At 42.4% G+C, this 57,671-nt stretch carries 55 protein-coding genes, 1 tRNA gene and 1 riboswitch (1 of these 57 running past the window's edge); of the genes, 14 read left to right on the plus strand and 42 right to left on the minus strand.

What is annotated here, in order from left to right:
- Positions 1–100: 100 nt before the first annotated feature.
- The 9 genes from GT674_RS07840 to GT674_RS07870 all read right to left on the minus strand — a co-directional run bounded on the left by GT674_RS07840 (position 101) and on the right by GT674_RS07870 (position 6,515).
- Complete coding sequence (locus tag GT674_RS07840; protein ID WP_055052359.1) at positions 101–463, minus strand: hypothetical protein; 363 nt, start codon at positions 461–463, stop codon at positions 101–103.
- Position 464: 1 nt separating this feature from the next.
- On the minus strand, positions 465–911 hold the full coding sequence (locus GT674_RS17765) for a hypothetical protein (RefSeq protein WP_330585499.1): 447 nt from the start codon (positions 909–911) through the stop codon (positions 465–467).
- A gap of 24 nt (positions 912–935) precedes the next feature.
- A complete protein-coding gene (locus tag GT674_RS17770; RefSeq protein WP_330585500.1) occupies positions 936–2,528 on the minus strand; it encodes a phage tail tape measure protein in 1,593 nt (530 codons plus the stop codon).
- On the minus strand, positions 2,491–3,090 hold the full coding sequence (locus tag GT674_RS17775) for a hypothetical protein (protein ID WP_330585501.1): 600 nt from the start codon (positions 3,088–3,090) through the stop codon (positions 2,491–2,493). The genes GT674_RS17770 and GT674_RS17775 overlap by 38 nt, the downstream gene beginning before the upstream one ends.
- A 146-nt stretch (positions 3,091–3,236) precedes the next feature.
- Positions 3,237–3,617, minus strand: coding sequence for a DUF4825 domain-containing protein (locus GT674_RS07850; protein ID WP_161285203.1), 381 nt, complete (start codon positions 3,615–3,617; stop codon positions 3,237–3,239).
- A 21-nt stretch (positions 3,618–3,638) separates the two neighbouring features.
- Positions 3,639–3,830 (minus strand): DUF6019 family protein, encoded by a 192-nt coding sequence (locus GT674_RS07855; protein ID WP_110102982.1) that lies wholly within the window; start codon positions 3,828–3,830, stop codon positions 3,639–3,641.
- 63 nt (positions 3,831–3,893) lie between these two features.
- Entirely contained in the window at positions 3,894–4,244 is a 351-nt protein-coding gene (locus GT674_RS07860) for a DUF2116 family Zn-ribbon domain-containing protein (protein WP_138343401.1), read from the minus strand.
- Positions 4,245–4,308: 64 nt separating this feature from the next.
- Positions 4,309–4,500: a DUF6440 family protein gene (locus GT674_RS07865; RefSeq protein WP_110102984.1), complete on the minus strand. Its 192-nt coding sequence runs from the start codon at positions 4,498–4,500 to the stop codon at positions 4,309–4,311.
- Positions 4,501–4,760: 260 nt separating this feature from the next.
- Entirely contained in the window at positions 4,761–6,515 is a 1,755-nt protein-coding gene (locus tag GT674_RS07870) for a recombinase family protein (RefSeq protein ID WP_243149078.1), read from the minus strand.
- 337 nt (positions 6,516–6,852) lie between these two features.
- On the opposite strand from GT674_RS07870, the gene GT674_RS17385 reads away from it, so the two are divergent.
- Positions 6,853–7,038, plus strand: a complete 186-nt coding sequence (locus tag GT674_RS17385) for a hypothetical protein (protein WP_014080774.1) — start codon at positions 6,853–6,855, stop codon at positions 7,036–7,038.
- The gene (locus tag GT674_RS07880; RefSeq protein WP_005348504.1) at positions 7,031–7,639 is read left to right on the plus strand and encodes a hypothetical protein; all 609 of its coding nucleotides are present in this window, start codon (positions 7,031–7,033) and stop codon (positions 7,637–7,639) included. The genes GT674_RS17385 and GT674_RS07880 overlap by 8 nt, the downstream gene beginning before the upstream one ends.
- Positions 7,640–7,686: 47 nt before the next feature.
- Here GT674_RS07880 and GT674_RS17635 read toward each other — a convergent pair whose 3' ends face one another.
- Positions 7,687–7,821 carry a hypothetical protein gene (locus GT674_RS17635; RefSeq protein ID WP_014080775.1) on the minus strand — a complete coding sequence of 45 codons (135 nt, stop codon included), beginning with the start codon at positions 7,819–7,821 and terminating at the stop codon, positions 7,687–7,689.
- Positions 7,822–8,071: 250 nt separating this feature from the next.
- Between GT674_RS17635 and GT674_RS07885 the strand changes: the two genes are divergently transcribed.
- A complete protein-coding gene (locus GT674_RS07885; RefSeq protein WP_161285204.1) occupies positions 8,072–10,318 on the plus strand; it encodes a tetratricopeptide repeat protein in 2,247 nt (748 codons plus the stop codon).
- A gap of 37 nt (positions 10,319–10,355) precedes the next feature.
- Here GT674_RS07885 and GT674_RS07890 read toward each other — a convergent pair whose 3' ends face one another.
- From GT674_RS07890 to GT674_RS07910, 5 genes are all read right to left on the minus strand, one after another.
- On the minus strand, positions 10,356–11,228 hold the full coding sequence (locus GT674_RS07890) for an ATP-binding cassette domain-containing protein (RefSeq protein WP_005348496.1): 873 nt from the start codon (positions 11,226–11,228) through the stop codon (positions 10,356–10,358).
- A 3-nt stretch (positions 11,229–11,231) separates the two neighbouring features.
- The gene (locus tag GT674_RS07895; protein ID WP_008705633.1) at positions 11,232–11,888 is read right to left on the minus strand and encodes a hypothetical protein; all 657 of its coding nucleotides are present in this window, start codon (positions 11,886–11,888) and stop codon (positions 11,232–11,234) included.
- Positions 11,885–12,955, minus strand: coding sequence for an ABC transporter permease subunit (locus GT674_RS07900; protein ID WP_009265790.1), 1,071 nt, complete (start codon positions 12,953–12,955; stop codon positions 11,885–11,887). Before GT674_RS07900 ends, GT674_RS07895 begins: the two co-directional genes overlap by 4 nt.
- Before the next feature lie 116 nt (positions 12,956–13,071).
- The gene (locus tag GT674_RS07905) at positions 13,072–14,250 is read right to left on the minus strand and encodes a HAMP domain-containing sensor histidine kinase (RefSeq protein ID WP_161285205.1); all 1,179 of its coding nucleotides are present in this window, start codon (positions 14,248–14,250) and stop codon (positions 13,072–13,074) included.
- A complete protein-coding gene (locus GT674_RS07910) occupies positions 14,238–14,912 on the minus strand; it encodes a response regulator transcription factor (RefSeq protein WP_014080778.1) in 675 nt (224 codons plus the stop codon). The genes GT674_RS07905 and GT674_RS07910 overlap by 13 nt, the downstream gene beginning before the upstream one ends.
- A gap of 220 nt (positions 14,913–15,132) precedes the next feature.
- Here GT674_RS07910 and GT674_RS07915 point away from each other — a divergent pair, with 220 nt between their 5' ends.
- The 6 genes from GT674_RS07915 to mobQ all read left to right on the plus strand — a co-directional run bounded on the left by GT674_RS07915 (position 15,133) and on the right by mobQ (position 20,271).
- On the plus strand, positions 15,133–16,050 hold the full coding sequence (locus GT674_RS07915) for a ParM/StbA family protein (RefSeq protein ID WP_015530849.1): 918 nt from the start codon (positions 15,133–15,135) through the stop codon (positions 16,048–16,050).
- Positions 16,051–16,053: 3 nt separating this feature from the next.
- Entirely contained in the window at positions 16,054–16,437 is a 384-nt protein-coding gene (locus GT674_RS07920; protein WP_005348488.1) for a hypothetical protein, read from the plus strand.
- 24 nt (positions 16,438–16,461) lie between these two features.
- Positions 16,462–17,178: a replication initiator protein A gene (locus GT674_RS07925; RefSeq protein WP_005348487.1), complete on the plus strand. Its 717-nt coding sequence runs from the start codon at positions 16,462–16,464 to the stop codon at positions 17,176–17,178.
- Positions 17,175–18,032, plus strand: a complete 858-nt coding sequence (locus tag GT674_RS07930; protein WP_161285206.1) for an ATP-binding protein — start codon at positions 17,175–17,177, stop codon at positions 18,030–18,032. Before GT674_RS07925 ends, GT674_RS07930 begins: the two co-directional genes overlap by 4 nt.
- Before the next feature lie 170 nt (positions 18,033–18,202).
- The gene (locus tag GT674_RS07935; RefSeq protein WP_005348485.1) at positions 18,203–18,424 is read left to right on the plus strand and encodes a DUF3847 domain-containing protein; all 222 of its coding nucleotides are present in this window, start codon (positions 18,203–18,205) and stop codon (positions 18,422–18,424) included.
- Positions 18,425–18,561: 137 nt separating this feature from the next.
- Positions 18,562–20,271, plus strand: a complete 1,710-nt coding sequence (mobQ, locus tag GT674_RS07940; protein ID WP_161285207.1) for a MobQ family relaxase — start codon at positions 18,562–18,564, stop codon at positions 20,269–20,271.
- A 131-nt stretch (positions 20,272–20,402) separates the two neighbouring features.
- Here the strand turns inward: mobQ and GT674_RS07945 are convergent, their stop codons facing one another.
- The 5 genes from GT674_RS07945 to GT674_RS07965 all read right to left on the minus strand — a co-directional run bounded on the left by GT674_RS07945 (position 20,403) and on the right by GT674_RS07965 (position 26,394).
- Complete coding sequence (locus GT674_RS07945; RefSeq protein ID WP_006859000.1) at positions 20,403–21,869, minus strand: caspase family protein; 1,467 nt, start codon at positions 21,867–21,869, stop codon at positions 20,403–20,405.
- A 166-nt stretch (positions 21,870–22,035) separates the two neighbouring features.
- The gene (locus GT674_RS07950; protein ID WP_006859001.1) at positions 22,036–22,407 is read right to left on the minus strand and encodes a TnpV protein; all 372 of its coding nucleotides are present in this window, start codon (positions 22,405–22,407) and stop codon (positions 22,036–22,038) included.
- Between the two features lie 31 nt (positions 22,408–22,438).
- Entirely contained in the window at positions 22,439–24,076 is a 1,638-nt protein-coding gene (gene rlmD, locus GT674_RS07955) for a 23S rRNA (uracil(1939)-C(5))-methyltransferase RlmD (protein WP_161285208.1), read from the minus strand.
- A gap of 5 nt (positions 24,077–24,081) precedes the next feature.
- Entirely contained in the window at positions 24,082–25,029 is a 948-nt protein-coding gene (locus GT674_RS07960) for a 3'-5' exoribonuclease YhaM family protein (protein ID WP_161285209.1), read from the minus strand.
- 99 nt (positions 25,030–25,128) lie between these two features.
- Complete coding sequence (locus GT674_RS07965; protein ID WP_161285210.1) at positions 25,129–26,394, minus strand: S1C family serine protease; 1,266 nt, start codon at positions 26,392–26,394, stop codon at positions 25,129–25,131.
- A gap of 161 nt (positions 26,395–26,555) precedes the next feature.
- Here GT674_RS07965 and GT674_RS07970 point away from each other — a divergent pair, with 161 nt between their 5' ends.
- From GT674_RS07970 to GT674_RS07980, 3 genes are read left to right on the plus strand one after another with little or no spacing between them, the layout of a single operon-like run.
- Complete coding sequence (locus GT674_RS07970) at positions 26,556–28,937, plus strand: endonuclease MutS2 (RefSeq protein WP_161285211.1); 2,382 nt, start codon at positions 26,556–26,558, stop codon at positions 28,935–28,937.
- 37 nt (positions 28,938–28,974) lie between these two features.
- Positions 28,975–29,673: a response regulator transcription factor gene (locus GT674_RS07975; protein WP_161285212.1), complete on the plus strand. Its 699-nt coding sequence runs from the start codon at positions 28,975–28,977 to the stop codon at positions 29,671–29,673.
- Positions 29,670–31,079, plus strand: coding sequence for a sensor histidine kinase (locus GT674_RS07980; RefSeq protein ID WP_161285213.1), 1,410 nt, complete (start codon positions 29,670–29,672; stop codon positions 31,077–31,079). Before GT674_RS07975 ends, GT674_RS07980 begins: the two co-directional genes overlap by 4 nt.
- A gap of 53 nt (positions 31,080–31,132) precedes the next feature.
- Here the strand turns inward: GT674_RS07980 and ade are convergent, their stop codons facing one another.
- The 6 genes from ade to GT674_RS08010 all read right to left on the minus strand — a co-directional run bounded on the left by ade (position 31,133) and on the right by GT674_RS08010 (position 37,138).
- A complete protein-coding gene (gene ade / locus GT674_RS07985) occupies positions 31,133–32,860 on the minus strand; it encodes an adenine deaminase (protein ID WP_161285214.1) in 1,728 nt (575 codons plus the stop codon).
- 39 nt (positions 32,861–32,899) lie between these two features.
- Positions 32,900–33,400, minus strand: coding sequence for a tRNA (uridine(34)/cytosine(34)/5-carboxymethylaminomethyluridine(34)-2'-O)-methyltransferase TrmL (gene trmL, locus GT674_RS07990; RefSeq protein WP_161285215.1), 501 nt, complete (start codon positions 33,398–33,400; stop codon positions 32,900–32,902).
- Positions 33,388–34,014, minus strand: a complete 627-nt coding sequence (locus tag GT674_RS07995) for an AIR synthase-related protein (protein ID WP_161285216.1) — start codon at positions 34,012–34,014, stop codon at positions 33,388–33,390. Before GT674_RS07995 ends, trmL begins: the two co-directional genes overlap by 13 nt.
- A gap of 154 nt (positions 34,015–34,168) precedes the next feature.
- Entirely contained in the window at positions 34,169–35,836 is a 1,668-nt protein-coding gene (locus GT674_RS08000; RefSeq protein ID WP_161285217.1) for a B12-binding domain-containing radical SAM protein, read from the minus strand.
- A 24-nt stretch (positions 35,837–35,860) separates the two neighbouring features.
- A complete protein-coding gene (gene trxA, locus GT674_RS08005; protein WP_161285218.1) occupies positions 35,861–36,163 on the minus strand; it encodes a thioredoxin in 303 nt (100 codons plus the stop codon).
- Between the two features lie 72 nt (positions 36,164–36,235).
- Positions 36,236–37,138 (minus strand): NAD(P)/FAD-dependent oxidoreductase, encoded by a 903-nt coding sequence (locus GT674_RS08010; RefSeq protein ID WP_161285219.1) that lies wholly within the window; start codon positions 37,136–37,138, stop codon positions 36,236–36,238.
- A 235-nt stretch (positions 37,139–37,373) separates the two neighbouring features.
- Here GT674_RS08010 and GT674_RS08015 point away from each other — a divergent pair, with 235 nt between their 5' ends.
- Positions 37,374–38,558: an iron-containing alcohol dehydrogenase gene (locus GT674_RS08015; RefSeq protein ID WP_161285220.1), complete on the plus strand. Its 1,185-nt coding sequence runs from the start codon at positions 37,374–37,376 to the stop codon at positions 38,556–38,558.
- A 62-nt stretch (positions 38,559–38,620) separates the two neighbouring features.
- On the opposite strand, the gene GT674_RS08020 is transcribed toward GT674_RS08015, so the two are convergent.
- Positions 38,621–39,697: a 3D domain-containing protein gene (locus GT674_RS08020; protein WP_302025326.1), complete on the minus strand. Its 1,077-nt coding sequence runs from the start codon at positions 39,695–39,697 to the stop codon at positions 38,621–38,623.
- A gap of 445 nt (positions 39,698–40,142) precedes the next feature.
- Between GT674_RS08020 and GT674_RS08025 the strand changes: the two genes are divergently transcribed.
- Positions 40,143–40,215 (plus strand) — tRNA-Gly (locus GT674_RS08025).
- A 140-nt stretch (positions 40,216–40,355) separates the two neighbouring features.
- On the opposite strand, the gene GT674_RS08030 is transcribed toward GT674_RS08025, so the two are convergent.
- From GT674_RS08030 to GT674_RS08100, 15 genes are all read right to left on the minus strand, one after another.
- Positions 40,356–41,540, minus strand: coding sequence for a phosphoribosylaminoimidazolecarboxamide formyltransferase (locus tag GT674_RS08030; protein ID WP_161285221.1), 1,185 nt, complete (start codon positions 41,538–41,540; stop codon positions 40,356–40,358).
- A gap of 19 nt (positions 41,541–41,559) precedes the next feature.
- Complete coding sequence (locus GT674_RS08035) at positions 41,560–42,273, minus strand: IMP cyclohydrolase (RefSeq protein ID WP_161285222.1); 714 nt, start codon at positions 42,271–42,273, stop codon at positions 41,560–41,562.
- An 86-nt stretch (positions 42,274–42,359) separates the two neighbouring features.
- Positions 42,360–42,440, minus strand: a riboswitch (ZMP/ZTP riboswitch).
- A gap of 191 nt (positions 42,441–42,631) precedes the next feature.
- Positions 42,632–44,086 carry an IMP dehydrogenase gene (guaB, locus tag GT674_RS08040; protein WP_161285223.1) on the minus strand — a complete coding sequence of 485 codons (1,455 nt, stop codon included), beginning with the start codon at positions 44,084–44,086 and terminating at the stop codon, positions 42,632–42,634.
- Between the two features lie 70 nt (positions 44,087–44,156).
- Complete coding sequence (locus GT674_RS08045) at positions 44,157–44,660, minus strand: DUF6106 family protein (protein WP_161285224.1); 504 nt, start codon at positions 44,658–44,660, stop codon at positions 44,157–44,159.
- A 101-nt stretch (positions 44,661–44,761) separates the two neighbouring features.
- Positions 44,762–46,387, minus strand: coding sequence for a chaperonin GroEL (gene groL, locus GT674_RS08050; protein WP_161285225.1), 1,626 nt, complete (start codon positions 46,385–46,387; stop codon positions 44,762–44,764).
- Between the two features lie 40 nt (positions 46,388–46,427).
- A complete protein-coding gene (groES, locus tag GT674_RS08055; protein WP_161285226.1) occupies positions 46,428–46,712 on the minus strand; it encodes a co-chaperone GroES in 285 nt (94 codons plus the stop codon).
- 308 nt (positions 46,713–47,020) lie between these two features.
- Positions 47,021–47,806: a GTP-sensing pleiotropic transcriptional regulator CodY gene (gene codY / locus GT674_RS08060; protein ID WP_161285227.1), complete on the minus strand. Its 786-nt coding sequence runs from the start codon at positions 47,804–47,806 to the stop codon at positions 47,021–47,023.
- Between the two features lie 163 nt (positions 47,807–47,969).
- A complete protein-coding gene (topA, locus tag GT674_RS08065) occupies positions 47,970–50,042 on the minus strand; it encodes a type I DNA topoisomerase (protein ID WP_161285228.1) in 2,073 nt (690 codons plus the stop codon).
- Positions 50,043–50,111: 69 nt separating this feature from the next.
- Positions 50,112–50,999 (minus strand): DNA-processing protein DprA, encoded by an 888-nt coding sequence (gene dprA / locus GT674_RS08070; RefSeq protein ID WP_161285229.1) that lies wholly within the window; start codon positions 50,997–50,999, stop codon positions 50,112–50,114.
- 35 nt (positions 51,000–51,034) lie between these two features.
- Positions 51,035–52,639, minus strand: a complete 1,605-nt coding sequence (locus GT674_RS08075) for a YifB family Mg chelatase-like AAA ATPase (RefSeq protein ID WP_330585502.1) — start codon at positions 52,637–52,639, stop codon at positions 51,035–51,037.
- A gap of 497 nt (positions 52,640–53,136) precedes the next feature.
- Positions 53,137–53,826 (minus strand): YoaK family protein, encoded by a 690-nt coding sequence (locus GT674_RS08080; RefSeq protein ID WP_161285230.1) that lies wholly within the window; start codon positions 53,824–53,826, stop codon positions 53,137–53,139.
- A gap of 161 nt (positions 53,827–53,987) precedes the next feature.
- Positions 53,988–54,554 (minus strand): Fe-S-containing hydro-lyase, encoded by a 567-nt coding sequence (locus GT674_RS08085; RefSeq protein ID WP_161285231.1) that lies wholly within the window; start codon positions 54,552–54,554, stop codon positions 53,988–53,990.
- A 2-nt stretch (positions 54,555–54,556) separates the two neighbouring features.
- Positions 54,557–55,399, minus strand: coding sequence for a fumarate hydratase (locus GT674_RS08090; protein WP_118698720.1), 843 nt, complete (start codon positions 55,397–55,399; stop codon positions 54,557–54,559).
- A 23-nt stretch (positions 55,400–55,422) separates the two neighbouring features.
- Positions 55,423–57,036, minus strand: a complete 1,614-nt coding sequence (locus tag GT674_RS08095; RefSeq protein WP_161285232.1) for an FAD-dependent oxidoreductase — start codon at positions 57,034–57,036, stop codon at positions 55,423–55,425.
- A gap of 15 nt (positions 57,037–57,051) precedes the next feature.
- Positions 57,052–57,671, minus strand: the 3' portion of a protein-coding gene (locus GT674_RS08100; protein WP_161285233.1) for a 2Fe-2S iron-sulfur cluster-binding protein. 55 nt of this gene lie beyond the right edge of the window; only the last 620 of its 675 coding nucleotides appear in the window; its start codon lies beyond the right edge, outside the window; it ends in the stop codon at positions 57,052–57,054.

The following is a 57,671-nucleotide window of genomic DNA, read 5'->3' on the forward strand; positions in this document are numbered from 1 at the left end:
AAACGAAGGGGCAGTTCTCTGCAATGTCAAAACTGCTTTTTCGTTTACACCATCAGCGATTGTAACCTAAAGAATTTGATGCTCCCATTATACCATCTCCCTACATCTCCTTCAACGTAAAACTCACCGTCCAAAGCCCTTTATAACTGGTATCCTTTTTCAGCTTCGCCTTATACCCCGTCACATACATCTCAGCCAGTTTCAGCTCCGCTGTCTCCACATCAAAATACTGCACGCTGATCTTATCCTTCTTCGCATACCCCGCCAGCTTCTTCAACCACTTCGCCGTAACAGAAAACGACACCGGGATCCGCGCAACACCATGCCGCACCACATCCCTCTGTGTCGTCCCAGCCTCCGTCTCACCGCCGGAATCCGCTTCCACATCCTCCAGTTCCACCTCATAAGAATCCGGAAGCGGCAGGTTCTCCCCGTCAAACACAAGATACTGAAAAAAAGCCATCCTATCTACCTCCGCTCCTCAGACTCATTCTCTGCTGTGCTGTCACGATCACCTCATCCAGCAGCTGGTTCCCCAGATAAACCGGAATCACCAGATCCCCCTGCTGTCCTTTCTGATCACCCAGCACATCTTTCAGCGCCGCCACAATACCGGCTGTCAGATCCACACCGCCGGACGGTCCTGTACCGGTCATCACACCGCCATCTGCCACAGCCATCTGCGGCGAAACCACCATATCCGCAGCCACACTGTTCACAGCCGCCTTTACCATTCCCCTGCTCTTCTCAATGCCCTCAGCCAGACCACTCATAAAGTCCGGCATCCAGCTTTCAAAATCCGTCAGAGGTCCTTCATCCGGAACAGAGAAATGCAGATGGGAACGGATTGTATTGGCTACATCCGTCACTGCATTGGCAACTGCACCAATACAGCTCCGGATTCCATTCACAATGCCATTGATGATATCCGCGCCCTACCGCCATCCGGCAGATGCAAGGCTTGTAATATAATTCACCGCATTACCCAGTCCGTCCCTGATCGTATTATAAATTCCGGAAATCGTGCTCCGGATCCCGGACCACATGGCATTAAAAGCACTGGAAACTGTATTCTTAATCCCGTTTACCACAGAAGAAATCGTATTCCGGATCCCATTCCACACGGAATTGACAGTACCCCTGATTCCATTCAGCACGGTAGAAATAATTGTCCGGATACCATTCCAGACCGTAGAGATCACCGTCCGGATCGCATTCATCACCGTAGTGATAGTTGTTTTGATTCCGTTCCAGGCACTCTGCAAAAATGTCCGGATCCCGTTCACCACATTCGTAATGACAGACTTAATCCCATTCCAGACAGAACCCAGAAATGCAGAAATCGCATTCCATACAGCCATAACCGTTGCCCTGATCCCATTCCACGCTCCCACAAGGAAAGTAGAAATTGCAGTGACAACCGTTGTGAACAGTGTCTTAATCCCAGCCCACAGACCGGAAAAGAAATCCCTGATGCCATTCCATACAGCCACCGCCGTATTCCGGATCCCGTTCCATGCAGAAACCAGAAACTGGGAAACCGCCGTCCATACCTGGACAGCGGCTTCCTTAATCTCATTCCACAGCCTGATCCAGAACTGCCGGAACTCTTCATTCGTATTCCAGAGATAAATAAAAGCCGCCACTAAAGCTGCAATGGCAGCGATCACAATGGCGATCGGATTTGCCATCATCGTGGCACTCAGCGCCGCAAAAGCACCCTTCACCGCACTGATCGCACCGGCAAGCTTCGGTGCACATGTCATAATCGTTCCAATGGCCGAAAGGGTCTTGCCTATGATGATCAGCACAGGTCCCAGAGCCGCAGCCAGAAGTGCAACGATCATGATCACACGTTTCACCCCGTCCGTCATGGCATTCAGCACATCCACCATCCCCTGCAGTCCGGAAACAATACTCCGCACCGCAGGCATCAGCAGATCCCCGAAAGAGATCGCCAGCTCCTGAAGCTGTGACTTCAGAATAGTCAGCTGTCCTTCCAGATTATCCTGCATGGTATCCGCCATGTTCTTTGCCGCATCCTTACAGTTATTCACTGCCCCGGACACCTTTTCAATATCCTCCGGAGCCGCATTCATCAGCGCAAGGAACCCTGACATTGCATTCTTTCCAACCAGAGCCTCCGCATTATTTGCCTTCTCGGCTTCCGTCATTCCTGCAAAAGCTCCCCTGCAGTCAGCCAAAATTGCAGACAGGCTCCGCATGGAACCGTCCGCATTGGTCGTGGCAATGGTCACATCCCCGATCGCCGCACCCGACAGCTTCACATCCCCGGTCAGGTTGGTCATGATGGAACGCATGGAAGTACCCGCCTGGGAAGCCTTGATACCGGCATTCCCCATCAGACCGATAGCTTCTGCCGTATCCTCAACCGAGAATACCAACGCCCCGGCAGCCGCCAGCACATCCACAAAATGTCCCGAATCCGCTGCAGTCAGCCCAAAAGCCGTCAGCGCGTCCGTCACAATATCAGAAGTCGTTGCCAGATCTTCCCCGGAGGCTGTCAAAATCCGATCCCGTTGCCCCGGACACAGCCGCCACCTTACTCATCGCAGAGTCAAAATCAGCGGCAGTTTTCACCGCCGCCGTTCCAAGCCCTGTCACCACTCCCGTCACAGGAAGCAGCTTCTGCCCAACAGAAGAAATCTTGTTTCCAACCGTCTGCAGCTTTTCACCGGTTGCCCCGATTTTCTGCAGGGCAGTCGCAGACTGGTTCGCCTGCTCTTCCAGACTCCGCAGTCTCTGTTCCGTCTCAATAATCTCCCTCTGCAGGGCATCATACTGGTCCTGGGAAATCGTTCCTTTCCGCAATGCCTCATCCGCCTGCTGCTGTGCAGTCTTCAAAGTCTCCAGCTTTTCCCTTGTTTCAGAAACCGCCTGTGCCAGCAGTCTGTGCTTCTGCGCGATCAGCTCCGTATTCCCCGGATCCAGCTTCAGAAGCTTCTCCACGTCTTTCAGCTGGCTCTGCGTATTCCTGATCTCCGTATTAATCCCTTTCAGGGCAGTCTGCACTTTCGTGGTATCGCCGCCAATCTCGACAGTGATCCCTTTAATTCTGTTCCCTGCCATACGGCTCACCCCCTAAATCCCATAAAAAAAGGCACAAAAATACCCAGATCACTCCGGGCACAAAAAAGCATCTGCCATTCCTGACAAATGCTTTCCATATCTTCTTTTATTAAATCAATAGAACTGAAAGTTGTAGAACAATCTCTCTACCGTTCATACGATGCAATGATTTCTTTGCTGTCTGCAATTCTATAATCAAGTGTTCCCAAATTACCAATCAAGTTAAATGTCATATCTGCATTAACCTGCAATTCATCTTCAATCCTGGATGCAGACGGCTCATCTTTTAGAAAAACGCTTAATCCATAAGGCTCTGTTTCAGACTGTATCTCTATACTGTCATATGAATATCCCTCTGGATACTCTTGACTACTTACAATATTTATAACATTCGAAGAATCTCCTACATAATCTGTCTTATACTGCGACAGATCAGGAATTTCGTACAGTTTTTCTTTTTTCCCGCACTCCGAAATCAACATTATTGATACCGTAACTAACATAATTGCAAGTACTTTTTTCTTCATAGAAACACCACCTGAAAACTTTTATTTATCTTCTAACTCAAATCCGAGTTCTTTCAGTTCTTTTTCGTTTCTGACATCTTCATCAGTTTTCTTTCCAGTGATGGCGCTGTAGGCTTCTTTGATACCATTTTTCACTGCCCATTTGATAACGAAATACAGTGCGATCAAAATAACAATTGCGGTTCCTCCACTTATGCCTAATTCATTCCACATAATCATTAACTCCTCCGATTTCGTGACTTTCAATTTATTTTCAACTTTGCAGGCTGGGATTTATCATTGAATAAACCACATCCATACTCCAACTACTATAAGCAATATACCTGATATTCTTCCTGCAAATTTCGACTTTTTATATCCTAGAAAATTTATTGTTTCGGGAGTTGTAAATGGCAATAAAACAACATCTATACCCATTACTATAATTCCAATTCCTATTATAAAGACATTATTGTTAGAAATAATGCCATAAAACATAACTAAGAAGCCCAAAATAATGCCTAATATAAAATACTTGATTTTATGGCTGTCTTTATCCACCATCTTTTCATAACAATTTTCACATTTGCTGTTACAAAACTCAAAATTGTCATTTAATTTTTTTCCACAATATTTACATTTTTTCATACTGTTTCCTCGGTAATCCTCAAAAATTCATTCAACAGCTCACGATTTTCTCAATTCTCCAAACTTAAATTTGCTTTGTAACTATGACTTTTCCTTCAGAATCCAGAAGAGGTGTAATACTGGCTCCAAGTCCGGAGTTCCAACAAAGGTAGTTAACCCCAGTCTCCTTATCTACAAGAATTTGACGAATTCCTTCATCTTTAAGCATACTTCCGTCTTTAAATATAACTTCAAATCTTTCTTCTTTCTTTGCCATGTTTACTCCTCTTTTCTCAAGCGTTAAATTTTGATAAACCCATTATACCCTTTCTGAATCATCCTGTCACCACATTTCATCAGATCAGAACCTGTCAAAATCCTCCTGTGTGGCAACCTGTTTTCCATAGAATTGACTCCTTTCAGATTTGACTAATAGATTTTCAGATAAAAAGAAAAAGCCGCTGACACGTTATCTTCTAACGCATCAACAGCTTCTATCCTACTTTAATTCAGTGTATTATTCGGTTTTGTAAAGGTTTATTTGCTTTCAGCATTCTCCCTGATATGGTAATAATCATCCATATCAATGCCTATTTTTACCTTGGCATCTGGTTTTCGTTTGCCCAAAAGGCACACAGTCTCGACGGTACTTTCGTTGTCCCAACAAAGTTCCTGTGTCTCCCTGTCTCCGAAATACACAGGAAAACGGAACTTTATGTGCTTCAGGAATCTGCCATCTGGCTGCTCCTGCTCGTAAATGTCCACCTGTTCTACAAAGCTGTTAAGAAATTCTTTCTTCTCCAGGTCGGTGAACTTATCATATAGTTTATCAAAATATAAAAGGAATTGATAGACATTTTCTTCTGATATTTTCTGTTGCCGGATATTCAGCAGGCGGTTCTTGACTTCTTCTATACTGTTCTCCACGCCTTCAATCTCATCATACAAACGGTATAACCTTGTCTCCATATCCTGATATTTCTTCTCATAAAATTTATCCATGATATCCAGATTGTCCATCTGCTGTCCAAGTCTTGCTTTTGCTCCGATCAGCTGCCTGTGCTGCTTTTCCAATCCTTCAATCTCTTTTTCTATTTCTTCTGTATCAATTCTTGAACCGATTTTATTCAGAATTGCTTCTTCAAATTTAGGATTCTTCACCAGCTTCCGAATAACTTCTTCCACTGCATTGTTAATCTTCTCCTCACTCCATTGTTTACGATATCCACATTTATGACCATCTACCAGGCGACGATGTTTGCAGGCATAATAGAAATAATCCTTATATAAGGTTCCGTCTTTCTTTTTCTTTCGGTTTACGTTTCCATACATACCGCTTCCACATAACGGACATCTCAATATTCCGGATAAAATATGCTCATGATCCAGACTATGCGTCTTTTCATATTTCACACCTGTTTTTTCCCGTTTTTGATGTGCCAGCTCCCAATCTGTTTCTGAAATAATTCCTTCGTGGATACCATCATGCAGCATATAATTTTCCTGTTTTACAATGCGATATTCATTTCTTGTTCCTGAAACTTTCTCGTTCTTCCTTCGTCCATAAGCCAACTTTCCACAGTATACCGGATTATCCAGAACGCCTTTTATAAACGAAGAGGCAAATGCGTCCAGTGTATTATTCTGTCGTTTTTTCTTTTTATATCCATGCTGGTTCAGCCATGCGGCAATCGCAGAGATTCCCATATTGGTATGAATAAATTTGTCATAGATCAGACGAATAATCTCTGCTTCGTCCTCTGCAATCTGCAATTCTCCATTTACCAATTCATAGCCATATGGAGCAAATCCACCGTTCCATTTTCCTTCCCTGGCTTTCTGCTTACGTCCCTCCATTGTCTGAACAAGGATATTCTCTCGTTCAATCTCTGCCACCGCAGACAGAACAGAAATCATCAGCTTTCCACTATCTTTTGAGCTGTCAATTCCATCTTCAACACAGATCAGATTCACTCCAAAATCCTGCATCCTCTGCAAAGAATTTAAAACATCTGCCGCATTACGACCGAATCTGGAAAGCTTGAACACCAGTACAAACTGTACCTCATCTGTTCCATTCTCAATATTATCCAACATTCTCTGAAATTCCGGTCTGCCCTCTACGCTCTTTCCAGACTTACCTTCATCTGAATACTCATTTACGATTTCCATATTCTGAAATTCCGCATATCTCTTGAGTTTTTCTTTCTGAGCATCCAGACTGTAGCCATCTACCTGCATGGTTGTGGATACTCTGGTATATATATCGCATTTAATCTTTTTATTCTTCATAATCTTCCTCGCAGTATAACTCTGTTTCATTGTCCCAACCTTATTTTAGTACTTGTTCCAACTATTTTCAATACTTATTTTCCGTATTGACGCATTTCTTCGCCAATCGTATAATTAAGTTAGATACAGAGCATTTCTGTTATCAAAATATTGCCCGCCCACCATTGGCGACTTATAAATGATTGGCTCGAAAATATTGTTCGCTTACCGGAAGCGTCTAATAAATGTCCGGCTTGAAAATTATTTAGAAATAATTTCTGTTTTTGATATTGTGTTTTTATCACACATTGCATATACTATAAATACACAAAAAAGCCAAAAAAGAGGAGGTGTTAGTATGGCTACTTCAAGTATTACTCATAATTTTGTCGTATCCAATCCAAATAGCGTAAAGCGTTTTGTCGCAGCAATTGACGAAGCCGACCGTGACCGCACACCAAAGCAGACACTTCCCGGACGTCAGTTAACGAACCCACAGGAAATCTTAGCTTTAATGTCAAAAAGGAAGAAAAAACATGTCTGATAAATATTTTACCGTTAATATTCGGGCATATTTGGATAAAGACGAACCGACATATATCGGAGAGGAAAGTCTTTACGACTTACTCTCCGATTTTTCTTGTCCCAAAAATCCCGATGTGGAATACTTTTTATTACATAATGCGATTGAGTTTACCAAAAAAGATCAATCTATCACTTATCTGGTATTTGATGCTGAAGATGCTTCACTGGTTGGTTATTTTTCACTTACAATAAAACCAATCTCTGTCCGTGCTTCAAATATCAGCAAGACAATGGCAAAAAAACTGTCCCGTGTCAGTATTTTGGATGAAGAAACACAATCCTATACTACCGCAGCTTACTTGATCGCCCAGTTGGGAAAGAACTATTCTCTTCCAAAGGAAAAACGAATTCCTGGAAATATTCTACTGGGATTTGCACTGGAAACCATATCCAGTCTCAAATATTCCGTAGGTGGCGTTATGGAGTTTCTTGAATGCGAAGATAATGAATTTCTTCTGAGCTTTTATACGCAGAATCATTTCAAGCCATTTGATACGCGTATTACCGCTTCTCAGAATAATGAGCCACACACTCTGCATCAGCTTTTAAAATTTATTTGATTTAAAAATGCATGAAAAAAGCGACAGTCTGATTTACATTTTGTATTTCAGGAAACTGCCGCTTCTTTTTCTTCCTTATTCTGTTTTTTTTCCTCCAACTCCCGGAGGACTTCAGCGCCGTACTTATCAATCATCCGTACCAGAAAATCAATGCACCGCTCAAATTCAATATTCTGTTGCATAAGCTCCTCCCGTTATTGTTTTGATCTGAGCTTATTTTACAGAACCTGCCGGAAAACCACATTGAATAGAAATTGATTGTAAATTGACACAATCAATTTAAAAATATCCGCATTTTCTTGAATCGAATATATGTTCGTGTTATGATAGATATACTTAATCTTAACTACGAAAGGGGAATTTCTATTGAATCGATGCGATTTTTCTTCTATTAGCACTTGCTTAAAAAATCATATCAGCGAAAGTAATCAAATGAGTCAGCCTGATTTTTTATACGAATTATTTGAAGATTTTATGGATGATCCGGTAAATCAGGATTTTTCAATGGACAACGGTCTGGTTTGCCGCTGGATGACTGGTCAGGCTAAAATCAGTCCTAAAATATCCGCTTACTATTCCAAGCCATCCAATCAGGAAAAATTAGCCCATACCATCCACCAGAATCTTCTTCCACTGATGTCTGACTGTAATATGGCTATACAAGATATTTACACTTTATTCATTCAGGATGACAGCATCTCAGATGCAAAAAAGAAAAATCTGACTCCCTTATATAAACCAGCCAGTTCAAGACTGCTGTTTCTTGCAAAACTGATTTCTTTTGGCATGGAACGCCAATTCATCAAACGTAATACCAAAAATCAGAAGCTGCTCGCCGGAGGCGCTTTATCCCCCATTGTGCTGGATTATATTATGGACAGTGAGGTTCCGAAACCATGCCGTCATTTTATCGGAAGAGATAAAAAACTGGAAGAATTATATACCGTGCTTGAGGAAAACCGTCATGTTTTCCTTTGCGGAATCGCCGGAATCGGAAAAAGTGAACTTGCCAAAGCCTACGCAAAGCGGTACATAAAGCAATACACCAATATACTTTATATAGAATATACCGGCAATCTTCATCAGGATATTACTGACATGGATTTTATTGACGATCCGCCGGAAAGCACTGACCAGGAACGGTTTCAAAGACATAACCGTTTTCTGCGTTCCCTGAAATCTGATACTCTGCTTATCATAGATAATTTTAATGTCACTGCGACACAGGACAGCTTTCTGTCAGTAGTATTAAAATATCGCTGCCAGATTTTGTTTACAACCCGAAGCAAACTGGATGAATACTGTACTCTGCCATTAAAAGAAATAGAGGATATGAACGCTCTCTTCCAGCTGGCATCAGTATTTTATTCAGAGGCAGACACGTACCGGGCAACAGTTGAAAAGATCATCGAAACTGTTCACTCTCATACTTTTGCCGTGGAACTGGCAGCAAAACTTCTGGAAAATGGAATCTCAACTCCAGACCAGTTATTAACAAGACTTCAGGTGGAAAAAGCATCTTTCCATAACGAAGATAAAATTAAAATAATCAAAGATGGACAAAGCAGCAAAGCCACCTATTACAGTCATATCCATACGCTGTTTTCTTTATACACTTTATCTCTTGAACAGCAGGATATCATGTGTAATATGTGCTTTCTTCCTTCCACCGGTATTTCTGCCCGTATATTTGCCAAATGGCTGGAAATGCCCACACTAAATGAAATCAACGATTTAATTGAGACTGGTTTCGTTCAGACAACAACACGTCGCACCATCTCTCTGCATCCGATGATTCAGGAAATCACCCTTTCAGAGACAAAACCATCTGTAAGTAGCTGTCACATATTACTGGATTCTTTACAGAAAATATGTTTAATGCATGGAATTGAAGTCGATTATTACAAGAAGCTGTTTCAGACAGCAGGAAACATCATAGAATTGATTGAAAAAGATGATATACCAAAATATCTACTTTTTCTGGAAAATGTTTTTCCATATATGGATAATTATAATTACCAGAAAGGTATGAAAGCAATCATTCAGGAATTGAAAAATTTTTTGAAGCGTAAAGACATTGGCACCGATTCTGACCGGGCATTGTTACTGGATTTTCAGGCTACTCTTGAAATCAAGCCAGAAAAAGCAATAAAACTGGAAAAGGATGCACTTGCCCAGATAGAAACTATCACTGCTGACAATGCTCGCCTTGTTTCCAACCTTCATGCCAATCTCGGTGGACTTTACCGCATGAACGGTCATCCCGATCTTGCAAGAGAACACATGGAAAAAAGTATCTCACTGCTTGACCAATTTAACCTGCTTCATATAAATGACAGCATACCTCAGATTGCCAATTATGCAATGTTCCTGACAGAACAGCAGGAACCCGAAAGAGGCATCTCTGAATTGCAAAAATTATCCGGCATCATCAAGGAATACCATTCCGATGACTGTCTGGATTATGCCAAAGTACAGGAAACCCTTGGAACCATTTATCTGATGACTGCCAATCTTCCGCAAGCCAAAACACATTTTAAAAGAGCTTTCAAAATATATGAAAAGATCTGGGCTGATGAACCAGAAATGATTGGAGCAAAATATCAGGAAATTCAGGAGTTATATCCACAGATTGGATTTTGCATTGGAAAAAATCTATCCGGTCTTTTAACAAAATAAGCATAATTTACGGCGGGCAACTTGCCCGCCGTTATATTCAACTATTCGTCAAATAAATATATGCATCTTCCAAAGTGATATCATTATCCAGGACACAATTCTCATTTGGCTTTCCTTTGCTTAATACTTTCATATGAATTCCATTTTCTACATACTGCTTAGATGATATAGAATAATTGGCTTCTAACAAACGGGCTTCTTCTGCGTTTTGTACCGTACAATTCCAAACACAGCCCTTTGCATTTTCCAGCAACCCACTCACGCTTCCAGAATATAAAAAACTTCCCTTTTTCATAATGGCAAGCTGTGTACAGGTTGCTGCTAAATCTTCTACTACATGAGTGGAAAACAGCACAGTTCTATCCTTTGAAAAATCAACCAAAAGATTGCGGATCCTGATTCTTTCTTCCGGATCTAACCCGGTGGTAGGTTCATCAATAATCAAAAAATCCGGATTATTAAGAAGTGCCTGTATGAGTCCGACACGTCTCTTCATACCACCAGATAATTGCCGCATTTTTTTATTCTGATGCTCTGTAAGAGAAGTCTTTTCCAGATAATAGGTAATTCTTTGTTCGAGGTCATTTCTGGCTACTCCTGACAGTCCCCCCATATATACAAGACATTCTTTCACCGTAAGATTCGGATATAAGTCGATTTCCTGTGGAAGATAACCAATCTTTTTCTGTATTTTCTCATAATTTCCCTCGTTATACAGAATTCCATCAAGGGAAACCATTCCTTCCGTTTGTTTTAAAACAGTTGTAAGAACCCTCATCAAAGTGGTTTTTCCGGCACCATTCTCACCCAAAAGTCCGTAAATTCCCTTAGGTATTTCAAGAGATGCCTTATTTACTGCAACTACACCATTTTTAAATCTAACTGTTAAATCATTTATTCTAATACTCATAATTTATCCTCTTTTCTTTAAAGTCATTGGTAATACTGCAAATAAAAACAGCCCCGCTATAAAAGACACAAGCGTTCCATAAATCCAACTCTCGGACATTAATTGAGTAGGTTCACAAAAGCTGAAAGAAAACAATCCCAGATTTCCGAAAAATGAACTTCCCGCTTTTGATATAAGTCCAATGACAATTCCAAATAAACATCCAATACCTGCCCACATATTTCGAAGCAATGTACACAAAATCACAGAGCATATACTCCAAAGCCAGATAGTTCCAAACATTGCAATGAAATATAAAAGAAATATCTGAATACCCGAAATGCCTTCGTTTACACTGCCCGGTTTTTGCCAGAAAAACAAAACATATCCAACACAGGAAAGTATTAATAAATATAATATTTGAACGCCCACTCTCTGCGATATTACTTTTAACTGCTTTTTTTGATCATACAAATGAAATACATCGGCACGCTTACTTTTTACTTCCATCAAATATGTGTCACTACAAAAAATAATTGTTAAAAATGCTATTGGCGACTGAATCGCTGAACCGATTTCTTCATAGTATATAATCGGATGAATAGCACACAATATCAGTATAAATGCACATGAATAAAAAATCTTATATAACGACAGGCAGTTTTTTAGTTCCGTTTTCAATGAACCCTCCTCCTTTTCCAGATTGTAACAGAAATACATACTAATATAACTGATGAAATTACAAGAATAATCTGATTTATGTTTGACATTTTGGCTACATGTGTTTCAAAAAATCTGCCAGGGAATCGCACCATAATAGAGAACGGTCTCATATAATAAATATCATTCTTCATGGTCAGCATATTTGAATATATAATGTGTAAAAACAAGATTGGTGCTGCCGGAAGCGGATTTTTAAATATTAATGCTGTAATTGTATAGACACAACATATCATCAAAAGATTCGGAACAATATAGATCAGAGAATTCACGCAAAAATCAATTGGTGTTACTGGAAAGCCCGATTCTAAAGACGTTTTCAAACACAGCATAAAGAATATAACATTCAAAATCACTAATACTCCCAGCATACTAATGAATCCGCTTATTACTTTCCCACATATATATTGGATTGCCGTAACAGGCTTTGTATGTAATAATTCATAGGTACTTTTTCGTGTATCCTGAATAAATAAAAATGATAGCAAGACTGTTGCAAAAAAGGCCATATGCAATCCTGCAAAATCCGTAAATTTTTTGGCAAAGTACCAGGAAAAAGAATGTTCGGATAATTTCCGCTCGATATAATGATTGATTTCTTCTGCTGTCCCCTTATGAATTTCAAGGTCCTCATAAGCATATATTGCATTATAATAGCCATATTGGGATTCCAAAAACTCAGAAGCAGTCTTTACATCCATATTCTGAATTTCTTTCATTACATGATCTGCTTCCTGCCTGCTAAATCCAAAACCATTTTTGGAGGTGTCCATTAACGTCTCTTTGATCGTATCTTCCCACTCCCTTCTTCTTTCTTTATCATCAGATGTGGGAATGTACCCATCCATGACATCAGCATCTTCCAATGCTACGTCATTTTGTGTGATCTGTTCATTCTGTTTGATATAATGAATTTGCAAATACGATGACAGACATTGATACATACTGGCAACTATAATAATCAAGCCAATCCACAAAACAGGGTTCTTTAAATAATCAAGTATACTTCTTTTTATGATTGTTTTCATTGTATCTCTTCCTTTCTTTATTTCTTTAACAACATCATACAAATCAATTCTCAATAAATTCACAACAAAAAAGACTAAAACCACTTTATTTGTGATTTCAGCCTTATAAAGTATTTTTATTCAGCTTTGAAAAGAGCTTCTACATGAGCACCGCCTTGTCTGGCATTATATATTTTCAAATTTCCTCCATGCTTTTCACAGAAAATACGAGAAATATACATACCAAGGCCAAAATGCTTTAAATCATCTTGTGGATTCTTATGATAAAATGGCTCTGTTACTTTTTCCTCAGTATCCACAAATCCTATTCCATCATCTTCAACAGAAATTATAAGAAAACCATCCTTTTTCTTTATCTGCAAAGCAATACTTTTTTGTGCATATCGAACCGCATTTTCCAGTAAGTTGTCTGTCACTTCCATGACAAGTTCCTCATCCACTTTCACAATGTTTTGTTCCTGCACTCTTTCTACCTTACATAATTTACTTTCCTTCTTGGACAGCATGGCAGCTTCTGCCTCAATCTTTTTTGCCAGTTCCGATAACTCTATCTCTGAGCATTGCAGTTCCCTCTGTTCTAAATGGGACATTTTTCTCATGTTTTCCGTGAAATGCTCTATACGGTCAATCTGATACATGCCTGTTTGTAAGATATCAATAACATCCTCTGTTTTTATACTCTCGGCAGAAACAAACTCTAAGAGCATTTCCTGATACCCACGCAATATGGAAAGTGGAGAACGTATATCATGTGCAATTGCATTCCGCAAAGCCTTCTCGTCATCAATCATTCGCCACATCTTTCTGTTGTTATCTGCTAAATCACTTCGCATCATTTCAAATTCTTTACACAAAGTTCCCATCTCATCTTTATTTTCATAGGACACATGAAAATCCAGTTCATTATCTGCAATCATTTGTGAGGCATCTTTTAGTTCCTGTAGAGGTGTCTTTAACTTATTTTTATAAAAAAAGAATACCGCAACAACACTCCCAACAATCGAAAAAATCAGTACCGAATATGTTTCCATAAAGTCACACATTTCCGAAAGATGATAGTCCAAACGATTCATCTGCGATTGATTAGGTCTTGATATCTCAATCTCGTATTTCTTTCCATATTGCTGAAACACGTCCGTATAATCTGCATAATCAATATATTTTTCCCATATTTTATTCTGCATATTTCCTGCAAAATGAACTGTAACTCCAGATAACAGAAATGCTGCCGTTAAGCTGATCACAAAATAAAGCAGAATTGTTTTTTTCAGTGACAAGTTTCTTATTTTTTCCATCGGTATCCAATCCCCCATACAGTTTCTATGTATTCTTTTTCTGAATAATCCGCTATTTTTTTCCTTATACGCCGTACTAATTCCGTTATCGTTCTACTGTCCCCTTCCGCATCATATCCACAGACTTGTGCATATATACGTTCTTTATCAAACACCTGCCCTGGATGCATGGATAAGAATTCAATAATCTGATATTCAATTTTTGTGAACTCCATCCTGTGTCCGGCTATAGCTACTATTTTTTCAGAATAATCAATCAGCATTTCATCCATGAAACGGTATTCCGTTTTTTGTTGATGCCTTTCTTCTCTCTTTATGTTTGTGACAATCCTTGCTTCCAACTCCCGAAGACTAAATGGTTTCGTAATATAGTCATCCCCACCCGAAAGCAACCCATTAATTTTATCATCTTCATCAACTCTTGCTGTTAGAAACAAAATCGGGCATAACACTTTACTGCGTATCAGACGACATACTTCAATCCCATCCATGCGTGGCATATTGATATCCAACAAAATAATATCCGGTTTCATTTTTATTTTATTTAATGCTTCCATTCCGTCTGTAGCCGTAATGGTTTCATATTGTTTCATATTAAAATAACTACAAAGCATTTTCACCAATTCTTTATCATCATCGACAACTAAAATCTTGTATTTCATCCAAACCACCTCCAGTATCCATATTATACGATAAAAAACAATGAAATCACAACAAGAGTACATGAAGAATGTACGCACAATATATCTTTTTTCTCAATTCCAGCTCAATTTCCCCTCAATGCCTTTTTCCTCCGATTTTCGTATGCTTATCCCACAGCAGAGCAGTACCACACCGGTACGACCTGCTGAATCAATCAATACGAAAACGGAGGTATTTTTTATGCGAGAACTCAGAAACACCAAAATCATTGCTGTAGATCATGGCTACGGCAATATGAAAACAGCAAACACCGTCACCCCAACCGGCATCAAAGCCTATGAAACTGAACCAATCTTCACCGGGAATATTCTGGAATACAACGGCATTTACTACCGGATCGGCGAAGGACACAAAGAATTTATCCCGGATAAAGCTATGGACGAAGAATATTATCTTCTGACGCTAATGGCTATTGCAAGGGAACTGAATGTCTTTTCCATCCGTGAAGCAGATGTTCATCTGGCTGCCGGACTTCCTCTGACATGGATCAGAAATCAAAGAGAAGCTTTTCGTTCCTATCTGCTCCAGAATCCAGAAGTCCATTACCGTTTCAACGGCAAAGAATATCATCTCCGCTTTGTGGGATGTAGCCTTTACCCACAGGGATATCCGGCTATTGTAAACCACCTTGGAAATTTCAAGGGAACTAATCTCCTTGCAGATATCGGAAACGGAACCATGAACATTCTGTATATCAACAATAAGAAAGCACAAGAAAGCCGATGCTGGACAGAAAAACTTGGTGTAAACCAATGCATGATTGCTGCAAAGAACGCTGTTCTGGACAAATTTGGAGTGAAGATTGAAGAATCTACAGTAGAACAGATTCTGCGGTTTGGAACAGCTGACATTTCAGCACCATATATGGATTGTATCAGTTCTATTGCCAGACAGTATGTGGCAGAACTTTTTTCCACACTCCGCAAATATGAATACAATCCTGACCTAATGCACCTGTATGTAGTTGGCGGCGGTGGATGTCTGATCCGTAACTTCGGAACGTATGACAAATTACGAGTCACCATCATTGATGACATCTGCGCCACCGCCAAAGGTTACGAATCTCTGGCTTATATGAGCCTGAAAAGGAGGGGATAAACCATGCAGAACAATATCCGCAACACAAACCTGCGCTTTAATCTGGACAAAGAACAGCAACGGAGAGCCTGGGAATATTTACAGACGATGGACAGGCAGGATTTTAAATCTTACAGTCAGGTAATCTCTCTTGCACTGGTAGATTATTTTGACCGCTACTACCGCACACAGGCTGATCCTTATCTGGAAACAAGAGAACGGGAAGAACTTTTTGTGAAACAGATTGTAGATGCAGTGGAAAACAGTCTGAAACAGGCATTGCCACTTTTTCTTTCCGGACTGACTGCAGGCATGGCGCAAAGGGAGCCCCAAATCAGGGCATCCTTTCCAGCACCTGAAAATTCACAGCCAGATAGTGATGTAGACTGGGATTTTCTTGGGGAATAAACCCTTTTGATTGGAGGTGAACACATGACTGACTTTCTGACAGCAGACACCAACCTGCCATCTTATATGATGTTTCCCCGTTTCCTTCTGGACATGGAAATAAACGAAACTGCCAAAATGCTTTATATTATCCTGCTCGACCGGGCAAGGCTTTCCCAGAAAAATGAGGGGTGGTCAGATACAGACGGTCATGTGTTCATTTACTTTACGATTGAAGCACTGGCAGAAGTTCTCCACAAAAGCCAGATGACGGTTAAAACTGCTCTGGCAGTACTGGAAAAACAGGAGCTTATCTTCCGAAAACGGCAGGGTCCCGGACAGCCCAATCGGATTTATGTAAAACTCCCAAAAGAAACCATCCACTATACAGACAGATTTCTTTCCCTAAGACAGACAAAAAACTGTCCTATTGACAGACAGGATTCTTTTCCTGATACAGACAGAAAACTGTCTGGTAATAAGAAAGAGATAAAAAAGAACAATTTAGCAATAAGAGGGAGTAAGGAGCCACTCTCACCCTATGGAAAATTTCAAAATGTTTTTCTGTCAGAAAAAGAGCTTGAAGATATCCGGCAGACAATCCCTGACTGGAAGGATTATATTGAACGCTTATCCGGTTATATGGCTTCTACCGGAAAGCAATATCAGAACCACGCAGCTACCATCATCAGTTGGGCAAGACAGGATCATCCTGCTTCCCGACAACGAAATTACGAAAGTGAGGAATACGAAACATTATGACAAAATTTATAGAAAAACCAACAGCTATAACCCCAAACAGAGAGCTTCAGTCTGATGAATATTTTAACGAAACAGACCGCCTGATCTACTGTTCCAAATGCAATACGCCAAGGCAATGCAGGCATGAATTACAGGGAAAGGTTCTTATTCCTTCCATCCGCTGTAAATGCCAGCAGGAAATCTTTGAGCAGGAAGAAGCCCAGAGAAAACTTCATGAAAAACAAATGGAAATAGAGCATCTTAAAACCAGCGGCTTACAGGACAAAGCACTCTATGACTACACTTTTGCCAGGGATAACGGCATCAATCCGGAAATAAAACTGGCACACAATTATGTAAGCAACTGGGAAGAGATGAGAGCAAATGCTTCCGGACTTCTCATCTGGGGTGATGTCGGTACTGGAAAATCTTTTTTTGCAGGCTGCATTGCCAATGCCCTTCTGGAAAAAGGCGTTCCTGTACTGATGACCAACTTTTCCCGAATTCTAAATACCCTTACCGGAATGCATTTTGAAGACAGAAACCAGTTCATCAACAGCTTAAACCGCTACAGTCTTCTGATTATTGATGATCTCGGAATTGAGCGGAACTCTGACTTTGCACTGGAACAGGTATTCAATGTGATCGACAGTCGTTACCGAAGTAAAAAGCCCCTGATCATAACGACCAATCTCACTTTATCAGAGCTGAATAACGCCGCTGATATCGCACACAAACGAATTTATGACCGTATTCTGGAGAGATGTATTCCTGTCCGTATCAATAACCGGAATATTCGTCAGGACAATGCAACAGCTAATTTAAAACAGGCAAAAAGAATTCTGTTAAACAATCATGCTCCGAACCAGAACTGAAGCAAAGAAGCATAACACGATAATTATTCTTCACTGACAGTGGTACTACTTTCTTTCCTTATTTATCACCAGAAACATGCCACTGTCAGTTATCCGAAACTATAGTACCAAACCATAAGATTTTAAAACCAATACTGCCCGGATACGGGCATAAAAAGGAGGTGCCAGATATGGCAGATAAAAAAATCATGACACCGGAAGAAAAAGCACTTTTACAGGCAAGACACCGCCAAGAAGAAGCCGAAGCAAGAAATCGCAAAAAAGAACGTGATGCCAGAACACACCGATTAGTCCAGGAAGGAGCCATTTTGGAAAGTATTGTTCCCCATATTAAAGAAATGGATTTGGATTCCCTGAAACGGGAGCTGATAATCCGGCTACGAGGAATGTAAACGCACAAGTTCTACTCCCGAAGGGCGCACTTACTCACCACCTGATAAATCAGGCAGTGGTATCCCCTTCGGGGCTCGTGCGCTCTGCCGAGGGCTTTATCCGCTGTTGCAGGCAACATCGAAAGGAGGTGCCAGATATGGCAATTTATCATATGCAAGCCAAAGTCGTCAGCCGTGGTTCCGGTCGGTCTGCTGTTGCTGCTTCTGCTTATATGAGCTGTAGCCGCATGTACAATGATTACGATGGCGTTCAGCATGACTACACCAGAAAGCAGGGGCTGATCTATCAGGAAGTGATGCTTCCTCCAATGGCTCCATCCAAATGGATTGACCGGGAACAACTCTGGAACGCTGTGGAAGAAACCGAAAAGACCAAAGACAGCCGACTGGCAAGAGAATTTGTTGTCGCACTCCCTGTTGAGTTGGATAAAGACAGCAATATTTCTCTTCTTCAGGATTTTATTAAAAAGAATTTTGTAGATGTGGGGATGTGTGCTGATTTTGCCATTCACGATACAGATGGTCACAATCCCCATGCACACATTCTTCTTACTGTCCGACCACTAAATGAAAATGGAACATGGCAGTATAAAACCGAAAAAGAATATCTCTGTATCAAAGATGGGGAAGAAAAAGGATTTACTGCTTCTGAATTTAAAACTGCTCAGAAACAGGGATGGGAAAAGCAATATCGCTATAAAGTTGGAAAAAAGAAAGAATATCTGACTTCCTCTGTTGCACAGGAAAAAGGATATGAACGGATTAATAAACACCCCAAGAGCAGCCGATATGGCAGACAGAATCCTATTTCCGAACAATGGAACAGTGATGAACAACTTTTCATCTGGCGGGCAAACTGGGCAGATGCCGTAAATAAAATGCTTGCACGTAATCAGATAAATGCTACCATTGATCACCGCAGCTTTGCAGATCAGGGAATCACCGAACAGCCAACTATCCATGAAGGCTACATTGCCCAGAATATGGAAAAGAAAGGCATGATAGCAGACCGCTGTGAAATCAACCGTCAGATTCGTGCGGATAACAAAATGCTCCGGGAATTGAAAGTTCAGGTAGCAAAACTGGCGGAAGCTGTAGAAAAGTCTATTCCGATAATTGCAGAAACATTGGAAGCAATCCGCAATCATATGATCTTTACACAGTACCATTTACTTCACAATGAAATGCAAAAAGAAGTAATTCATGACTGGATGAATCATTTTAATCCCATACTGAATAAATATAATGCTGTTAAGAAGAAACTTAAAGCGAAAGTTGTGGAGCGAAAAGGACTGAATGTGCAAAAGGATAAAACCAGTATTCTGAATCCCATCCAGCATATAAAATTGAATCAGCAGCTTACCACTGTTACCGAAGAAATCGAAGAACTGAAATCACGGAAAGAGCAGCTAATCTTCCAGGCACAATGCTCTACCGATAAAGATATGATGAATCTATCCAAGAAATACGACCAGATGAATAAAAATCTGGATGTCCTGGATTCTCAGGACACCTCGCTCAAAAAACTGCTTGAAAAAGATGCCGCCGCTTTCCGGGAAGAAAAATTTTGTCCTGAACCAGAACAATACACAGAATTGCTGGATACCAGGATCCAGATACGTCCTGATTTTCGGGATAAGCTGATTGAACAACTCAAAGGTACTTTCGGTAAATATTACGACTATCACCGTCGTGATATTGCAGCCAATGAGGTGGATTATCTCAATGTGGAAGATCCTGATGTCTTCTCTCATCGTGCATGGGAACTTAAATATCAGAGAGAACAGAAAATGCGGCGAAATCAGCCTGCAAGAGCTAAGAAAAGGTCATATGATATGGAATTATAATCATCATCGAGTAGATAATATGCTCTTACAACTCTCTTGTTTAAAAGGCGTATGGATTTAAAAGTTCCATACGCCCAATTCACTTTAACCAGTTACAATCTGCCATGTTTTCTTGTATAAAACCACATTCATTATAATGCTGAGATTCTTTGTTGCATATCAATAACTTGAACTTTACTATTTTTAAGAACTAATCCATACGAAAAATGAATCGTATTTCCTCCCACTGGTTCAAATTTAACATATTGTCCACATATATTTCTATTACGTTCACCAAATATTTTCTTTATCTTTTCTGGCAATACACTATATATCGGACATGACACATCTATAGTATAAAATCCATTTTTCATAGGATTACCTCTGTCACTAAACCATTCACTTATTGAAATTCTATTACCTGCTACAGATTTACATTGAGCTGTATATTCTTTGCCACGTAATGTAAACATTAATGGGGTTTCCTCTGGAATATTAGAAGATACTTGAAATCTTATCTTTCCATCATTCATTTTCCAGCTCAATGAAGCTTCAATCTTCAATTCCTTTCCATTAATAGGTTGTTTAGGTTCTAATTCCTCGGGCAATGGCAATAAATCTCCCATCTCAACGTAATGATTTTTATAATACCATCTACCATATTTCTGTATAAATCCCCATGATGACAAATAATTGCTGTTTAACTGATCTATAGTAGCATCCGAAAACTGAAATCCTCTTTTTGAATAATCTACTCTTGAATATGCACGTAAAATTTTAATAATTGGTATATGATATTTATTATAGGCATCTATATATGGCAAACATTCAATATCATAAATATTATCCGAAGCATTCTCATAAGATTTTCGACGAGCACATATGAATTCATATATTTTCTCATCAGTAACCTGTTCATTGACTGGTTGTGGCGTAACAGAAAAATAAAAGTCTCCCACTAACGAAGAATATTCCCATGAAAGCTGTTCTTCTCCGTATTGGCTAATTGATATTTCTGACACTTTATTTCTAACAAATTTAAACATTTCTTCAATTTTCAAATTTGGAATAAGCATAGCATCTTTTAAAACTTGTGTATATAATCCATTACTACATTGTCCATCAAATGCACTACAGTCAGCGCTTGTAGAATAAGCAATCATAGTACCTTTAGGTGGATTATTAAATGGCGCAAAGCCTGTTAAAAATCCCCTCCCCATAGCAAAAGGATTATCTCGACATGCATCCAATATACATATTAATGTTTTTCCCTTATATGAAGATGCACCTTCTAACAGCGAATTTAAACAATAACAAGAGACCATTGTCTTGCTTTTATCACTTAACTTTAAATCAATAGGAACGATAAAATTTTTACCGTCGATTTGCATACCATGCCCTGCATAAAAAAATACCCCTACAGCATATTCATCTAATGCCTGTAAAAAATCATTAACAGATTTTTGAATATCTATTAAATTTGCATCCATTATTTTTGTAACATCAAAATTTAATTTATTCAAAATACTAGCAATATCGTCAGCATCATTCTTAGGATTATTCAATTTCCCTACATTTGAATAATCAGAATTACCGATTACTAATGCAATTCTATCCATTATTCTCACCTCTGAAATTATCTTACGTTTTATTTCATAATTAAAAATTTTAAATTCATTTCTTAATATAAATTTTAATCTGTTATTTTGATCATACCACCTTCTTAGCCCATTTTATATAAACTCTTACAAACACTGAAAAGCTCCCGAAGGAGCTTTCCACGCTTTAAATATACACTAATTCTTTCAACACAATCTCTTCTGCAGCATTCCGGGCATTATTTACCGCTCTAACCCATTCCATCTGGTCACGAGCTTTCAATTCTTCCGTAATGCCCTGCTTCTCCATCATCTGACTCACCAGAATATCCATTCTCTCCTGTGCTTCATCGTCCACAGTATTCAGATGTTCTGTCAGTCTGTCTTCCAGCATATACAGTGAATACATTGCCGGACGATGCTCTTTCAGATATGTTTTCCGCATCATTCCATATTTCCCATAATGCGGTTCTTCATCTGTACTGACAAGATTCGAATAGTAAATTCCGTCTGCGCCAAGTGTGTAGGTTCCACCCATTTTTTCAAATGTGCTTTTCATGTGTTATTCCTCCTTGAAATCAGCGATGTCCTTAAATCATCGCAAAATATTTCAGGGCAGCCTTGATAGCATCTTCTTTCTCTTTCGGGCATTGTGGAACTCTTGCATTTTCTGATTTTGGAAGATTATAGTTTTCTCCCACTTCAATTCCACATTTGCGTTTTACCTGAGAAATATATAAACTTGAAACCTTCAAGCCAAATTCTTTCAGCACATAATCTTTGATTTCCTGATAGGTTGCTTTCAACTCGGCACTGGTGGCATCCAGCTCGTCCAGGTCTAAGTCGATCTCTATCGTGTCATCTGGTTTTTGTTGGGACAAAAGAACAACCGTCTCCACATGCACCGTCTGTGGGAACTGATCCACTCCGCAGACCTTCTTCAGTTCATATCCATTATCACACAAGAATCGCAAATCTCTGGCGAGTGTCGCACTGTCACAGCTCACATAGACAACTCTCTTCGGCTGCATTTTGAGGATGGTTTTAAGCAGCATTTCATCGCAGCCCTTTCGCGGGGGATCGACTACGATCACATCTGCATAGACGCCGTTTTTCTCATATTCTCTTGGCAGAACCTCTTCGGCTTTTCCGACAAAGAATTCTACATTTTCGATATTATTGATCTTGGCATTTCGCTTCGCATCTTCGATTGCCGCAGGAACGATTTCCACACCACGGACAAATCTGGCTTTCTGTGCCAGAAAGAGTGAGATTGTTCCAATACCGCAGTACAGATCCCAAACAGTTTCTTCTCCATGAAGATCCGCATATTCCAGAGCTTTGGAATACAGTTTCCAAGTCTGTTTCGGATTTACCTGGAAGAAGGAAAGCGGCGAGATTTCATAGGAAATGTCTCCGATCTTATCTGTGATAAATTCCTGTCCCCAGATGGTCTTAACTTTTTCACCAAGAATCACGTTATTTCGTTTCTTGTTAATATTCAGAGAGATACTCGTCATTCCCGGAATTTCACAAAGCTTCTCGATCAGTTCCTTCTGATGCGGAAGTTCCTGGCCATTAATGATCAGACAGACCATGAGTTCACCGGTAAAAAATCCATAACGAACAAAAATATGACGCACCAGTCCCTTGCCTGTCATCTCATCATAAGGTGCAATATTATATTTCTCCATATGAGCAATCACGCGATCCAGCACATCTTTATTCTGTGGAATTCCCAGAGTGCAATCACGATTCTCAATAATCGCATGCGTACGACCGGCATAAAATCCTGTGATAATCCTGCCTTCTTTATTCCGTCCAACTGGAAACTGTGCCTTATTTCTATAATGATATGGTTCATCCATACCGATCAGCGGCTCCATAGGAAGGTCATGAAATCCACCGATCCGCTCCAGATGACCCCGAAGTTTCTTTTCTTTAAACACTTTCTGTTCTTCATAAGAAACTGCCTGAAGCTGACATCCGCCACACTGACGGGCAGATGGACACACTGGTTCTACCCGATATGGTGAAGGTTTAAGGATTTCCATCAGCCTGCCATATCCATAGTTCTTCTTTGCCTTCATGATCTTTGCTTTAACAGTATCTCCAATAACTGCATCCTTTACAAAAACAGTGAAGCCATCAGCTTTGCCAATGCCTTCACCATCTGTTCCGCAGTCCACAATTTCTAACGTAACAATGTCATTTTTACGATATTCCATGAGGATCAAACGTCTCCTGTTCTTCTCAGATTTGATTCAAAAAGCCTGTTATATCCAAGCCATTCCTTCTTGCCTTTATCTGCTGCAAAAATCTCTGTCAGTGTTTCCATACGGGCATCCGTATTGTCTGCAAGATTTAACGCCACAGCCTCTGCCAGTGCCGGTTTCTTTGGTGAACCATATTCCAGTTCTCCGTGATGTGCCAGAATGCAGTGTACAAGCTGATTCTCCAGTGTTTCCGGAAAATCCGGGATTTCTTTTGCCAGATCATGGATCATCTGTGCACCGATAATGATATGTCCCAGAAGCTGCCCTTCATCTGTATAATCATTCAATGGGAAAGAGGAAAGTTCCTTTGTTTTGCCCACATCATGAAGAAGTGCTGCTGTGATCAGAAGATCTCTCTTAAGAAGCGGATAAGCATTTGCCATATAATCACAAAGCTTTGTAACACTTAAAGTATGCTCCATCAGCCCTCCGATAAAACCATGATGAACGGTTTTTGCCGCTGAATGTTCCTGGAAGGATTTCAAAAATTCCTTATCTTCTACAAAAAGTTTATTCAGAAGAGCGGACAGATACTCATTCTTTACTGTCTTAATAATTCCAAGCAGCTGACCATACATATCATCTGTGCTGTTTTCACTCACCGGAAGATAATCTGCCGGATCATATTCTCCCTCTCCTGCTTTGCGGACTCTCTTGATATTCAGCTGCATTGCTCCCGCAAAGGTTGTCACATCTCCGACAACATCAATATAATCCAACGCATCAAAATCATCAATTCCCAGGGAATTGGGATCCCATATCTTGCCATCCAGAACGCCTGTCTTATCCTGAAGGATCACGTTCTCATATGGTTTACCATTCTTTGTTGTTGCTGCCTGTTTCTGTTTACAGAGATAGATTCCACTGAGTCTGTCTCCTTCATGTAATTCATTAATAAATCGCATGTTACTCTTGCCTTTCTGTTTTCCTTTATTTTAACTGTCCTGTATCTTCTATGTCTCAGTCCACTTTCACAAATGTCACCGTATCCTTCCGGACACATTCTACTGAACAGTTACCTTTACTGCTAATTCTACATCTGTATATTCTCCGGATGGATTCTTACGATACACATTGACCTTCGTACTTGTTCCCTTACTCAGCCCCTGAAGCACAGATGCATACTCTTCCATTGACTGTATTTCCTGTCCGTCCAGAGTATGCAGGATGTCTCCGTTCTGTATTCCGGCTGACATTGCCGGTGAATCCACCTCCACATAATCTACATAAATTCCTCTCGGAATCTCAAGACTTTCTGACTGTACGGATGAGATTGTTACTCCTTCAATGCCTATGTAACGGATATCCTCGCTGTTTGCCATACTTTCAAGAAGCGGGCACAGCTGTGCTGTTTCTACCGCACGGATCACATTTGTCCTGTTCTCTTCCTGATTCCATATGATACCGACAACTTCACTGTCCTCATTCAGAAGAATCCCCCTGCTGTTCTCATCACCTGCCATATCTGTCGTAAGCATTCCATACTCCTCGTCTGCAATCTTAAGAGTACCTGTGACAGCCGCTATGGTTCCAGCTATCAGGGAATCATAATCTCCTGTAGGGCTTCCGATGGCAATGACAGCATCTGTCTGTTTCATATCATCCTCTGAGGCCAGTGAAACCGCTGGAATTTCTTCCTGCGTTTCTTCACCTACTGATGCAAAAGGAACCTTGATCACCATAAGTCCCGTGCGAAAATCATTCTTGCACAAAATTCCATCTGCTGTCGTTTCATCAGAAAATGTAACAGTAAACTTATCTGCCTCATCCATCTGATCTGCAAGCGTCAATATATAAAAAGCATCTGAATTTTTCAGAAAAACGAACCCTTCTCCCTCGCCATAGTCCAGAAAAGAATCGTCCAGAAGATCTGCATCTTCTCCTGCTGCTGAGATACGGACAAGTGCTCTCCGCGGCATTTCTGCAATCTGACTTATCCCATCCGACAGATTATCCTGAGATTCCTCAGTGGCTGTTTCCTTCTTCTCTTCTGATAACTGCAGTGCTGGCGTTTCCTGTTCCAGTGACTCTTTGGCCGCGGGAGTCAGAGTTACCACAGCTTTCTGTTCTGCCACACTGCCAAGTTTCTCCAACGCCTTCGGAACGATCAGTGCCATTGCACACGTTGCACAACTGCCAAAGATCACTCCACAGAGGGCTGCTGTCAGTATTTTGGCCGGCAACCCCGTCTTTGTTGGCTGCTCTTTTATGGTTTCTTTTATAAAAGTATAGTTCTCCGAAGATATTTCTTTATCATTCCGTTTGGCCATATCTTTTCTCCTATGATGTAAAGCCTAACAATTCTAGTTTATTTTAGCAGAAACTTATGAATTTTTTATGAATAAAATCCGTCTATTTGTCTTTTCATTCCATCGGAAATCATGTAGAATAGAGAAGACTAAAAGATTATAAAAAATAACGAGGAATTATTATGAATCAAAAAGCATTAAATGCACTGGAATACCCTAAAATCATAGAAAAGCTTACCGAAAAAGCCTCCTCCGGCATGGGCAAACATCTCTGTCGAACACTGGAGCCTTCCACCGATCTCGAAGTGATCCGAACCATGCAGCTTCAGACCCGTGATGCCCTGACACGCCTTTTCCAGAAAGGCTCCATTTCATTTGGTAATGTCAAGGATATCCGTGGATCTCTGAAACGCCTTGAGATCGGAAGTTCTCTTGGTATTCTGGAAATTCTCTCTGTCTGCAGTCTTCTTGAGAACACCTCCCGTGTCAAAGCCTATTCTCGTCGGGATCGTGCTGACATACCGGATGATTCTCTTGACAATATGTTTGACGGACTTTCTCCCCTCACCCCACTCTCTTCTGAAATACGCCGATGCATTCTTTCTGAAGATGAGATCAGTGACGATGCAAGTCCGGCTCTTCGTCAGATCAGAAGAAATATGAAGGTAACAAATGACCGTATCCATTCACAGTTATCCGGACTGGTAAACGGTGGTGCCAGAAGTTATCTTCAGGATGCTGTGATCACTATGCGAAACGGCAGATACTGCGTGCCTGTTAAGGCTGAATATAAAGGTCAGGTTCCTGGTATGATCCACGATCAGTCTTCCACTGGTTCTACCCTTTTCATTGAGCCAATGTCTGTTGTCAAACTGAACAACGATATGCGTGAACTGGAACTCCAGGAACAGAAGGAAATTGAAGTGATCCTTGCAGATCTCAGCGAACAGATTGCTGTCGAACGGGAAGCCATTTCTCTTAATCTGAACATCATGGTCCAGCTTGATTTTATTTTTGCAAGAGCTGCTCTTGCCATGGAAATGAATGCAAGCGAACCGGTTTTTAATGATGAAGGCCGTATCAATCTCAAAAAGGCCCGGCATCCACTCATCAATAAGAAAAAGGTTGTGCCTATCGACATTCGTCTTGGAGATACTTTTGACCTTCTTGTCATCACTGGTCCAAATACCGGTGGTAAAACAGTTTCCCTCAAAACAGTCGGTCTTCTGACCCTTATGGGACAGTCAGGTCTTCACATTCCGACTCTGGACCGCAGTGAGCTGGCTCTTTTTCATGAAGTATATGCAGATATCGGAGATGAGCAGAGCATTGAGCAGTCCTTAAGTACCTTCTCCTCTCATATGACAAATATCGTTTCTTTTCTCGAGAAGGCAGATCAGCATTCTCTTGTTCTGTTTGACGAGCTTTGTTCCGGAACCGATCCGACAGAAGGAGCCGCACTTGCCATTTCCATTCTCTCTTATCTCCATGACAGAGGAATCCGGACCATGGCAACCACACATTACAGTGAACTCAAGGTATTTGCACTGTCTTCTTCCGGTATCGAAAATGCAAGCTGCGAATTTGATGTAGAAACCTTAAGCCCAACTTACCGTCTGCTGATCGGTATTCCGGGTAAGAGTAATGCTTTTGCAATCTCATCCAAGCTCGGTGTCCCATCTTCCATCATTGACAAAGCCAGGGAGCAGATCAATGAGCAGGATGAATCTTTTGAGGATGTCCTGACTTCCCTTGAGGAAAGCCGTATCACAATTGAAAATGAACGTACAGAGATTGCACAGTATAAGCAGGAAATTGAGACTCTCAAGAAACAGCTTGAGACTAAGCAGGAGAAACTGGATGTACAGAAGGACCGCATCATCCGTCAGGCTAACGAAGAAGCTCACAAGGTTCTGCAGGAAGCCAAGGATTATGCCGATCAGACCATGAAGCTTTTCCACAAATTCCATAATGAATATGTAGATACTGCCGCTGTTGAAAGAGAACGCCAGCAGCTTCGCCAGCGCCTCAATAAGGCTGAACAGAAAATGGCACAGCCCACCGTCAAAAAGAAGCCAAAAAAGGAACTCTCTGCCAAAGATGTACGTCCGGGTGATACCGTTCGGGTACTCAGCATGAATCTTAAAGGTACGATCAGTACCCGTCCTGATTCCAAAGGTTATCTTTTTGTACAGATGGGCATCATACGCTCCAAGGTTCATATTTCTGACCTGGAACTTATTGATGAACCGGTAATTACAACACCTTCTCTTTCCCGCACAGGAGCCGGAAAGATCCGTATGTCCAAATCCACCAGCATTTCTACCGAAATCAACCTTCTTGGTAAAACCGTGGATGAGGCTGTTGCTGAACTCGACAAATATCTTGATGATGCTTATCTGGCTCATCTCAAAACCGTTCGCATCGTCCATGGTAAGGGAACCGGTGCCCTGCGAAAAGGCGTTCACAACTATCTCAAGCGCCAGAAGCATGTCGCATCCTACCGTCTCGGTGAATTCGGTGAGGGAGATGCCGGTGTAACGATCGTAGAATTCAAAAAATAACAGTCAAAACAAAACCAAGGGAAAGGCGATATTTATTATGGTAACAAAACAAAAAATCTTAATCGTAGATGATGACAATAATATTGCAGAACTGATTTCTTTATATCTTACAAAGGAATGTTTTGAAACCAGCATTGTAAATGATGGTGAGCAGGCACTTAAAGAGTTCTCCAGCTTTTCACCGGATCTCATACTTCTTGATCTGATGCTTCCGGGCATCGACGGCTATCAGGTCTGTCGGGAGATCCGTCATGTTTCAGATGTACCGATCATCATGCTTTCTGCCAAGGGCGAAACCTTCGACAAGGTACTGGGACTGGAACTTGGTGCAGATGACTACATCATCAAACCTTTTGATACAAAAGAACTCGTTGCCCGCGTCCGTGCAGTACTGCGCCGCTTTAAGGCCAAACAGCCTGCGGTAAATCCATCCGAGAAAAGTGTCAGCTATCCGGATCTTACGATCAATCTGACCAATTACTCCGTCACCTACATGGGAAATCACGTGGATATGCCGCCAAAGGAACTGGAACTTCTCTACTTCCTTGCTTCGTCCCCGAATCAGGTTTTTACCCGTGAGCAGCTTCTTGATCATATCTGGGGATATGAATATATCGGGGATACACGTACCGTTGACGTCCACATCAAACGTCTCCGTGAAAAGATCAAGGATCATCCGCAGTGGAGTCTGTCAACTGTCTGGGGAATCGGTTATAAATTCGAGGTCAGAAAATGAAAAAACGATTAACCTCCATGTTTTTTGCTGCCTACATCCTGCTCGGTATCCTGGGATTTTTTCTGGTAACATTTGTGGGCTCTCATCTACTGGAGGCAAGACTGGAAAAATCCATCACCTCAGACATATACCAGACTGCCCACCGCATTGCAGAAAGTGAACTTGTACGTCATAACATCACTTCTACAAATGTAGAATCTGTCCAGAGTACTCTGTCCCTGGCTGCCAATTATCCGGATACGATCATCTGGATCATCAACAGCAACGGACAGATCATCCTGAGCACCCGCAAGGATATTTCGCCGGATCATCCCATCGATCTGGATGGTTTTGATCCTGCTTCCTGGGGCAGTAATTATTATCAGATTGGAGATTTTTACGGATACTTTCATGATTCCCGTTTAAGTACCATTGCACCTATTACAGAACATCTGAATATCCGGGGATATGTGGCAGTTCACTATCTCATGAGTGATCTGTACCAGAGCCGCAGCAGCCTTCTCTGGATCATTCAGCTTCTGTTTGTCATCACCTATCTGATGACTGCTGTACTGTTTCTCTTTTACAGTTTTTATATACGGAAACCACTTTATGCTATTACAAAGGGTGCTTCTGAATTTGCCAATGGAAATCTCTCCTATCAGATTCCAGTAAAGTCCGAAAACGAACTTGGTTATCTTGCAAGTAATCTGAATTACATGGCTGATAAGCTTAATCGTAATGGAGAATATCAGCGGCAGTTTATTTCAAATATTTCCCATGACTTCCGCTCACCGCTGACTTCCATCAAAGGTTATGTGGAAGCTATGATCGATGGTACAATTCCTGTGGAAATGCAGGAAAAATACCTCAAGATCATTTCCTACGAAGCAGAACGACTTGAGAAGCTTACCCGCGGTCTTCTGACTCTGAATGAGCTGGATATCCACAAACGGATGCTGAATATCCAGGATTTTGATATCAATCAGACCATCAAAAGCACCGCCGCATCTTTTGAGGGAACCTGTACAACCCGTCAGATCCTTCTTGAATTGATCCTGTCCGGTCAGACTCTGTATGCTCATGCAGATCTGGAACAGATTCAGCAGGTGCTGTACAATCTTCTAAGTAATGCGATCAAATTCAGTCCTGATCATTCTACGATCACGATTGAGACAACAGAAAAAAACGGCAAAATATTCGTATCCGTTAAAGATCACGGTATCGGAATCCCCAAATCCAGCCTGAACAGGATATGGGAACGCTTTTACAAAATTGACCGTTCCCGTGGCAAAGATCAGAAGGGCACCGGGCTTGGACTCGCAATCGTCAAGGAGATCATTTCCGCTCACGGTCAGCATATCAACGTGATCAGCACAGAAGGCGTTGGAACTGAATTTATCTTCACATTAGAACAGGCAAAGTAGAAATTTCTACTTTGCCTGTTGTCAGTTTCCAGATTTGTTGTTATGATTTTTTATCAATGGTCAAATGGACTCTGGATCATTCTGTCTTCCTTTGTCAGATAAACACCTCTTGGCGTAATTCTTATCTGTGGAATAACCGGAAGTGCCATAAAGGAGAGGGTAATAAACGGGTCAAATCCCTTCGGTATCCCCATCTCATGTGCTTTTGGTATCATTCGTGCCAGTTTCTCATTTACCTTTTCGTATCCGGCATCACTCATAAGTCCCATGATCGGAAGAGGAAGTGTGTCAAATACCTCTCCATTTTCAACCAGCGTATAGCCGCCCTGCACACGAAGAAGCTCCTGTACTGCCAGATACATATCATGGTCATTATCTCCGATCACGATCAGATTATGGGAATCATGAGATACACTGGATGCGATTGCACCACCCCGAAGGCCGAATCCTTTTACAATTCCCACACCAACCTTTCCAGTATTTTTATGACGTTCTACTGCTGCAATCTTCTGATAAGTTTCGTCCGCTTTAAAGAACTTCTGCCCATTTTCGTCGACATAGCCGACTTCTTCCATGATATCTTCTGTAACGATCTGTCCCGCGAACATTTTGATAATATGTACCCTGCCTTGCTTCCACGGAAGTCGAAGATTGGATTCTTTAAAGCCAAGAAGATGAACTGTGTTTTTGAGCTGCGGTGAACACGGACGGATCTCAACTTTTTCATCTCGGATGATTTTGTTACCTTTATGGTACACTTCCAGTACATTCATCTCATCCAGATTATCCAGTACAACAAAATCTGCCTGATAACCTGGTGCAATTGCCCCAAGATGATGCAGGCCATAGCATTTTGCTGCCTGTATGGTCGCCATTTTGATTGCCTGTTCCGGCTTCAGCCCGAGCCGCACTGCCTTTCTTACATTGAAATCAATATGTCCTTCCCTGCGGATCTCCTCAATGTGCTTGTCATCTGTACAGAAACAGAATCCTGAAGTATCCGTGTGATGCTCTACAATGCCTTTGACAATCGCTTCCAGGTTCTTCGCTGCACTTCCTTCACGAATCAGTACCTGCATCCCATTTCTGAGTTCTTCCATAGCATACTCATAAGTCACACATTCATGATCTGTCGAAATTCCTGCCAGTGCGTATGCTGCCAGATCTTTTGATGAAAGAAACGGTGCATGGCCATCTCGCACTCTGTCCTTAAAGACGGACAGTTTCTCATGCATGGCTACACTTCCATTAATGACAGAAACCGCATCCATCACTTCTCCCAGACCAAGGATTCTGGGATGATTCAGATATGCTTTCATTTTGCCTGCAGTAAGGATGCATCCGTTATCATCCACATGCGTAGCCGGTACACAGGAAGGCATCATGACATAGACATTTGCCGGCACTTCCTCCGTCTGTTCCAGGATATAGTCAATCCCATCCGTTCCTGAAACATTTGCCGACTCGTGAGGATCTACAATAAACGTTGTCGTGCCGCACTGTGCCACCTGTCTGATCAGTTCACCGGGCGTTACCAGAGTTGATTCCAGATGGAGATGGCTGTCGATAAATCCCGGGCAGAGATACTTTCCATCCATGTCGATTTCTGTTTCTCCCTCGTACTCTCCGACTCCAACAACAACCCCGTCTTCAACTGCCACATCTCCTTTACAGAACTCACCTGAATGAGCCATAAATACGTTTGCATTTTTGAAAACGAGAAAAGGTCTTCGAATTCCACGTGCAATTTCCGAATAAACGCGATATCTTTCCAGATCCATGCAGATACCTCCTTTTTGCTTATCCTTATTTTTTTAATTTTATGTCCACTGATGATCATGCAGCTGTCCCTGAAGCTGCATATGATCAAACTGATTCTGCCGTAAGGCTTCATATAAAACAATTGCCACTGAATTACTCAGATTCAGTGAGCGAATGTCATTGATCATCGGAATACGAATGCAGTTTTCCTTATTTTCCATAAGAATCTCTTCCGGGATTCCGGCACTTTCTTTGCCAAACATAATGAAGCAGTCCTCTTCGTACTGAACATCTGTATATGTCTGAAGTCCCTTGGTTGTTGCATAATAAATCCTGGCACCCGGATTCTTTCTGAGAAATTCCTCGTAATCCAGATATGTAGTTACATCCAGATCCTTCCAGTAATCCATTCCCGCACGTTTGATTGCTTTCTCACTCAGACTGAACCCCAGCGGTTCGATCAGATGAAGCCTTGTTCCTGTCGCCACACAGGTTCTTCCGATGTTTCCTGTATTTGCCGGTATCTCCGGCTCATGCAGTACAATATTTAACTTTGCCATTTCTTATCCTTTCTCCATTCTCCGCCCCATGCAAATCTGGTCAGTTCATCCTGAGACGGTCTTTCCAGATAACGGGTAAGTTCTCCACTGTATAAAAGTCTGTCATTGCCGGCAACTGCTTTGCCGATCACAGCTGCCGGAATCTGATGATGCGAAAGCTCCTGTACCAGCTTTTCTCCGTCTGTGCATCCCAGAAGAACAGCTCCCTCTGACAGTAGTTTATACGGATTCACATCCAGCCTTTCACAGATTTCAATCGTTTCCTGACGGACAGGAATCGCACGGAGATCTGCCCGAAGACCAGTTTCCGAGGCTTCTGCCATCTTCCACATACCGCTTAGGACTCCTCCCACACCAAGGTCATATCTTGCATGAACCTTGCCTTTAAATATTTCCGAAATATCTGCTGATACACTGCATTTCTCCAGAATGCGGGCTGTACTCCAGAGAAATCCGTCTGAAAAATACTGAAGCAGTGTTTCTCTCTCTTTTTGCATCAGAAGCTGTGTCCCTCTGATTCCGATCACACCTGCAACTACCAGATCATCACCCTGCTTAAGCGAACCGTCAATCTGTGCTTTCAGTGCCTCCATCGCCTGCTGCCCAAGTTTCATATGTATTTTCCTCCGTTTTCTATTTCGCTTTATCCTCTGTTATAAAAGGATGGAGAGAATACTTGGAACTACCATGGCAAGGACAAGAACGACTGCAATTACAGCCGCAAATATTTTTCTCTTTTTCGGATCAAACATTCCCATTTTTGTCACCTCATTCTATTTCGTTATCCATCCTCAGCACAACATTTTCTGTTGTCGCATTATTGGACAGTGGATTTCTGTTTTCATAATCAAACAGGATCGCTTTTCCACCCGGAAAAACTTCTATATGTGCAGTTCTGGATATCCTGTGTTCTTTTCTGTAAGCCCAGACTGCACTCTCATACGGTTTCTGGTCTGCTGCAAAGGAAGGTCGTTTCTTCAGCCGCTCTCTCAGATACAGATCATACAGCATATACTGTGCCGCTGTTTCCGCATCGATCTGTGTCTCCTCCTTCAGAAACTCCAGCAGAATCTCATAACGACGCATTCTGGAATGTGAAATCTCACTGTATCCTTTCTCTTCATAAAAAGTACCCAGCTTTTCATAAAATATAAAAGCATCCTCAAACTGCGGCACCAGATATTCCAGTGTATTCTGAAACTGTCCGCTGTTATAGTAAACCTCTACCATGCTTTCTACCCGCTTAAGCTTCAGAATTTCTCTGTAAGAAAGCCAGTTTGTAGAAAGTACCTCGTATGGTTCTTTTTCTTTATGCAGGATTCCGTACTTCTGTGCTTCCCGTTCCATCAAAGACCCCTTCAGAACCTTAAGAAATCCCAGCTGAAGCTGATCCGGCTTCATTCCGTAAACATCATTAAAAGAACGGTGGAACGTATCATAATCCTCATATGGAAGACCTGCGATAAGATCCAGATGCTGATGAATATTTCCAAAACTGTGGATCTTTGCGACAGACCTTTCCAGTTTCACGAGATCCATGTGCCTGTGGATTGCATGAATGGTGTCCGTATTTGTGGACTGCACGCCTATCTCAAGCTGGATCAGCCCCGGACGCATTTTACTCATAAGCTGAATTTCTTCATCCCGAAGAAGATCTGCCGAAATTTCAAAATGGAAATTTGTCACTCCGTTATCATGCTCCAGAATGTATCTCCATATTTCCATCGCATGCTCATGCCTGCAGTTGAAGGTCCGGTCTACAAACTTGACCTGCGGCACTCTGTGATCCAGAAAAAACTGCAGTTCCCTTCTGACCAGCTCCAGATCACGAAATCTTAACTTCTTGTCAATAGAAGACAGACAATAACTGCAGGAAAACGGGCATCCTCTGCTGCTCTCATAATAAATGATCTTGTTCTCAAAATCCTTAAGCTGCTCATATACAAAAGGAATTTCGCTTAAATCTGTCAATTCTCTCCAGCCATTATTGTGGATTTCTTCTCCGTCACGATAGACAATTCCCGGAATCTCGGCCAGAGATCCCTCCCCGTCCACGTAATAATGCACCAGCTCCAGAAATGTTTTTTCACCTTCTCCTGTCATAACTCCGGTCATCTGTGGTGTTTTTCTGAGGAAAGCCTCCGCATCAAAGGAAACCTCCGGTCCTCCAGCCCAGAATTTTGTTTCCGGAAGTATTTTGTGCAGATCACAGAGAAGATCCTTTACAAAAGAAATATTCCATATATAGCAGGAGAAGCAGACCACATCCGCTCCAGTCAGATAAATATCCTTCAAAATCTCATCTTTCGTCTGATTGATCGTATATTCTCTCAGAAGAATATGCTCCTGATAAGCAGACGCATATGCCCTGAGATCATATACAGCAAGATTTGAATGAATATATTTTGCATTACATGCTGCCAGTAATATTTTCATAAATCTTATAAACCTTTCTGGACCTTATTTATCCAGAAGCTCCTTAATTGTTTCTTTTGGAGTCAGTCCGACCAGTCTCTCTGCTTCCTGACCATTTCGGAAGATCAGAAGTGTCGGAATACTCATAATACGGAATTTCTGCGCCAGCTCTGGTTCCTGGTCAACGTCGATCTTGCCTACACAGTATCCCTCTTCTGCCAGTTCCTCAACGATCGGACCCTGACGCATACATGGTCCGCACCAGGTTGCCCAGAAATCCAGCAACACTGGTTTCTCCGCCTTAAGAACTTCCTGTTCAAAATTCGCTGCTGTAATTGCTTTTGCCATAATGATTCCTCCTGTTATAAGCTCTGTCCTTTGACAGTACGCTCAGATATATGATTTCCGTTTGCCTGTTTTTTATGAAGATTTTTTACTGCGGACATACTTCCCTGCACTGATGGCGGCCATACTGCCTTCATAAACCGCTTTTGATACCTGAAGAAGCCCTCCCGTACAGTCTCCCGCCGCAAAAAGTCCTGGAATGGTCGTTTCCATCTCTTCATTTATCTTAATGTTGCCCTTATCGGTGATCTCCGCCCCCATCTGTCTGGCAATCTCTGTACTTCCTGCGGTACCAAGCGCTATAAAAACTCCATCTGCCGGATAAAACGACTTCACCTGTGTTTCTGCTTCCTGTACAGACGCATCACTCTGCATCAGAAGACCGGAAACCTTATCCTCGCCTTCAATTGCCTGAATCTTCATCGTATTAACTGAGATAGGATGTTCTCTGGAAAATTCCGGCTTCTTTCCATCTGTATAGATTGTCACATCCTGTGTGACATTCCGAAGCTGTTCTGCCTCATGAAGAGCAAAGTCCCCATTTCCGACAACAGCAACTTCCTTGCCTCTGTAAAAGAATGCATCACAGACAGCACAATAGCTGACACCTCTCCCCTCAAATTCCCTGAGACCTGGAATCTTCGGAGCAGTTCGCTTCCCTCCTGTCGCCAGGATCACGCTGACCGTATCAAAATCTCCGGCTGTGGTCTTTACTGTAAAAGTATCAAAACCGCTGATTCCCAGCACCTCTGCCTCTATGACACGGACACCCAGGGCTTCTGCCTGAGCAAGTCCTCTCTCATAAAGCTCCCTGCCCGAAACTGGCTGTTCCAGGCCATAATAATTCTCGATCTTCTCCGCCTTTTCCAGTGCTCCGATACCGTTATTTATCACAAGAGGATTCAGATTTCCTCTCGCCGCATACAGAGCAGCTGAAATTCCGGCGGGACCTGCACCGATGATCACTATATTTTCCATTTTATCACCTGCCTTTTTATTATTTTATAATATTACACCGGAAAGGAAATGTCCAGAATGTTTTCTATTCCTTGAAAAACCCCAAATTTTTTATGTATTTATTTTTACAATTATGTTATATTTATCTTATGATGTCTTGGTCAGACTGAATGCACGCGAAACCCGGGTGCATGATCCTGAGCTGATATCTGCAGATACGATATTTATTAAATTTATATAAGGAGTAACTATCATTATGCGAAGCTTCGAATATTTTGCCCCCACAAGGGTTATTTTTGGCAAAGATTCTCATTTACAGATTGGTGATATCCTGAAAGAAGAAGGCTGCCATAAAGTTCTGATCCATTACGGCGGTCACAGTGCCATCTCTTCCGGACTTCTTGATGAAATCAAAAAATGTCTTACCGATGCTGATATTGACTTTGTCACTCTGGGCGGTGTTGTTCCAAATCCCCGTCTTTCCAAAGTACGCGAAGGCATTGAACTCTGCCGGAAAGAGAATGTAGATTTTATTCTTGCCGTTGGCGGCGGAAGTGTCATCGATTCCGGCAAAGCAATCGGTTATGGTGTTGCGAATCCATGGACAGATGTCTGGAATTTCTTCCTCAAGACAGAGACTCCGACTGCCTGTCTTCCGATTGGTGTAATTCCTACCATTGCAGCTTCCGGAAGTGAAATGAGCGGTTCCTGTGTTATCACCAACGAAGAGGGCTGGCTCAAACGTGGAAGTACCAGAAGTGATCTTTGCCGTCCTAAATTCGCTCTGATGAATCCAAGGCTGACCTACAGTCTTCCTCAGTATCAGACCGAGAGCGGATGTGTCGACATTCTCATGCACACCATGGAACGCTATTTTGTCAATATCGAAACTATGGAGATTACCGACAGCATGAGTGAATCTCTGATGCAGACAGTGATCTATAACGCACGTATCCTTATGAAGGAGCCAGGCAACTACAACGCCCGTGCAGAGATCATGTGGGCCGGAAGTCTTTCTCATAACGGTCTGACCGGATGCGGCACCGGCGGCGGTGACTGGTCCTGTCATCAGCTTGAACATGAACTTGGTGGTCTTTACGATGTCACCCACGGTGCCGGTCTTGCGGCTATCTGGGGAAGCTGGGCACGATATGTATACGACGTAAATCCGGAACGTTTTGCACAGTTTGCAACAAATGTATTTGAAATCCCATGTGATCTTGATTTCAACAAAACCGCCCTGGCCGGAATCGAAGCAATGGAAAACTTTTTCCGTTCTATCCAGATGCCTACCAGCCTGCATGAACTTGGTCTTGATCTTAATGACCAGCAGATTCATGAGCTTGCTTTTAAATGTAGCTTTGAAGATACCCGTACCATTGGTGTATTTAAACAGTTAAACATGAAAGACATGGAAAAGATTTATTCCATGGCAAGATAAAACTCTTACAAAAATCTCCGGCAGGATACAGCTTTTGCTGTTTCAGCCGGAGATTTTGTATTTTACTGGATAAGATAAACCTCTGTGTAATAAACGCCCTTGGACTCACCCTCTGCATGCGTTGCCACATAAATATCAATACAGTTTGTCTTGATCGCACCACCACAGTCCTCTGCGACATAAACCTGTCCATTGATCACGACCTTGCTTCCATATGGTATCTGTGACGGGTCTACTGCGATCGTGTGGTTTGTCACCGCTGTTACACCCGTAGAAGTGATTCCATTTGCATACGGTCCACAACAAATACTGCACGGACAGTAATGTGTGATCTTGAATACACCAAGGTCTTTGAGTTTAGCATCAGAGGATGCTGCCACCGGTGTTCCGATCTGTACTCCATTCTGCTCGGTAACACTCTCATCTGTCTCCAGTGCATCTGCAAAGACTCCTTTACCGCTGCTTTTGTGAAGGGTTCCTGCATCTTTTTTCTTATCTATGGATGCCGAAGTATCTGTACTTTCCTGAGCATCTGCAACATCCAGGCAGCTGGTCGGGATATATCCCTCTTTTTCCGTTCCGTCTGCATTCTGATATTTGATCCTGCTCCAGACACCATTTACGGTTCCTGTACGCTTTACCTGATCCAGTTCCAGCACTTCGCCGACAACTTCTCCATCCTTCTTTCCCGGATAATCCAGAATGCTGCTGTCAGATGTTACTTCCACTTCTTCCTCATCTACAGACAGAATCTGATTTTCGCTGTTCAGTGCCTGCGTCTGCATATATCCTATGACCTTTTCTCCTTCAGACTCTGCCTCCACCTTACTCCAGCCATTGTCACAGATCGCCGTCTGTTCTACCTGGTCTCCCAGTGCTGCTGCCATAAGCTCCGCACTGCTGTCAGAGGGCATGGAATAAATACCTGCTATTCTGGCTGTCACATAAAGTGTTTTCTTATCTGCTGTTACCTGAACCCTATTCCCCTTACCATCATCTGTCTCAAATGTCTGGACAGACTTATTTTCCTTCTGTGCCGTTTCCAGCACTGTATCATAATCCGGAACTTCGCCATAAACCAGAGATGCATGACATAACAGCACACTCCCCAGCAAAAGGGCCGTCGTTCTCTTCTTCACGAATCTTTCACCTCTTTCTGTCAGTTTACTATATTTGTTACTGTTCACTCCGTTCGCAGTAACTTGGTCAAAATGCATTCCAAATCACCTTCGGTGATGGCATTTTGCCCCGTATGTCTCGGGATTTTGCCATATTCATGGCAAAACACCTCGCGGGATATTACCTGTGAACAGTTTACTATATTTCCAACTTTGAGCATCACTGTCCTGTTTGATCCATATAGCACAATTCTATTTCTGTGAGTATTGTAGCACATGATATGTGCGATTTCAAATTTACACAAAGTTTTCACTCTTTTTTAACAAAGCGTCCAAAATAGCACTGAAAAACTTTTTTTCAAATTTTTGAATTTTTTTCAAAAAAACATTTGACAAATACAAATCTATCTGGTATAGTATGTCTTGTCGCTGAGGAAAACAATTAAAACTTCCAAACAAGACATATGCGATAGTGGCGTAGTTGGTAACGCGCGACCTTGCCAAGGTCGAGACCGCGGGTTCGAGCCCCGTCTATCGCTCTTAAGAATCAGGAATCATTCCTGGTTCTTTTTTGGTTATAAGAATATTTTCATCGTGATCTGATAAAGACAAAAAGAGAAAGCTCCTCTTTTGTTTGTTCAGAAGCTTTCTCTCTCTTTTTATCTTATATTTTATTTTCTTAGTGATGGAACAGTCTGATTCCTGTAAATGCCATCACCATTCCATATTTGTTGCAGGTTTCGATCACTGCATCATCTCTCACAGAGCCACCCGGCTGTGCGATAAATTTCACACCGCTCTTATGTGCTCGTTCAATGTTATCACTGAACGGGAAGAATGCGTCTGATCCAAGTGTTACATCTGTCATCTGGTCCAGCCATGCACGCTTCTCTTCTTTTGTGAATACTGCCGGTTTCTCAGTAAATACATTCTCCCATGCTCCATCTGCCAGAACATCCATGTATTCTTCGCCAATGTAAACATCGATTGCGTTATCACGCTCTGCTCTGCTGATAGTATCTTTGAACGGAAGATTCAAAACCTGAGGACTCTGACGAAGGAACCAGTTATCAGCCTTCTGTCCTGCAAGTCTGGTGCAGTGTACACGGGACTGCTGTCCTGCTCCGACGCCGATTGCCTGTCCGTCTTTGACAAAGCATACAGAGTTGGACTGTGTATATTTCAGAATAATCAGAGAAACCTTAAGATCTCTCTTTGCTTCTTCTGTGAGTTCTTTATTCTCAGTCACAATGTTGGAGATCAGTTCATCATTGATTGCCAGTTCCTGGCGACCCTGCTCAAAGGTCACTCCATATACCTGTTTGTGCTCCAGTGGAGCCGGTACGTAATCCGGATCTATCTCGATCACATTGTAATTACCTTTTTTCTTCTGTCCAAGAATTTCCAGTGCTTCCTGTGTGTATCCCGGTGCAATGACACCATCAGAAACCTCTCTCTTGATCAGCATTGCTGTGTCTTTATCGCAGACATCAGAAAGAGAAATAAAATCTCCAAAAGAGGACATACGGTCTGCACCTCTGGCTCTTGCATACGCACAGGCAAGCGGAGAAAACTCTTTCCAGTTCATATCATCGACCCAGTAGATCTTTGCCAGTGTCTCATCAAGCGGAAGTCCTACTGCCGCACCTGCCGGTGAAACATGCTTGAAGGAAGTTGCTGCCGGAAGTCCTGTTGCTTTTTTGAGGTCGCGCACAAGCTGCCAGCCGTTAAATGCATCCAGGAAGTTGATATATCCTGGTTTTCCGGAATGAACCTTGATCGGAAGCTCACTTCCGTCCTCCATGTAAATTCTGGAAGGTTTCTGGTTTGGGTTACATCCGTATTTTAACTGTAATTCGTTCATCTTATTCTTCCTCCGTCTCTTACTTATTCTTGTTTACAATCTTTGTTTCATAATTTCCTGTTGCAATGTCAATATAACGTACAAACAGAGAAACTTTATTCTCTTCGTTCAGGCTGTTCCACAGAAGCTCTGTAAAGGCCTCCATATCATTTGGAATATCCACAAGCTTCGGTTCTCCCTCAAAGCTTGGAAGCGGATTACCGTCGCATTTGTAGGTATGAATGAAACGGCCCTCTCCCGGAATTGCTTTCTCGTATGCATAAGTATAACGGAGACATGCATCTGGATTTCCGTTGTTGCTCTTGAGAATTGACATTGCATAGCTGTATTCACCATTCTCAATATGCATAACACCGGAAATTCTTGGTGTATAGTTCGGTCCGTCCGGCTCAAATTCACGTGTTCTTAAGGACTGCTCGAAGGTAAGCTGTTTGTCCATTCCCTCGTAGATTGTATCTGTCTGATCACCGTTTGTCACAATTGTCTTATTTCCCAGTACACGTACCGGAGCATAAATGATCAGGCTCGGATCTGTCAGTTTGGATGGATCAAATGCCTGTGTGCGAATTCCCTCTCCATCCTCAACAAATACTCGATTCCTGCTATTTTCACTTCTTCCCATGATAAAATAAGCTGTTACTGCCTTGGTTCCGTCTGCGGAACGTCCAATAATAATTCCTCTTCCCGGGTAGGAATTGTTTTTCAGTTCATTTTCCAGTGAAATTCTTTCCATGATCACTTCTCCTTTTGGTAATTAATAGAATCGGATGTCGCCACCTCGATTTTAAATCGAAAAAACCGCCTGGGTAGTCTGCTTCCACAGGCTGCCCAGGCGGTCGGCACGTTTACTTACTGCACTCCCTGTAGGTACTCCTACTTCCGCCAGTCATGCAGTCGTTATAATCATCATAATATACTGTTCACTCCGTTCACAGTAACCTGGTCAAAATGCATTCCCAATCACCTTCGGTGATGGCATTTTGCCCTGTATGTCTCGGGATTTTGCCATATTCATGGTAAAACACCTCGCGGAATATTACCTGCGAACAATTACATAATATACTAATTTATCAAATTACGCAAGAACAAATTTATTCATCTACGCTGTAGTTCGGAGCTTCCTTTGTAATATGGATATCATGCGGATGAGATTCCTTAAGTGATGCAGCAGAAATCTTAATAAATCTTCCTGTTGTCTTAAGCTTCTCAATTGTTTCTGCTCCGCAGTATCCCATACCGGAACGAAGACCGCCCATTAACTGGAATACGGTATCCTCTACATGTCCCTTGTATGCTACACGTCCCTCTACTCCTTCCGGAACCAGTTTCTTGGCATCCTGCTGGAAGTATCGGTCCTTGCTGCCGTTTTCCATGGCCGCGATAGATCCCATACCACGGTATACTTTGTATTTACGTCCCTGATACAGTTCAAATGTTCCCGGGCTCTCATCGCATCCTGCAAAGATACTTCCCATCATGCAGACATTGGCACCAGCTGCGATTGCCTTAGTGATATCTCCGGAGTATTTGATTCCGCCATCTGCGATGATCGGAATACCATAGCGGTTTGCAACTTCATAGCAGTCCATAACAGCTGTAACCTGCGGAACACCGATACCTGCAACGACACGTGTTGTACAGATAGATCCAGGTCCGATACCAACCTTGACAGCATCTACACCGGCATCGATCAGAGCCTTGGTAGCTTCTCCTGTAGCAACGTTTCCTGCGATCACCTGAAGATCCGGATATACGTCCTTGATCTGACGTACTGCACGAAGGATATTCTCAGAATGTCCATGTGCGGAGTCGATAACAATAACGTCTACATTTGCCTTAACCAGTGCATCTACACGTGCAAGGACATTGGCTGTGATACCAACTGCCGCACCGCAGAGAAGACGTCCCTGTGCGTCTTTGGCTGCAAGAGGATATTTGATCTGTTTCTCAATATCCTTGATCGTGATCAGACCTTTTAAGTTGAAATCATCATCTACAATGGGTAATTTTTCTTTACGGGATTTAGCCAGAATCTTCTTTGCTTCTTCAAGAGTGATTCCTTCTTTGGCTGTGATCAGTCCTTCAGATGTCATGCACTCTCTGATTTTCTTTGAAAAGTCTGTTTCGAATTTAAGATCACGGTTGGTAATAATACCTACCAGCTTTCTTCCCTCTGTGATCGGAACACCGGAAATACGGAATTTCGCCATCAGGTTGTTTGCATCTTCAAGAGTATTTTCTGCGGATAAAAAGAATGGATCTGTGATAACACCGTTCTCAGAACGTTTTACCTTGTCTACCTCGTCTGCCTGTGCCTCGATGGACATATTCTTGTGAATAATACCGATACCGCCCTGTCTGGCCATAGCGATCGCCATCCTGTGCTCGGTAACTGTATCCATTCCTGCGCTCATCATAGGAATGTTCAGTTTTACCTTCTTTGTTAAATACGTTGTGACATCTACCTGATTCGGAATTACCTTTGAGTATGCCGGAACTAAAAGAACATCATCGAATGTAATTCCTTCACCAATGATAGTACCCATTGCATTTCCTCCCTTGTATATTATGTTATTTTGATTTTGTTCCCTAGTTTAACAAAAATAATTTGCAGTGTCAATCAAAAAAAACTTTGCTCGGTGCTGAATTTTTGATAGCCTGCTGCATTTGTTCATCTGGCTCAATGATGATCCTGCAATTTTCTCCCTTGTCTCTGGTGATGACTGCAAAACGCTTGTGACCAGGATTTCCTGAAGAGTAATCCAGGGTTTTCATTTTACTGCTGCTGTTGTAGTAATCCAGACGGTGAGAATCCACAGGTGCCACAAGATCTGCCTCCTTGATGTTCACTGTCATTGCTTTTTTACGTTTGGACTTGGCCATAACCATATCGATGTCCATTTCACCGTTCACAAAAAGATACTCATATTCAAGATCTGTCCTCGGCACAATGAAATAACATGCGACTCCAAGCACAACCGCTGCCAGAAGAAACACGAAACTGAACATAAGTCCTGCCGCTGCTGCCACTGCAGTCAGTATGATCATTCCATACTTGATCACCGCATCTTTTGTAGTTGGTTCTTTCTTTACCAGAAATTCTGAATATAAATCACTCATCTGCGTCTTTCTCTCCTTATTTGTTTTATGAATCTGTAATTATTCTATCACAAAAGAAGACCAGCGTCTATGACGCTGGTCCGATCTTTAAAAACTTTTGATTACATCATTCCGCCCATTCCTGGTGCGCCTGCCGGCATAGCCGGAGTATCTTCTTTAATTGTTGCTACTACAGATTCTGTAGTAAGCAGAGTAGATGCAACGCTTGTAGCATTCTGCAGAGCACTTCTTGTAACCTTAACCGGATCAAGGATACCTGCTCCTACCATATCTACATAGCATTCATTCAGTGCATCAAATCCAACGCCTGGCTCAGACTCTCTTACCTTGTTGATGATAACAGAGCCTTCCAGTCCTGCGTTTGCAGAAATATGGAATAATGGAGCCTCCAGTGCTTTGAGGATAACATTTGCACCTGTCTTCTCATCACCTTCCAGAGTTGCAACCAGTTCAGCAACCTTCTTGGAAGCATGGATGTAAGCAGATCCGCCACCTGCGATGATTCCCTCTTCTACAGCTGCTCTTGTAGCTGCAAGAGCATCCTCCAGACGAAGTTTTGCTTCTTTCATCTCAGTTTCAGTTGCAGCACCAACACGGATAACAGCTACGCCGCCAGCCAGTTTTGCAAGTCTTTCCTGTAATTTTTCTTTGTCAAATTCAGATTTTGTCTCTGCGATCTGTCCACGGATCTGAGCAACACGGTCAGCAATTGCCTTCTTGTCACCAAGTCCGTCAACAATAACTGTATTTTCTTTTGCAACCTTGACAGATTTTGCACGACCAAGCTGTGCCATGGTAGCTTCTTTAAGATCCAGGCCCAGTTCATCGGAAATTACCTGTCCGCCTGTCAGGATAGCGATATCCTGCAGCATTTCTTTTCTTCTGTCACCATATCCCGGAGCTTTGACAGCTACTACCTGGAAAGTTCCTCTTAATTTATTTACGATCAGAGTTGTCAGAGCTTCACCTTCTACATCTTCTGCGATAATAAGAAGTTTTGCACCTGCCTGAACAACCTGCTCCAGTAACGGAAGTACTTCCTGAATATTGCTGATCTTCTTGTCTGTGATCAGGATATATGGATCTTCCAGAACTGCTTCCATTTTTTCCATGTCTGTAGACATATAAGCAGAAATATATCCACGGTCAAACTGCATACCTTCTACCAGATCAAGCTCTGTATGCATTGTCTTGGATTCTTCTACAGTGATAACACCATCGTTGGAAACTTTTTCCATTGCATCTGCAACAAGCTGACCAACTTCTTCATCACTTGCAGAGATTGCTGCTACGTTTGCGATCTGTGCTTTGCCGCTGATCTTCTGGCTCATCTCTTTGATTGCTTCTACAGCTGTATCTGTTGCTTTTCTCATTCCTTTTCTGAGGATGATCGGGTTAGCACCTGCTGCCAGGTTCTTCATTCCCTCATGAACCATTGCCTGTGCAAGAACAGTAGCTGTTGTAGTACCATCACCTGCTACATCATTTGTCTTGGATGCAACTTCTTTGATAAGCTGTGCACCCATGTTTTCAAATCTGTCTTCCAGTTCGATTTCTTTTGCGATCGTAACACCATCGTTTGTGATGAGCGGAGCACCGAAAGATTTGTCAAGTACAACGTTTCTTCCTTTTGGACCGATTGTTACTCTTACTGTATCTGCAAGTTTGTTTACACCAGCTTCAAGTGCAGCTCTTGCTTCTGAACCAAATTTAATTTCTTTTGCCATGATAACTGTCCTCCTGAAATAATGTCAATTAAAAAAAATATTATTCAACGATTGCAAGAATATCATTCTGTTTTACGATGATGTATTCTTCGCCGTCAAGCTTTACTTCTGTTCCTGCATATTTGGAATAGATAACCTTATTACCTGCTTCCACTTCCATCTTTACTTCTTTACCATCAACAACTCCGCCAGGTCCTACAGCGATAACTTCTGCCTGCTGTGGTTTTTCCTGTGCCTGACCCGGAAGTACAATACCGGATTTTGTTGTTTCTTCTGCTTCTAACTGTTTTAATACAACTCTGTCACCTAAAGGTACTAATTTCATGATCTATTTTCCTCCTTTATTGTTGCCTTGCTTTCGATTGCTAGCACTCATTTCGTCTGAGTGCTAATCACTGTCCTTATATTATTGAATTACGCTATTTTCTGCAACTCTTTTTACAGTTGTTAATTTTTATATTTTTAAATATTATCTCTTTTTTTCTTATATTTTCTTTAGTTTTCTTATTTTACTGTTTTTCATTAATTTTTTATACAGGTGAATGCACCTATTCTGACACCATTACATCAGAAAAGCTCTTTCCCACTGAATCTTTACTCAGTGACAAAGAGCTTCTCTGACTTTATTTCTGATCATGATTTCTTATTTCTCTGGGCTTTGATCTCTTCCAGTTCATCAAAGATCACTTCATTGAGAACCTTGATATAGGTTCCTTTCATACCGGAAGAACGAGACTCGATAACACCTGCACTCTCAAACTTACGCAGGGCATTTACAATTACGGATCTGGTGATTCCCACACGGTCTGCGATCTTGCTCGCAACCAGGATTCCTTCTTCTCCATCCAGTTCATCAAAGATATGGATGATTGCCTCCAGTTCTGAGAATGACAGGGTATTAAAGGCTGACTTAACAACCTGCTGCTTACGGTCCTCCTCTGCATTCTCCTCGTGTACTGCGCGCATCATCTCCAGTCCTACGACCGTTGTGCCATATTCACTGACAATGATATCCTCAATGTCATATGGCTTATTGTCACGATACATAAAAACAGTTCCCAGACGTTCTCCTGCAATATCAATCGGATTGATGATTCCCTGGCAGCTGCTGTCAACATGTTCAAAACCTAATGTCTGAAGATTTACGTTTTCTTTGGTTGATAAAACTCCCAAAAAACGCTCATTCAACAATTCATCTACATGTCCGCCAACGTTATCTTCAATCAGTTCAGTTATTTCCTTGACGCCCGGACATAAACTGATTCCCAGGACTTTACCCTTCTTGCTCAGCACCAGTATGTTAGAGCTTAATGTCTCCATCAAAACCTGGCAGATATCATTAAACACTACCTTACTGGAACTACTGTTGTGCAGAAGTTTGTTGATTTTTCTTGTTTTATCTAACAACTGAACGCTCATCTTGGCCTCCTTCAATGATTTATTCGATGTGACCATCTTTATAACACAATAGTACACGCTTTATCACGAAAAAGCAAGATATTTTTATATTTTTTTCACTTTTATCTGCATTTTCAGAAAATTCATAACTGTTTCATTTTCACAGTTATCATTTTCTGTGCGCTCAGTCTTCTTCTTTTTCTTTCTGCTCTACATAGCCGCAGGTTTCCTGACTGCAGACAAGTTTATTGCCTTTCTCAACCATATAGCTTCCACAGACCGGACATTTCTTATTTGACGGTTTCTGCCAGGACATAAAATCACATTCCGGATTGTCGATGCATCCATAATATTTACGTCCTTTCTGCGTTTTCTTAAGGACAACATCCTTACCGCATTTCGGGCAGGCCACACCAATCTTCTCATAATAAGGCTTGGTATTTCTGCATTCCGGAAATCCCGGGCAGGCAAGAAATCTTCCATGTGGTCCGTACTTGATGACCATGTTTCTGCCGCAGACATCACAGATCTCATCCGTAACCTCATCCTGAATATCAACCTTCTCAAGCTCTTTCTCTGCTGCGTCTACATCTTTCTTAAGATCCGGGTAGAAGTTTCTGACAACTGTCTTCCACTGAACAGTTCCTGCCTCCACACAGTCCAGAAGTCCTTCCATCATCGCTGTGAAGCGCACATCTACAATGCTCGGAAAAGCCTGCTTCATAATGTTGTTTACCACTTCTCCAAGTTCTGTAACATAAAGGTTCTTCTGTTCTTTGGAAACATAACGTCGGCTGATGATTGTTGTGATCGTAGGCGCATAAGTACTTGGACGGCCGATTCCCTGTTCTTCCAGTGCCTTTACAAGAGAAGCCTCTGTGTAATGTGCCGGCGGCTGTGTAAAATGCTGTTCAGGCTTCAGTTCTTCCAGAGTAAGTTTCATGCCCTTTTCCAGAGACTGGCTCAGAACATTGCCTTTCTGATTATCTTCCTCCTGTGTATATACAGATAAGAAACCATCGAAGACTACCTTGGAGGCTGCAACCGTAAAGGTATATTCTCCTGCACCGATTTTTACAGAAGTTGTCTCATATTTCGCCGCTGCCATTCTGCTGGCTGTAAAGCGCTTCCATATCAGCTGATACAGACGGAACTGATCTCTGGAAAGAGATTCCTTGATCATAGCCGGCAGTCTGGTAATGTCTGTCGGACGGATCGCCTCGTGTGCATCCTGGATCTTCTGCTCTTTCTTGACAGATTTCTCTGTTTTGGATACATATTCCTCCCCATACTGCTGTCCGATATATTCTCTTGCAGCTTCGTCCGCTTCATGGGAGATTCGTGTAGAATCTGTACGGAGATAAGTGATGATACCTACCGTACCATTTCCCTTGATATCAACACCCTCATATAACTGCTGTGCCAGACGCATGGTCTTCTGTGTAGAGAAATTCAGAGTCTTGGCAGCTTCCTGCTGCAGAGTACTGGTTGTGAACGGAAGCGGTGCATTCTTGATACGCTCTCCCTTTTTGACTTCTGTGATCTCATATTCTGCATTTTCCAGTTTTTCAAGAAGCTCATCCATTTCTTTCTTATTATGGATTGGCATTTTTTTGTCGGTTCCGTAAAATTTAGCCTTGAGCGGTTTCTTCTCCCCTTTGACACGGAATTCTCCGTCCAGACTCCAGTATTCTTCCGGAATAAATGCATTGATCTCATCCTCGCGGTCGCAGATGATCCGAAGTGCTACAGACTGAACACGCCCCGCACTCAAACCTCTCTTGACCTTTGCCCAGAGAAGCGGACTGATGCTGTATCCTACCATTCGATCCAGCATTCTTCTGGCCTGCTGTGCATCTACCAGATTCATATCCAGATCCCGTGGCTGCTTGATAGAATTCTTCACGGCTGTCTTGGTGATCTCATTAAAAGAAATCCTGCGCATTTTGTCCGGATTTTCCTTCAATGCCTGCATCAAATGCCAGGAAATTGCCTCTCCTTCACGGTCAGGGTCCGTTGCAAGATAAATCTTATCTGCTTTCTTTGCAGCCTTACGAAGTGAAGCAAGGAGTTCTCCTTTCCCACGGATCGTAATATATTTAGGTTCAAAATCATTTTCCACATCGATTCCGAACTGACTTTTCGGGAAATCCCTCACATGTCCGTTTGATGCCTGTACATCATAATTACTTCCAAGAAATTTTTTAATAGTTTTTACTTTTGCAGGTGACTCTACTATCACCAGATATTTCGCCATGCTACCTCTCCTACTTTTGCTAAACTCTCCGGGATCTGTTGCTTCAAGAGTCGACGTCTTATGTCGGTTTTAAGTCTCTTTTATATAATAATGTCTGCCGATCTCCCGGATCAGACCTGACAGCTTTAACTCCAGCAAAAGGCTTCCGATCTGCCTCGGCGGAAGGCCTGTTTTCTGAATTAAAAAATCCATAGATTTTGGTCGTAAATCGAGACAACTATACACCAATTTCAAATCGCTTGCAAGTCCTAAGTCATTTTTTGAGTCGGATTTTACCTTATTTTCATAATTCATCCCCAGTTCTCTGAGAAGAATTTCCGGACTGTACGCGATTCCTGCCCCATCATATATCAGTTTGTGGCATCCTATACTCAGTTCCTCATTTACAGGTCCCGGAATCGCATAAACTGTTTTTCCCTGATCCAATGCCCACTGTGCTGTGATAAGTGAACCACTTTTTTCTCTTGCCTCTACGATGAGCACCATATCCGCAAGTCCACTTATGATCCGGTTCCTTGCCGGAAAAAAATAATTTCTTGCTCTCATACCCGGAGGCTGTTCACTTATGATTCCTCCTCCTTCCCTCAGGATACGTTCATACAGGGCTTTATTTCCCGCCGGATAACAGATATCCACGCCACCTGCAAGAACTGCGTAGGTTGCTGTTCCTCCCTCCAGTGCTCCCTTGTGTGCTTCTGCATCAATCCCGTAGGCCATGCCGCTGATGATCTGCACTCCTGCGCTGCTGAGGACCTTTGCATATCGAAATGCCTGGATTCTTCCGTATGTGCTGCACGCCCGTGCTCCAACGATTGCTATACTTGGTTTTTTCCTGTCGGGCAGTCTTCCTTTTACAAAAAGTATTTCCGGCATTTTGGGGTAATTATTTAATTTTTCCGGATATTCTGCACTTTTGGAACTAATCCGGAGGATTTTTTCTTCTGGTTTTTCTTCCATATAAAATACCTCATTCTTTCCTGTTTTATGACACTTTAGTTCCAGTATTTTTTGTCAAACGCACGATAGGAAAGCGCCTCCCCTATATGATGCTTCTGTATAGTTCTTGAATCATCCATATCTGCAATTGTTCTTGCCACCTTCAGAATACGGTGATATGCCCGTGCACTGAATGGCATATGCTCAAATGCCATCTTAAGAAGACCCCTTCCCTGGGCGTCCAGTTTACAGAATCGCTCTATCTGGCTTCCTTTGAGTTCCCCATTGAACTGGATTCCTTCATTCCTGTATCGGCTTCTCTGTATTTCCTGGACCCGTGTAACACGTTCCTGAATCTTATTCGTCGATTCTCCGATCCGGCTGCTGCTCAGCCCTTCAAAAGATACCGGTGTCACATCCGCACAGAGATCCAGTCTGTCAAGCAGCGGCTGGCTGATCCTTCCAAGATACTGTGAAACCTGTGCCGGGGTGCAATGACAGCGATTCATATCAGGATAATGCCCGCAGGGACAGGGATTCATTGCCGCACACAAAATAAAATCTGCCGGAAAATCATAGGTTCCATATACTCTTGAGATTCGGATCACTTTATCTTCCAGAGGCTGTCGCAAAATCTCCAGGCTCCGCCTTGAAAACTCCGGCATCTCATCAAGAAAAAGCACGCCTCTGTGTGCCAGCGTGACCTCTCCCGGTCTGGGATTTCGTCCGCCGCCGGCCAATGCCTGTGCAGAACAGGTATGATGTGGACTTCGAAATGGCCGTTTTCTCACAAGAGGATCACCCGGAGACAAAAGCCCCGCAATACTGTAGATTTTGGTCAGTTCCAGTCCTTCCTCAAAACTCAGTGACGGCATGATCCCGGGTATTCTTTTTGCTATCATGGTTTTTCCTGCTCCCGGTGGTCCGATCATAAGCAGATTGTGAAATCCACTGACTGCAATCTCTACCGCTCTTCGAAGACTTTCCTGCCCTTTGATCTCACAGAAATCTGTTTTTTCCGTATTTTCTTCCACTGTACTTTCGATATCCTCCATACAGTAGTCTTCCGGATTTCTCAGATATTGGATCATTTCATTGAGATTTCTCACACCGATCACTTTCATATCCGGAATCAGTCTTGCCTCTTTCAGATTTTCTGCCGGGACAACGCAGAAACGACACTTTTCTTCCCTTGCCCGTATTATCATTGGCAGAATTCCTGAGATTGCATGAATGTTTCCATTCAGGCTGATCTCCCCGGCCATCATGACTGCCGTAAGCTGTTCCGGTCTTAATATCCCTGAGGCAGCAAGAACCGCCGCCGCAAGCGGAAGATCAAAGCCTGCTCCTTCCTTTTTGATATCTGCCGGAGCAAAATTGACAGTAATCCTCTTTGGCGGAAGCGCAATCCCATTATTTTTCAGTGCTGTTCTTACCCTGTCCTGTGCTTCTTTTACCTGCGCTGAAGGAAAACCGACCATAGTAAAGGAAGGCAGCCCATCACTGACATCTGCCTCCACCTGAATGGGATGTACCTCCATTCCCAAAATTGCTGCTGATAGTACACTTGCAAACATTTTTCTCCTTTCTTCTTCCGGCCCCCGATCTGCCTGATATTCGTTACTGTTCACTCCGTTCACAGTAACTTGGTCAAAATGCATTCCAAATCACCTTCGGTGATGGCATTTTGCCCCGTATGTCTCGGGATTTTGCCATATTCATGTCAAAACACCTCGCGGAATATTACCTGTGAACAGTTACTGAACTGTTTTCTTCAACATATGTTAGTGTTTTCTTCAACAATTCTGTCTTTCGTACTTTGCAGAATTGTTTCTGTTATAATATTTTGCTGGAATATAATAAGATTTTCAGAAAAAAAGAAAAACCTGCCTTTTATATGCAGGCTTTTAAAGAAAGATTTTTGCTCTGATCTTATTATAATCTATTGCCAGTCAAAGCTCAACTGCATATTTCACATTCCCAATCGAAATGCTCATCCGGCTTGCAGATTATTATGATACTACAATCGATTACCTTGTAGGACGCATTGACAACAAGACACCGATCAAATAAATCCATATCTGTATTTTTGCAGAGCCAACAAAAAACGGAATCCCTTTTCAGAGATTCCGTTTTTAATATCTGCTGATATATATTTTTATTGCCAATGATGCTCTGCTTCTTCAATCTCCTCAATAAACATAATCAGAAAGCTGATAAGAAGCAAAATACTGGATACCCAGATAGCTTTTTCACCGTATGCCACAGAGAGTCGTCCGCCGATTCCTGCTCCTATAGCAAACAGAAAGATAATGGCATAATAGCACAGTGCCTGGTGAAGCAGGCGCGGCTTTCTTTCGCGTATGTAGGCTGAAAAAGCTGCTGTACCGCTTCGGAGATTCCCGATGCACATGGTACTGGCATAAGAGTTTCCTTCTACCTTTCGGAAGGTCTGTACCTGCAAGGCACAGGAGAAGGATACCATGGTGGTAGCCAGTACATTCATATTTCCCGGTACAAAGCCTACCAAGAACAGCAGGATAATTTCTACCAGAAGGATTCCCTGGCGCCAGTGAAAGCGTCTGGCATAGCGAAATTTATTCTGAATACGCTCTGCCAGCAGTACTCCAAAGAAAAATGCGGTCAGAGGAACCAGATAATGTAATCCTGCTTTCACTTCGCCGTTCATAAACCGCTCACTCATCAGTACCACGTTTCCGGTCTGAGCGTTGGAAAAAACGCCGTCGCGTGTGAAGTAGGTATAGGCATCCTGAAATCCTCCTGACACTGCAAGAAATGCACTGTTTATGAAAGCTTCTGAGGTCTGTACCTTCTTATGATGGTCCATAGCAAGTTCCTTCCTTTGTCTTTCGCCTTTGTTCTGCATATGCGATTTTAACTCTGTCAAGTCCGCTGCACCTTCAAAGTTATAAACTATAAATCCTGTAAACACTCAATTTGATATACAGGCTATATCGTTCTTATATGTCAAATTTAAAACACCGATGATTACTCTGGTTTATGCTCTTTCAGATATTCCTTACGTCCTTCTTCATAAAGGTTATTTCCCTCGCTGTCAATAATAACAACAAGCGGCATATCCTCTACATAAAGCTTACGAAGTGCTTCTGCGCCAAGATCCTCATATGCAATCAGCTCAGCTTTCTTGATACATTTGGCAAGAAGAGCTCCGGCACCGCCGATCGCTCCGAAGTAAACGCCGTCATATTTCTTCATGGCTTCTACAACTTCTGGAAGGCGTGCTCCTTTTCCGATCATACCGCGTGCTCCTACTGACATCATAGTCGGTGCATAGGCATCCATACGTCCGCTGGTTGTAGGCCCTGCGGAACCGATTACTGCTCCTGGTTTTGCAGGAGTCGGTCCTACATAATAGATTGTTGCATCTGTTGGGTCAAACGGGATCTTCTCTCCCCTTGCAAGAGCTTCACACATACGCTTATGACCTGCATCACGGGAGGTGTAGATAGTTCCTGTAAGAAGAACCTGATCTCCTGCATGAAGAGTCTTTGCCAGTTCTTTTGTCAGAGGCAGTGTAATTTTTCTTTTTTCCATGATCAGATCACCTCCGTTTTGTGACGGGTTACATGACAGTTGATATTAACTGCACACGGCATTCCCGCAATGTGTGTAGGCATTGTTTCAATATTCAGACCGATGGCAGTGGTCTTTCCGCCAAAGCCCTGAGGTCCGATTCCAAGCTTATTCACCTTCTCAAGCATTTCGTTCTCAAGATCTGCGTAAAATGGATCCGGGTTGTGGGAATCCAGAGGACGCATCAGTGCTTTCTTTGCAAGAAGAGCACATTTGTCAAAGGTTCCGCCGATTCCGACTCCGACTACCATAGGAGGACATGGATTAGGACCAGCTGTCTCTACTACTTCCAAAATGAAATCCTTGATTCCCTGAAGTCCTGCAGACGGCTTAAACATACGGATCATACTCATATTCTCACTTCCGAAGCCTTTTGGACCTACTGTGATCTTAACCTGATCTCCCGGAACGATCTCTGTATAGATCATAGCCGGTGTGTTATCTCCTGTATTTCCGCGACGTACAGGATCCCTTACTACAGATTTTCTTAAATATCCTTTGTCGTATCCACGACGTACCCCTTCATTGATGGCATCAGTGAAATCTCCGCCTACAAAGTGTACATCCTGTCCGATTTCCAGAAATACACATGCCATTCCGGTATCCTGGCAGATCGGCACATTCTCCTTATCGGCAATATCAAAGTTCTCAATAATATTATCAAGGACGCCCTTGGCGATTTCTCCGTCTTCGCATGCACGGCATGTTTTGATGGCGCATTTTACATCTTCCGGAAGATGTTCATTTGCTTCGATACAGAGTTTTTCAATGACATCTGTAAGTCTGCTTACTTCTACTTCACGCATTTTGGTAAGCTCCCTTCTTTTTCTTATCGCTGTTCGTGACGAGCGTATTTCGGAAGCAGTAATGGAGATACCTTATCAGTATGTACATCTGCTTCTTTCAGTTCTTCTTCATATGCATAAACGTGATTCAGATTCATTTCTCCAAGTTCTACGTCTTTGCATTTTGCAGCTGCTTTTTTACCGGCATTTCTTCCAAATACGATTACATCCAGAAGAGAGTTACCCATCAGTCTGTTTCTTCCGTGGATTCCGCCTGCTGCTTCTCCCGCAACTAAAAGGTTTGGAATTTCCTTTGTAAATCCGTCTCCGTCGATTTCCAGACCACCATTCTGATAATGAAGTGTTGGATAGATCACGATCGGCACTTTTCGCATATCAATGCCATAGTTCATGTACATACGGAACATAGCCGGAATTCTCTTTTCGATGGTGCCTTCGCCTCCAAGAATCTCGATCATTGGAGTATCAAGCCATACACCTTTTAATCCGCCCGGAACTTCCACGCCACGGCCCTCTTCACATTCACGAATAACACCAGAAGCGTTTACATCACGTGTTTCAAGTGGATGGATATAAGCTTCTCCGTTTACGTTTACAAGCTGTGCGCCAACGGAACGAACCTTCTCAGTTACCAGTGCACCAAGGATCTGTGACGGATAGATTGCACCGGTTGGATGATACTGAATGGAATCCTGATAAAGAAGAGAAGCACCTGCTCTGTATCCAAGCACAAGACCATCTGCAGTTGCACCGTAGTGGTTAGATGTCGGGAATCCCTGATAATGCATTCTTCCTGCACCACCTGTTGCGATTACTACAGTCTTTGCTCTTGCAACAGAGTAATCTCCTGTTTCCATGTTGAGAAGAACAGCACCTGCTACCTGTCCCTTTTCATCCTTCAGAAGCTCAACAGCAGAAGTGAACTCAACTACAGGAATACCAAGGTTGATAACCTCATCTCTGATGGTACGCATGATCTCGGATCCGGAATAGTCCTTTGCAGCATGCATTCTCTTTCTGGAAGTACCGCCGCCATGTGTTGTGATCATGGTTCCGTCTTCTTCTTTATCAAATTCAACGCCAAGGTCATTCAGCCATTTGATGGCATCAGGAGCTTCCATTACAAGTCTCTTTACCAGTTCAGGCTTTGCGGCAAAATGTCCGCCGCCGAAGCAGTCCAGATAGTGCTGTACGGGAGAATCATTTTCTTTATCTGCTGCCTGGATTCCACCCTCTGCCATCATGGTGTTGGCATCACCAATACGAAGCTTTGTGACGATCATAACGTCAGCACCTGCATTGTGGGCTTCGATGGCACAGGAGGAGCCTGCACCGCCGCCGCCGATTACAAGTACATCTACATCATAATCGATTTTGTTAAGGTCAATTTTTTCGTTCAGCAAACGGCTTTCGGAATGAAGCATTTCTGCCAGTTCAAGTGGTGCTTTCTGACCTTTGTTTGGTCCTACCTTGATTTCGGCAAATGCATCTGGGTTATAATCCGGATGGAATTTCTTAAGAAGAGTGTCTTTCTCATCAGCGGTCAGACGTTTTGGCTCTGTTGCCATACGCTCTGCTCTTGTAGCCTCTACCTTTTTGATGGATTCCATCATATTTTCTGGATATGGTGCATACATTTTTTTACGCCCTCCTTATTTCTCAATTTCTCTGTTGTTGTAAAGTTCCTGCATGTCAGTGATCGGTTTCTGCATGATCTGCTCGATCAGGTCATCATATTTACCCTCGTGAATCTCTTCCACACGTTTTGCAAGGTGTTCGCTCTTCGGGGCAATGTATTTACCTGTGAGACGTCTTGCCAGAAGACCAACCATTGGATGGGAAATACCAGCCGGGCATCTTACGGAACAGCATCCGCAGCTTACACAGTCAAAGGATTCCTCAGCACATTTCTCAAGCTCGCCTCTCTGTGCATATGCAATATACTGCATTACATTTAAGTCCTGGGTACATGCTTTTGTACATGCATTACATCCAATACAGCTGTAAATTTCAGGATAAAGTTCCATCATTACCTGCTGGTTCGGCTGAAGCTCTTCCATGTTGTAAATTCTCTTGTCAGTAGGGAAGAATGGGATGCTTGCCACATACATGCCTTCCTGTACCTGTGTCTGACAGGCAAGACAGGTTTTCAGTTCGTTATCCCCTTTGATTCTGTAAATGGTTGCACAGGCACCGCAGAATCCATGACGGCAGCCGCAGCCTCTTTTTAATGTGTAGCCTGCATATTCCATAGCTGTCATAATGGTCAGGT

The sequence above is a fragment of the Blautia sp. BIOML-A1 genome (genome assembly GCF_009883055.1).
Classification (GTDB): domain Bacteria; phylum Bacillota; class Clostridia; order Lachnospirales; family Lachnospiraceae; genus Blautia_A.

What these genes read in the sequence shown, in the direction of transcription:
- GT674_RS17385 (WP_014080774.1), top strand. Translation starts at nt 6,853, where the DNA reads ATGGCTACTTCAAGTATTACTCATAATTTTGTCGTATCCAATCCAAAT.
- GT674_RS07980 (WP_161285213.1), top strand. Translation starts at nt 29,670, where the DNA reads ATGAAAAAACGATTAACCTCCATGTTTTTTGCTGCCTACATCCTGCTC.
- GT674_RS07950 (WP_006859001.1), bottom strand. Translation starts at nt 22,407, where the DNA reads ATGAAAAGCACATTTGAAAAAATGGGTGGAACCTACACACTTGGCGCA.
- groL (WP_161285225.1), bottom strand. Translation starts at nt 46,387, where the DNA reads ATGGCAAAAGAAATTAAATTTGGTTCAGAAGCAAGAGCTGCACTTGAA.
- GT674_RS08045 (WP_161285224.1), bottom strand. Translation starts at nt 44,660, where the DNA reads ATGAGTGATTTATATTCAGAATTTCTGGTAAAGAAAGAACCAACTACA.
- GT674_RS08010 (WP_161285219.1), bottom strand. Translation starts at nt 37,138, where the DNA reads ATGGAAAATATAGTGATCATCGGTGCAGGTCCCGCCGGAATTTCAGCT.
- GT674_RS07925 (WP_005348487.1), top strand. Translation starts at nt 16,462, where the DNA reads ATGACTGACTTTCTGACAGCAGACACCAACCTGCCATCTTATATGATG.
- GT674_RS08075 (WP_330585502.1), bottom strand. Translation starts at nt 52,639, where the DNA reads ATGCATTTTGACCAAGTTACTGTGAACGGAGTGAACAGTAACGAATAT.
- codY (WP_161285227.1), bottom strand. Translation starts at nt 47,806, where the DNA reads ATGAGCGTTCAGTTGTTAGATAAAACAAGAAAAATCAACAAACTTCTG.
- GT674_RS07920 (WP_005348488.1), top strand. Translation starts at nt 16,054, where the DNA reads ATGCAGAACAATATCCGCAACACAAACCTGCGCTTTAATCTGGACAAA.
- GT674_RS07910 (WP_014080778.1), bottom strand. Translation starts at nt 14,912, where the DNA reads ATGAAATACAAGATTTTAGTTGTCGATGATGATAAAGAATTGGTGAAA.
- GT674_RS07900 (WP_009265790.1), bottom strand. Translation starts at nt 12,955, where the DNA reads ATGAAAACAATCATAAAAAGAAGTATACTTGATTATTTAAAGAACCCT.
- ade (WP_161285214.1), bottom strand. Translation starts at nt 32,860, where the DNA reads ATGGATCTGGAAAGATATCGCGTTTATTCGGAAATTGCACGTGGAATT.
- trmL (WP_161285215.1), bottom strand. Translation starts at nt 33,400, where the DNA reads ATGGCAAAGTTAAATATTGTACTGCATGAGCCGGAGATACCGGCAAAT.
- GT674_RS07840 (WP_055052359.1), bottom strand. Translation starts at nt 463, where the DNA reads ATGGCTTTTTTTCAGTATCTTGTGTTTGACGGGGAGAACCTGCCGCTT.
- GT674_RS07960 (WP_161285209.1), bottom strand. Translation starts at nt 25,029, where the DNA reads ATGCGATTTATTAATGAATTACATGAAGGAGACAGACTCAGTGGAATC.
- GT674_RS07915 (WP_015530849.1), top strand. Translation starts at nt 15,133, where the DNA reads ATGCGAGAACTCAGAAACACCAAAATCATTGCTGTAGATCATGGCTAC.
- GT674_RS07885 (WP_161285204.1), top strand. Translation starts at nt 8,072, where the DNA reads ATGAGTCAGCCTGATTTTTTATACGAATTATTTGAAGATTTTATGGAT.
- GT674_RS07995 (WP_161285216.1), bottom strand. Translation starts at nt 34,014, where the DNA reads ATGAAACTTGGGCAGCAGGCGATGGAGGCACTGAAAGCACAGATTGAC.
- mobQ (WP_161285207.1), top strand. Translation starts at nt 18,562, where the DNA reads ATGGCAATTTATCATATGCAAGCCAAAGTCGTCAGCCGTGGTTCCGGT.
- GT674_RS07930 (WP_161285206.1), top strand. Translation starts at nt 17,175, where the DNA reads ATGACAAAATTTATAGAAAAACCAACAGCTATAACCCCAAACAGAGAG.
- GT674_RS07865 (WP_110102984.1), bottom strand. Translation starts at nt 4,500, where the DNA reads ATGGCAAAGAAAGAAGAAAGATTTGAAGTTATATTTAAAGACGGAAGT.
- GT674_RS17635 (WP_014080775.1), bottom strand. Translation starts at nt 7,821, where the DNA reads ATGCAACAGAATATTGAATTTGAGCGGTGCATTGATTTTCTGGTACGG.
- GT674_RS17775 (WP_330585501.1), bottom strand. Translation starts at nt 3,090, where the DNA reads ATGGCAGGGAACAGAATTAAAGGGATCACTGTCGAGATTGGCGGCGAT.
- GT674_RS07860 (WP_138343401.1), bottom strand. Translation starts at nt 4,244, where the DNA reads ATGAAAAAATGTAAATATTGTGGAAAAAAATTAAATGACAATTTTGAG.
- GT674_RS08035 (WP_161285222.1), bottom strand. Translation starts at nt 42,273, where the DNA reads ATGGAAAGAATTTCACTGGAAAATGAACTGAAAAACAATTCCTACCCG.
- GT674_RS07890 (WP_005348496.1), bottom strand. Translation starts at nt 11,228, where the DNA reads ATGAGTATTAGAATAAATGATTTAACAGTTAGATTTAAAAATGGTGTA.
- guaB (WP_161285223.1), bottom strand. Translation starts at nt 44,086, where the DNA reads ATGGGTACTATCATTGGTGAAGGAATTACATTCGATGATGTTCTTTTA.
- GT674_RS07850 (WP_161285203.1), bottom strand. Translation starts at nt 3,617, where the DNA reads ATGAAGAAAAAAGTACTTGCAATTATGTTAGTTACGGTATCAATAATG.
- GT674_RS07970 (WP_161285211.1), top strand. Translation starts at nt 26,556, where the DNA reads ATGAATCAAAAAGCATTAAATGCACTGGAATACCCTAAAATCATAGAA.
- GT674_RS07975 (WP_161285212.1), top strand. Translation starts at nt 28,975, where the DNA reads ATGGTAACAAAACAAAAAATCTTAATCGTAGATGATGACAATAATATT.
- topA (WP_161285228.1), bottom strand. Translation starts at nt 50,042, where the DNA reads ATGGCGAAATATCTGGTGATAGTAGAGTCACCTGCAAAAGTAAAAACT.
- GT674_RS08095 (WP_161285232.1), bottom strand. Translation starts at nt 57,036, where the DNA reads ATGTATGCACCATATCCAGAAAATATGATGGAATCCATCAAAAAGGTA.
- rlmD (WP_161285208.1), bottom strand. Translation starts at nt 24,076, where the DNA reads ATGGAATATCGTAAAAATGACATTGTTACGTTAGAAATTGTGGACTGC.
- dprA (WP_161285229.1), bottom strand. Translation starts at nt 50,999, where the DNA reads ATGGAAGAAAAACCAGAAGAAAAAATCCTCCGGATTAGTTCCAAAAGT.
- GT674_RS07855 (WP_110102982.1), bottom strand. Translation starts at nt 3,830, where the DNA reads ATGTGGAATGAATTAGGCATAAGTGGAGGAACCGCAATTGTTATTTTG.
- GT674_RS07905 (WP_161285205.1), bottom strand. Translation starts at nt 14,250, where the DNA reads ATGGAAAAAATAAGAAACTTGTCACTGAAAAAAACAATTCTGCTTTAT.
- groES (WP_161285226.1), bottom strand. Translation starts at nt 46,712, where the DNA reads ATGAAATTAGTACCTTTAGGTGACAGAGTTGTATTAAAACAGTTAGAA.
- GT674_RS08080 (WP_161285230.1), bottom strand. Translation starts at nt 53,826, where the DNA reads ATGGACCATCATAAGAAGGTACAGACCTCAGAAGCTTTCATAAACAGT.
- GT674_RS08085 (WP_161285231.1), bottom strand. Translation starts at nt 54,554, where the DNA reads ATGGAAAAAAGAAAAATTACACTGCCTCTGACAAAAGAACTGGCAAAG.
- GT674_RS07880 (WP_005348504.1), top strand. Translation starts at nt 7,031, where the DNA reads ATGTCTGATAAATATTTTACCGTTAATATTCGGGCATATTTGGATAAA.
- GT674_RS07945 (WP_006859000.1), bottom strand. Translation starts at nt 21,869, where the DNA reads ATGGATAGAATTGCATTAGTAATCGGTAATTCTGATTATTCAAATGTA.
- GT674_RS07935 (WP_005348485.1), top strand. Translation starts at nt 18,203, where the DNA reads ATGGCAGATAAAAAAATCATGACACCGGAAGAAAAAGCACTTTTACAG.
- GT674_RS08000 (WP_161285217.1), bottom strand. Translation starts at nt 35,836, where the DNA reads ATGAAAATATTACTGGCAGCATGTAATGCAAAATATATTCATTCAAAT.
- GT674_RS08090 (WP_118698720.1), bottom strand. Translation starts at nt 55,399, where the DNA reads ATGCGTGAAGTAGAAGTAAGCAGACTTACAGATGTCATTGAAAAACTC.
- GT674_RS08030 (WP_161285221.1), bottom strand. Translation starts at nt 41,540, where the DNA reads ATGAACGAATTACAGTTAAAATACGGATGTAACCCAAACCAGAAACCT.
- GT674_RS07870 (WP_243149078.1), bottom strand. Translation starts at nt 6,515, where the DNA reads ATGAAGAATAAAAAGATTAAATGCGATATATATACCAGAGTATCCACA.
- GT674_RS08015 (WP_161285220.1), top strand. Translation starts at nt 37,374, where the DNA reads ATGCGAAGCTTCGAATATTTTGCCCCCACAAGGGTTATTTTTGGCAAA.
- GT674_RS07965 (WP_161285210.1), bottom strand. Translation starts at nt 26,394, where the DNA reads ATGGCCAAACGGAATGATAAAGAAATATCTTCGGAGAACTATACTTTT.
- trxA (WP_161285218.1), bottom strand. Translation starts at nt 36,163, where the DNA reads ATGGCAAAAGCAATTACAGCAGCGAATTTTGAACAGGAAGTTCTTAAG.